Here is a 57,671-nt window from a genome sequence, read left to right as displayed (position 1 = left end):
GAAATCATGTATTTGAAAGGGATTTCAAGATTATAAAAATATTTTATGTGCTGCTCTTTTGGAAGGGCTTTTTTTACAGGGTAATACATTATAACGTTATGAATTAAAGCCGGGCAGCATATAAATGAAGGGGTGATGTCATTTGAATATTTCATTTAAAGGGGATGTGGAGCTTGTCCATGCAGGGATTACAGAATTGCAAGATGCTTATGGATTTACCCTCGCAGATAAAGGGGAGATTGTGCTAACGGGCAAGCAAAATGATCAGATCAAAGGATTGACAGTAGAGTTAGAGGAGGGTGCCGGAACGATTACGTATCAGCAGCCATGCCATTTTTTCAGAGCGCTTGGCTTGATTTTAGAAAGCTTAGAAAAAGGGGATAGGCAGGTAAATATTCAAGAGACGATGCAGTTTTCCAGTATTGGACCAATGTTTGATTTGTCGCGGAATATGACCATGAAGTTATCCACTCTAAAAGATTTCATCCGAAAATTAGCTATTATGGGACACAATGCTGCAATGCTGTATATGGAGGATACGTATGAAGTGGAGGGGGAGCCTTATTTTGGCTATATGCGCGGGCGATATAGTGAGCAAGAGCTGCGGGAATTGGATGATTATGCAAATCAATTTGGTATCGAGCTGATTCCTTGTATCCAGACTTTGGCACATTTAGAGGAATTTCTAAAATGGGATGCTGCCTACAAATATAAGGATACACGTGGGGCTCTATTATTAGAGAGTGATGCTACGTATGATTTATTGGATCGCATGATTTACGCGGCGACAAAACCTTTCAGGAGCAATCGCATCCATATCGGCATGGATGAGGCGGAAGAAGTAGGGCGCGGCCGATTTTTAAATATGCATGGTTATAAAGACCGTTTTGACTTAATGAAAGTGCACCTAGATAAAATCGTTGAAATAACTGATAAATACAACTTACACGCTGTTATGTGGAGTGATATGTTTTTAAAACTCGCTTCTACAACGGGGGATAGCTACGACAAAACAACAGACTTACCAGACTATATTGTCAATCAGTTGCCAGAGAATGTGCAATATATGTATTGGCAATATGCACAAGTAGACCAGGAACATTATGAACGTATGTTGCAGCAATTAAAACGGTTTGGCAGTACGCCAGCATTCGCGGGCGGCGTGTGGGTGTGGAATACATTTGCCCCGAACTATCAAATTTCCTTGGCTGCCAGTGAGCCGGCGCTTACAGCTTGTAAACAGGAGGGGATTGAGGATGTGTTTGTGACGCTTTGGGGGGATGATGGTTTTGAAAACAATGTATATAATGCACTCTATGGATTACAATTCTATGCAGAACACGCTTATCATAGGGAAATAGATACGAACCACGTCAAAAAGCGCGCGCTCTTTTGTACAGGCGTTGATCCAGATGCGCTGCTTGCATTGAATAAAATGGATCAGCCACCAGGTGTAGAGGAGGGGAATTTACGACAGACAAACCCATCAAAATTCTTACTATGGCAAGATGTACTGCTTGGATTATTTGATAAGCATATCGAAAAATATGATGTTGGAACATTTTATGAAAGACTGGCGGAGGAGATCCATCAGTATAATCAGCAAACTCCATATCGCTTTTTTGATGTGCCGGAAAAACTTTGTCATGTCCTTGCAAAGAAAGCGAAGTTAGGTGTCGAATTGAAATCAGCCTATGATGCGGCGGATAAAGAAAAATTGCAACATATTTCCCAACAGGTTATACCTGAGGTTATAGAACGTGTGAGGGCATTACAATCTGCTCACCGAAATCAATGGCTGTCCTTAAACAAACCTTTTGGTTGGGAAGTGCTAGACATTCGTTATGGAGGATTATTACAGCGTTTAGACACAGCCTGCAGGCGAATTGATGATTTTTTACAGGGAAATATTGAAGCAATTGATGAACTCGAACAAGAGAGATTATATTTCTCTCCAGCTGTAGAGGAGTCCAGCGGATTGGGGTGGTCCAGCTATTATTATCGGATGGCTTCCCCTAATGTATTCTTTCATGTATTGCCGATTTATTGAGGAGGATGCCAGATGAATAATCAGGATACAGAATTGCTTATTGGCTGTTATGGAGAGGATGGCAAGGCATGTATTCATTGGTTGAAAATACATGCCGGATCCAGCAGCATGCATCGTTTAGGGAAAAAGGATGGAATCAGCAACCCATCCTTTTTAGCAAAGCACCCAACAAAAGAACGTGTCTATGCCGTTAGTGAAGTAGAGGATGGAGAAGTGGTTTGCTATAGGCTGGACTACAAAAACCATCAGTTGGAAGAACGGTCGCGGTTGCGGACACATGGCGGACCGTGTTATGCCGAGGCAAGTGCTTGTGGAAAGTATTTATTTGTTAGTAATTATTCAAATCCCAGTGTTGTCGTCTACGCTCTAAAGGAGAACGGAGATTTTCAAGAAGAAGTAGAACGAATTGATGTCCCTTCTGAAAATGCTGCCGATTCGCATATCCACACAGTTCGACAAATCCCGGGTACTTCTTTTATTGCTATGACAGATATAGGTGGAAGTAAAATTTATATATATCAATGGAACGCGAGACAAAGAAGTTTGCTTCCGGTTCAAGCCATTCCTGCACCTGATAACGCGGGACCGAGACATATTGCTTTTCATCCGGACCAATCCATCATGTATGTCGTAAATGAATATCAATCAAGCGTGTTTGTATATCGGTATGCAGAGCAGTTTGCATGTATCCAATTGATACAGCAAATCAATACAGTGGATGTCGCGAAAAATTACGGTGCAGAAATACAATATATAGGTGGCAAAATAATTACTTCCAATAGAGGAGCCGATTCATTGACTATTTTTCATGTGAAAGAAGATGGGAAGCTTGAAAATGAAACTTCTATTCCCACAGGAGGAGCATGGCCCAGACATTTTTGTAGTAACCAATCGATTCATCATCAGCTATTTGTATCTAATCAAAAAAGTAATAACATAACCGTTATTAAACAAATAGGTGGGAAGTATTCCATTACCAATGATACATTTTCTATCTCTTCTCCTGCATGTATTATTGCTATATAGCACGTATACCCGTATTTAGACATGAATAACGATAAAGACCTTATAGCAATACAAATTCGTATAAATATCATAATAGTCATTATAATGTTATGTTGACATTAATTAAAAATAGTGATACTATTCCGAATAAGTGCAATAATTAACATCTAGAATAACTATTTTTGAAGGGGTGGTTGTCGGGGGAAAGGAAAATAAGAAAGTGAGTCTGTTAGAAGCATTTTGTTTTACATTTTTCCTACTTACAAGGGGGTTCATTATGTTGAAGAAATTTTGTTTCTTAATGGCAACACTTATTTTTGTAAGCGTTTTATACGCGTGCGGTGGTAATGATGGTGAAAATAATAAGGGAGACGCAGCAGGTGGCGATGACGTCAATGCGACAGGTTTTCCAATTGTTGATGAAGAATTAGAACTTACCTTTTTTGCGAACAAGCCTGCACAAAACGAAGGAAACGATTGGAATGATATTTTAATTTGGAATGAGTACAGAGATTTAACAAATATTAAAGTGAATTGGAATACGGTTAGTCCCGATGCACTCGAGGAAAATAGAAACTTGGCATTAGGAAGCGGTGATTTGCCAGATGCATTCTTTCTTGCACAGCTGACAAATACAGATTTATTACGTTATGGTTCACAAGGTTCCTTTTTAGCGTTGAATGATTTAATAGATGAGTATGCACCAAACTTAAAAGAGCTAATGGAAAATGATCCAACGATTGAAAAAGCAATCACTTTCCCGGATGGCAATATTTATTCCATGCCAGCGTTAATTGAAGAAGATTTTCTTTCTTTACGACTTAGTGCAAGACCTTGGATTAATGAAGCGTGGTTGAATGAACTGGATATGGATATTCCCGAAACAACAGGAGAGTTCTATGAATATTTAAAGGCCGTTAAAGAACTTGATCCAGCAGGAAACGGAGATACGATCCCTTATGGAGGTACAGACATTGCAGAGCTTGTTCAATGGCTGTCTGGATCATTCGGCGTAATGAATCATGGTGCCTCCAACACAAACTTGGATTTAGATCCGGATGATGATTCGAAGGTGCGTTACTATGCAACATCCGATGAATATAAAGAAATGCTGGAGTATATTAATATGCTTTATGAAGAAGGATTAATTGATCAAAGTATTTTCACGATTGAATGGGGACAATTCCTTGCAAATGCTTCAGATAATTTATATGGAAGTATGATTTTCTATGACCCAATTGAATTATTTGGGGAAGAAATCGGATCTCAATATAATAGTTTAGCAGCATTAGAAGGACCAGATGGACATCAGTCTTACAATAAGCTTTCCTCTTCTGTGTGGACTCCTGATAATCTGGTGATAACTAGTGAAAATCCGAACCCAGCTGCAACAGTCCGCTGGATGGACCATTTTTATGGGGAAGAAGGCGCGGAACTTTATTATATGGGCGTAGAGGGAGAAACATTTGAAATAGAAGATGGGGAAGCTGTTTATAGTGATCATATTTTGAATCCAGAAGGTGATATGACATTTGAACAAGCAATTGCCCAAGATTTAACATGGCTGGGTTCCATCAGCGGAATTATCAAAGCAGATTACTTCCAAGGCGGGGAAACAGCACCGCAGTCTATGGAGGCGGCAGAAAAAATTGAACCGCAAGTAATTGATGAAGTATGGCCGAGATTTACCTTTACAGAAGAAGAGAACCGCATTCTTCAATCAACAGGAGAAGATATAAATAAATATGTAGAGGAAATGCGCGACAAGTTTATTACAGGTGATGAAGATTTAGACAATTGGGATACGTACATCCAAACGATTGAGCAGATGGGAATGGAAGAGTTATTAGAAGTTTATCAAGCTGCATATGACCGTTATCAATCTAACTAAAGAATCGCTTGTTTTAACCCATTGAGGTTGGGACAAAAGAAAATGTATTATCTAGAAACCAAACAATATGCCAATAGAGCGTAGGAAATATACCTAGACTCACGAAAAGCGGAGTTTATTTCCGAAGCATGATATTCGTACAAATAATGTTTGGGATTTTCTGGATAAAAAACATTTTTGTCTCAGCCTCCTTTTTTACACATTAGGGGAGCAGTAAATTTTTAGGGTGAAGGAACAAGTATATGATCCATGATGAAAATGAAATTAATTACATAGCACAAAGTTTTGAATCTCGCTATGACTGCGATGCTTTAGTAGAGGACTATTCCATATGACGAAGGGGGCAATGGAAAGATGGGAAAAGATCAACTCATCCAAAATGGTAGAAGAGCCAGATTCAAGAAGAATTTTCTGCGTAATTGGCAGCTTTACCTTTTTATGATGCCAGTCTTTTTGTACTTTTTTATATTTCATTATATACCGATGTACGGAGTCCAGATTGCCTTTAAAGATTATTATGCGACGCTTGGTATTTGGGGAAGTGAATGGGTTGGGTTTGAACATTTTGAGCGTTTCTTCAGCTCTTATTATTTTTGGAGACTTCTCAAAAATACAATTATCTTAAACTTATATATGCTTGTTCTGTTTCCATTACCAATTATTTTAGCTTTAGCGTTTAATGAACTTAGAAATGGTGCATTTAAAAAATGGACCCAAACGTTAACCTATGCACCTCATTTTATCTCTGTTGTAGTAGTGGTTGGTATGCTGGTAGCTTTTCTGGATCCTAATACAGGTTTGGTAAACCATGTATTGCGCGCGTTCGGGTTGGATGCGATTCCGTTTTTAACAAGTCCAGATTGGTTCCGCCATATCTTTGTATGGTCAGGCCAGTGGCAGACCTTAGGCTGGAGCACGATTATTTATCTTGCTGCACTTGCAGGAGTTAATCCAGAATTACATGAGGCTGCTAAAGTAGATGGTGCGACAAGAATGCAACGAATTACGCGTATTAACATTCCGAGTATTATGCCGACAATTGTTATCTTATTTATTCTTAATATTGGTAATTTTATGCAAATAGGATTTGAAAAAGTACTTTTAATGCAAAATACGTTAAATTCCGAGACTTCTGATGTCATTCAAACCTTTGTGTATCAAACAGGTATTTTGGAAGGGCAATATAGTTTTGCGGCAGCCGTTGGGTTATTTGAATCAGCCATTAATATTGTGCTATTAATTACAGTCAATCAAATTGCCCGAAAAGTTAGCGAGAATAGCCTATGGTAGGGAAGGAGATGCATTATGTCGAAATTTAGTGTGTCGGATAAAGCCTTTGATAGACTCAATTTTCTGTTCGTGCTACTCGTGACGTTAATCATTATTTATCCACTTATATTTGTGATTAGTGCGTCGATTAGTGACCCCCATGCCGTGAATACCGGAAAGATGTGGCTATGGCCGGTGGATGTGACGCTTGAAGGTTTCCGGCGTGTTTTTCAAAATGATGCTATTTGGACAGGGTATAAAAATACAATCATTTACACAGCAGTTGGCGTGGCTATTCATTTGTTTGTACTCCTGCCGGCATCTTATGCTTTATCCCGTAAAGAATTAATGGGAAAGAGAGTTTGGCTTTGGTTTATTTTATTTACTATGTTATTCAATGGAGGGTTAATCCCTACTTATTTAGTGGTTCGTAATTTGCAAATGCTCGATACTATATGGGCGATGGTTATTCCTGGCGTGATTGGTGCCTGGTCTATCCTGGTTGCGAGAACTTTCTTCCAACAGACGATACCGGATCAGCTCGTTGAGGCAGCTAAAATTGATGGAGCAAGTGATATCTATTTATTTATCAAAGTTGTTCTACCATTATCCATGCCAATTATTGCAGTTATGGCACTATTTCATGGCGTAGCATTATGGAATCAATATTTTAATGCCTTGATTTATTTGAGGAGCGAAGATAAATTCCCGCTGCAACTGATACTGCGGCAGATTCTCATTCTCAATGAGGTTAGTGCAGATAGCGCGTCCAGTGCTGCGGGAAGCGCACAATCCTTCGCAGATCAAATTAAAACAGCATCTCTTGTAAAATATGCAGTTATTATTGTTTCTGCATTGCCATTACTTATTGTGTATCCTTTTTTACAGCGCTTCTTTGTAAAAGGTGTGCTGATTGGGTCGGTTAAAGAATAACATAGGAGGTTATAAAGAAAGGGAGAGATGACGATGGCAGAAGTAGCTCGTGGATATTATATATTCGCAATTTGGATAACACGTTTGGCTTACCTAAATATATTATGGGTTCTGTTTACAATTGCAGGTCTTGTTATCTTTGGAATCATGCCAGCAACAGTAGCGATGTTTTCTATTGTACGTAAATGGCAGAGAGGTGAAGCGGAACTGTCGATTTTTCCAATGTTTTGGGAGACTTATCGTCAGGAATTTTGGAAAGCAAATCGGATTGGCATTATTCTATTTTTGGTAGGGTACTTGTTTTCGATTCAATTCCAAATTCTTGGAGCGCAAAGTGCATTAGTCTATCAGATGGCTCAATTTTCTGTCGTAATCGTTTTTGCTTTACTGGTTATTCTTATCGTTTATTTTTTTCCGGTATATGTCCATTTTGAACTGAAAACGATACAATATCTAAAGTGGCCGTTAATTATTGCTATTGTTCACCCGATACTCACTGTATTTATAATGGTTTGTATCGGTTTGGCAGGCTATTTTATCCTTCAGGCGTTCCCAGCTATCCTTTTCTTTTTTGGGGGCAGTCTCACTGCTTATTTCATTACTTGGGGTGTTTCTAAAACATTTGCCAAGTATGAAGCGGCTACGTAATCTGTTCTTACTATTACAATGATTTTTAATAGACGTACAAAGTTTAGCATTGGTCCTATTGCTGGTACAATAAGAGGAGAAGAAAAGTTATCATAAAATCGCGTGTATACGTAATGGAAGCTTTAGCATCGACTTGATAAGTGGATTTGGATAAAGAAAGGTAGAGATTGCGATGAAGCTAAACGTGAGACAAGGATCATTATACCTGCAAGTAAAGGATATTTTGAAGGAAAGAATTATTAGCGGACAATATCCCAAAAACACCTTAATCCCCTCAGAGCCAGAACTGGAGAAAGAATTTGAAGTGAGCAAAATTACCATTCGCAGGGCCGTAGAACAATTAGCTCAAGAAGGGTATGTGGAAAAAAGAAGTGGTATCGGAACCACTGTACTTGCTAATCAAGCTGTTTCCAAACTTTCAAAAGGCCAGCGTTTTTCCGAGTACCTGATTGGAGAAGGCCATCAATTAGGAAAAAAGTTGATTAAGGTTACAAAAGTAGAGGATATCCATCCGCCTATTAGTACATTAGCCGGTGACGGTGCTTATTGCGTGGAACGTCTCTACACATTAGATGGTGAGCCATATATTCACTTTAGGCATTATCTTCCATCATCCATTTCCTTGCCAGAGGATCCTGATGTATTTGTCAATTCATTATATGACATGTTATATCAAGAAGGAATTCGCTTTTTCCGATTCAAGGATGAATTCAGTGTGTCCACCCCGCAGCCAGCTATTGCAAAAATGCTAGAAATAGAGATACAGCCGTTACTGCAGCGTGAACGCTTTTCTTATGATGAGCGGAATAAGCTTGTAGAATATTCTATTGCCTATTACCGCACGGATTTGCATAAGTATATTGTTAATTTTAATGTATAAAGAACAAAAGCGTACCTTCGATGGATCTAGGTACGCTTCATTTCATCTCAATAAGGTTTGATAGACTATGAAGTTAACCTTCCTTATTCGGGGAAGGCAACTCACTTTCCAATACTTCTTTTAAAATCAATGCGTGATTATGTTCCTTATCTTTGGCGGCATATAATAAAATAAGGGTTTGCTCTTTTTGCAGCTCTTGAAGCTCAGTCAATTTTTTAATTTTCTCATCATCATTTAGCAATTCTTTTTTATAAGCTGCTTTAAAATCCGGAAATTTTTCTGGATCATGGTTAAACCATTTTCGTAACGATGGAGTAGGTGTCACTTCCTTTGCCCAGTCATCTAGTTTTGCCTCTTTTTTAGAAACCCCTCTTGGCCAAACTAAATCAACTAACACGCGATAGCCTGACTCTTTTGATTTTTCATAGATACGCTGCAGCACGATAGACATTGAAATTCCGTCCTTTCCAATTATCTTTTCTCTCCCCTTAATATAACATTGCTAGATTTTTAACTCTATGAATTAAGTTTTGTTAAGCCTTAGATTATATTGGAGTGTACACTAGCACAGGGTGTGGATATCTTTATAACACTTACCCACAAGATATCCACAAGTGACCAGATGATATATTATTTACGCTATATGTTTCGTTTTCTTGCTAAAAGCAGCAGGGCGCCGCCTATTATCATAAGTACCAGACCCCAAATGCCATACTCTGTATAATTTGAAGCGGTATCAGGTAGTTTTTCTCCCTTTTCGTTTGAAGCAGTATCAGGTAATTTTTTTCCCTTTACGCTGGAAGGGGATTGTGCAGCATCCGAAGAACTGGCCTTTTCTGATGGAATCTCCTTTTCATTTTTTTCAATCGTTGTAGACGCTGTTTTTTTAGATGCTTCGGTTTGAATGGCCTTGCCCGTATCGATAATAGCATCGGATTCTACCATTTCCCCGGAAATAATTAAGTCAGCAAGGAAGTCGCCTTGCAGGTTATAAATATTGACCTGCAAATCTGCATTTTCTAGCTTTGTTAAGTTGAATAATGTTTGCAGTGACAGGGCCTCTTCTCCTTGATCTGTAACAAGTACAAATTCTACATGGAACTGGAAGATATCAATAAACTCTTTGAAAATGGCCATTAACTCAGCGATTTGTCCCGGTGTTAATTCATTAACTGTTTCAAAATCAGCAAATGCCATCATTCGGTCAGCTGTGTTTAGCATTCTTTCTATTGTTTCATCGCTAGTAATCCCAGGAATGTTGTGAACATGCTCTTCCAAACGAAGCAGCTCATCTTCTGTTAAAGCAAATTCATGCATAAAGAAACTTAAATCAAAGATATCCTCTTCCCAAATAATTTCTCCATCCAAATCATAGGATAAATCATCTAAGTAAACATAGTCGCTTATATCCAAGCCATTCTCAGAGATAAGCTGTAGGATATCTTTTTGATTCATCCCAAAATACGGTCCTATATTGCTTAAGTCCTTCTTTATAACTTCCCCTAGAAATTCAGCTAGCTCATCGACTGTTTTAAAATCATTTAAAGCGCTTCCGTAAAGAGCTAAAGAAGTTTTAATATGATTTTTACTAACTTGAAAACCGCGGGCATTACTTGTTTCATTTAAGTAAGCAGTTAAATTTTGCTCAAAATCAGGGTCTCTTGGAGTTATTTCATATAGGTAATATCCAACTTTTGTATAAAGGTCATCTAGGAAAACATAATCCTCTAGTGTTTCTCCAAATTCAGCCAAAGTTGCTTCTAACCTTGCCTGGTCAATTTCATAATCATCGTAAATCGGATTTAAATTGCTTCCGTCCTTTTGGATGACTTCTCCTAAGAACTCTTTTAAATCCTTAACCGTATCAAATTCCTCTAAATAATAGTCATAGAAAGAAACAGAGAATGCAATATCTTCTTTTGTGACAGTCAATCCACGCTCTGAACTAATTTCTGTTAAATAGTTTTCTAGCTCTTTTTGGAAATGGTTTGATTGTGCGCTAGCAATACCAGGTAAAACAATAAATAGAATTAGGAATAATGCAAAAATTTTTACCGGTCTTTTCATTACTTCTCCTCTTTTCAATTTAAATAACTAGCTTAATGAGAAAATTATAGCCTTAAAGCCCCTTTCTGGCAATCTATTTTAGAAAAATATAAAAAGATAGATTAAAAAGTGAATGTTTTGTGGTATTTGTCGGCAACCGTTTACAAAATCCAGGGGTTATGTCACTATATTGGTATACAAGTATTCAGTGAAACAGGGAGAGGTAGAGGAGGATATATGAGGTGAAGACATTTTATCCGAAGAAGCAGTTGAGAAAAGAATCAAAAGGGGAACAAGTACTTGCAGAACTCAGAATGAGAATTATCTCACGGGAAGTTCAGCCAGGAACCGTTCTCTCTGAAAACCAAGTAGGAACTTTATTTGAAGTAAGCCGATCTCCAGTCAGAGAAGCTTTACGTGTATTAGCAAATGAAAATCTGGTCCGTCCCGAGCGGATGGGGGTTGTAGTGGTTGGTATTTCTGAGAAAAATATTGAAGAAATCTATGATGTTCGTTTAATGGTAGAGTCTTTTACCTTTCAGCGTCTGTTAGAAATGAATACGGATAAGCTCGTTCAGGAACTTGAAAAAATGGTTGAAATGATGAAAATAGCCATTAAATATAAAGATGTGGATCAATTTTCTTTTCTAGATCTTGAATTTCATGAAATAATTATTCAATCGATTAACCATCATCATATTATGATGCTATGGAATAATTTAAAGCCAGTTTTAGAATGTCTAATTATTTTATCGATGCGTTACCGGATGATGACCAATGAAAAAGATTTTGAGCGTATTATCCATAATCATGAATTGATCATCGAAGCAATCGATAAAAAAGAGACAGAGCTGGTGAATTTAGCTTTTGATAAAAACTTTCATGATGTTCAAAATCAAGTGGAGGACCTCTGGACAGACGAAGAAATATTAAAGGTAGTAAGAGAGTATAGTGTGCAAGAATGAGTAATGAGGCTGAGACAAAAGTGTTATTTATCCAGCAAATTCCGAACATAATCAGCGCGATTACCCGCTTCGGAAATATACTCCGCTTTCCGTGGGCTTGTCCTTAGCCTCCTTTAAAGAAGACTTGCTGACTGGCAAGCCAACAGGCGCAGACAGAAGCAAAGTCGCGCTTATGCCTGTGGTAGAAAAAGAAGTTCGCTTTTTCTGCGGGGTCTTCACACTGGGACTGCGGTTACTCGTCCCACCGAAAACCATTGCGCTTTCCCACAGGAGTCTACGTATATTTCCTACGCTCTATTTGCATATTGTTCGACTTCTAGAGGATTTACTTTCTTTTTGCCCCAATCCCATTACTTAGATAGATCTATGGTGTTTATTTTTTAACGATTTTTCCATCAAGCATTTCAATTACATGATCGACAAAGTTAAGCATGTCCATATCGTGTGTCACCATTAAAACAGTGATATTCCGCTCCTTCGAAAGTTTCTGAATCAGCTTCATTACATCCTCTGAGCGTTTAGAATCGAGACTTGCAGTAGGTTCATCCGCAAAGAGTATTTTGGGATTATGAATAATGGCCCTAGCTACAGCGACGCGCTGTTTCTCTCCGCCGGATAAAGAAGCGGGATAAGCGTCTTTTCGATTCCACATATCGACAAGTTCTAAAACCTCCCTGATTTCCTTACTCTTTTCTTGCCTGGAAAGAGGGGATTCCGCTGTTTCCAGCATTAATGCTAACTGCTCCTCCACGGTTAAAAAAGGTACTAAATGGGCAAATTGAAAAATAAAACCAAATTGTTTCGCCCGAATTTGACGAAGTTTTTCATTACGCATCGCTGTCAAATCTTCCTTCTGAAAAGAAATATGGCCATCTGAGGCTGTTTGCAATCCGGCTGCAATTGTCAGTAATGTACTCTTTCCAGAACCAGAAGCACCAGTTAAGGCGGTGATTTTTCCCTCGGGAAGTGTGACATGAATTCCTTTTAAGATCTCTTCTTCGATCTCTCCATGTGAAAAAGTTTTTTTGACGTTATTCATATGAAATAAACTCATTTTACATCTCTCCTTGCTGAATAGCTTGCATTGGTTCAACACGCTTTATTTGAATGCCTGATAAAGTTGCCCCAATAAATCCAATGACGACAAAAATAATCGAGAGAAGCAGCGTTGTCTGTAAAGTTAAGTGAAATGGCATTCCACTTGGTGCTAGCCATTGAAATAACTGGCTGATTAGAATGGAGAATACTAATGAGATGATGGAGATGAAGAGCATTTGTGCCCACATCATTTGAAATAGCCTTCCAGTTTTTACACCAATCGCTTTCAAGATACCGTAGATACCGAGCTTTTGCACATTAATCATATAGAAAAAGATTGCAAATAACATTCCGCTGATCACAAGCAGAAAAATAACAATCATATTGAGTGACATCTGTTCTGCATTATAACTTGGAATGGTATTTAAAAAATCACTATTAGAAAAAGGCTGTAAATCAGTGAATGCGGCTGTATCATTAATTGCGCCCTCGGTAATAAAACCTATCTGCATGGAATCTGTATGAAATAGTTCCTGAAAGTCAGCTTGGCTTATAAATGCTGCTGGAGAGTGGCTGTATTTTTCGTGCTCTACAAAGCCCGCTACAGTTAATGTTTGATTCCATTGCTCGTTAGTTATTTCATCACCAATTGCTATCCCTTCTTCTTCCATGGAAGTGTCTAAGATCACTTCGCCCTCTTTGACATCTGGAAAATACGTATCATCCGTTGCAGTCACATAAGCAACACTGCGCTGTTTATCGGCTTCATCTATAAAGTTCCCCATCTGAATAGAGAAAAAGGTGGCATCAGGCTGTTCATCTAAAATTTCCTTCTGTTGCGTCTCTGGTATTGTTGAGAAGTTGTAGGTTTCATCTGCATCTTCTGTCATATAAAAAGTACCATTCGGCAGATTTTTTATTAGCGAAGCATTATCCTGTGAAAGTCCATTTGCTAAGCCTGATATAATGAATGTTAATAAGCTGATTAGAAAAACAATCGAGCCTAGTATCGTATAGCGTAATTTATTTCTCTTTATTTCTTTCCATGCCATTTTCATTTTACGTTGACCTCCTGATTTCTAGTATATGAAGAATATAAAATAGAAATATGAACACAACATGAACAGGAAATTTCAAATGAAAATATAATCGTAAGGTAGCAGGGCATTTCTAAAAGTTCCATGCTCATTTTTCTCCGCATAAAAAGGCCTGCTTGCTCTTATGGAGAGACAAACAGGCACAATCTTAACTTATTGACTTGTTTTAGTGAGCAGTGTGAGAATGAAAAAGCAGACAAAACTAATTAAGAGCATAACCCCGCCGCCAATATAAAGAATAAGTGTAAGGGGTTGTGGCAGTTCGAGTGGTTGCACCATGTACAGCCACATTCCGATAGTTAAGCCAATGGAGCCGACCATTGCACTCCATACATGGATAGCGGTTAAGATGGAGGCTCTTGGTTGAAATACTTTATAAAAAACTGCCCAAGAAAAAAGGGATAGCCACCCAACAACTAAACTATGTGCATGAACAGGGCGAAATGCATAAGAGCCTGAACCGGCCATATGTGCACCTAAAACAGCACCGATAAGACCGAAACTTCCTGCCAAAATTAATAACAAACGACTTGGATTTTTAATCATTAGAATGTCCTCCTTGTTCCTTTTGCATTACATTAGCGAATAAATATGAACGCTGTATGAACAGGAAGAGATAATGATAAAACAAACCTTAAATCAGAGAGGCGTTTTTTGCTCTTTGCTTAACAGTCTGTCATAAAGAGCCTATTCATTAGAAAGTGGCAAAGTAACGGTAAAAATGGTGCCGGATGCTTCAACAGGCCGGGCGGTAATTATCCCGTCATGTAATTCGACAATGGTGGCTACAATAGATAGGCCTAACCCGGTTCCTTTAACACTTCTAGTACGAGAGACATCTGCGCGATAAAACCGATCAAAAATGCGTTTCGCTTCCTCCTCGGATATACCGATGCCTGTATCTATAAAAGATATCGAGCACTTCTTATCAGTGTACGTGAGCTGGATATCAATATTGCCACCGAGTTGATTATATTTTAGTGCATTGGAGAGCAGATTATCCCAGACTGTATTTAATAGAGAAGGGTCAGCATAAATATCCAAATCTGGAAGACTGTAGCTCAGCATAATTTCTTTTTCCTGAATCAGCCATTGATAGCTCTTTAATAGGTTTTTTAATTGCTCGCTAACATTAAACCATTTCTTTTTTACAATATGCTGCTCATGTTCCAGGGAAGCAAGCAGTAACAATTGTTCAGTCATTGTGGATAACCGTCCAATTTCTTCATGGATAATCGAAATATATTGCTGTTTATTTTTTTCTGCAATCTCCTTTTCCTCGAGTAAATTCGTATATCCTTTAATATTGGACAACGGGGACTGAATGTCATGGGAAATATTTGAAACAAATTCCTTACGCAGCTGCTCATTTTCCGCAATCTGTTTTGCCATTTGTGAGAAACTTGTGGATAACTCACCTAACTCATCGTTTCGTCTCGTATCTAACATATCCACATGAAAGTCTCCTTTTGCCAATTGTTTTGTGGCATGGCTAAGCCGGGAAATAGGCTTAACGAGGTAATTTGTGCCAACAAGGACAAATAAAATGCTTAAAATAATCGTTAAAGCAAAAAGCACCCCGAATAATAAATGCATTTCATTGAATAAAAGCTTAATGTCTGGCCGGATAAATAACGCGTAGTTCTCTCCTTGATACGTAAGCGGAACACCAATAGAATTCTTTAATTCATTGGCAAAAAATCCTGTCACAAAGGTTTCTTGGGGGAAATGAAGCATACCATGGTAGATTTCCCCGCCCAACACATTTTCTATCACAGCAGTCTCCAAATTGTTTTCCCGAAATGCAGCGCCGAAAAAACGATTATTATCATCGTTATCCACAAGGAAAAGTTGATAACCGACGTCTGCCATATTTGTTAGGTAGTCGTTTATCAATATATCAGGATTATTTTCAATAAAAGAGGCCATTTCTAAAGCGATAGACGTATTTTTTGCATCGTTTTGAGGCTTTAGCGAATGTTGATAATACGTGTTCGATATAAAAAAGGCAATAACACCGCTAAGCAACATGATTCCAATTGTGACAGCAGCAAATTTAACATAAAGTGATCTCATTCGTCTGCTGGCTCCAAACAATATCCAACTCCGCGAACCGTTTTAATGGAAAAGGCAGAAGTAAGGGAAGCAAAACGCTGTCTCAATCGTTTGATATGCACATCCACAGTTCGTTCATCTCCTTCATAATCGACACCCCAAACTTTTTCGATAAGCTGCGATCGAGTAAATACATGCTGTGGATAAGTTGCCAATAGTGTTAATAATTCAAATTCCTTTAAAGGGAGTAAGAGGGTTTTATCCCCAATCGTTACCTCGTAACTATTCAAATCTATGATAGTATCTCCAAAGTGAAGGGTACGATCTGCGTCCTCTTGACTGTATCGGCGTAATAACGCATGAATACGAAAACTTAATTCGCGGGGTTCAAATGGTTTTACTAAGTAATCGTCTGTTCCTGCAAGAAAGCCTTCTTCTTTATCCTCAATTTGCCCTTTGGCTGTTAGTAAAATAATCGGAATATCATATTTTTTACGAATCTCTTTCGTTAACGCAAAACCATCCATAAATGGCATCATAACATCGACCACTGCTAAATCGCAGTTCGTCTTCTTTAATATAGACAAAGCCTCGGTACCATCTTTTGCTTCGGAAACGAGAAAGCCTTCTTTCTCAAGCTGAATCCGGACAAATTGCAAGATGTGTGTGTCATCATCAACAATTAATATTCTCTGCATGTGGATAATCTCCATTCAAAAAATTATTTAGGTTAAGCTTACAGCAAAATTCATTTTAATGAAATTGATAAAAGTTACAAGAAGTTTGATGCATGTAGCTTATATGTTACTCCGCTTCAAATGAAGCTAAACGAGCTTGGAATCAGATGGAACCGCTCGGAAAGTAAGTCAACCCGCTCCAACCTAGATGGAACCCGCTCGAGAAGAAGCAAAGCGATTGGGCTTTTCAAACAAGAAAGCAGATAAGGATTATTCGATTTGCGATACGTTATGCACCGGTACATAACGAATGTGCCAATAAATCAGCCCCATACCCAGCAGTACACTGATGATAGAGAAAATCGTCATCCCCCAAAGCCCAAATTTCAAGTATCCAAAGAGGAGTCCGATCACAAAAAGAATGGGGAAGCTGAGACGTAACACACTGGCCTCCAAGGAGCTCCGCAGCATGGGTTCTTTCCAGGGAAACAGCTCTATAAAAGAATCGAAGCGAAAACCAAGCCAGCCTGTTTTTGTAATATCCACAATGATATAAATGGAAGCAAGCCAAAATATGTAGCCAGTCCAATGTGGTGCAGCTAATATCAGAACGGCGATTAAAAGTGTTACAAGTCGAATAAGCGGCATCATCACAGCTAAATTCCGAAAGAAAGATTTAAAATACGCATCTGTAAAAATCATTTCGCTGCTCTGTTTCCGGAACATCACCTGTGAGTTCTTCCAGAGCCAAATACGTCCGCGTGAAGGTGGCTTGTAGCCTTGGCGTATCACATTTGTAAATAAAAGATTAATCCATTTTGCGCGAGCCTGTTCATCCATTTCAGCAATTTTTAAAAAATGCGTTCCGTTATAGAAAAGCCTGTTAGTTAACATCAAGATGACTATGATACTTATAATTATCCACAATATCCACAAATAATAATGATAAATAATAAATCGTGATAAACTTATCCACACCGCAAGGACTATGAGATAAGAAATAATGCGTAAAATAAGAGAGTGGATATGAATTTGTGCATACTTTTTCCACAATGCAAACAGGCATACACCTGTAAGATAGTAGAGCCATACATACCCTAAAGAAAGTAAAGTTAGAGAGAATAGTTTACTTAAAAATGGCGCTGTTAGGGCAAATAATAGTGTTGCAATAATAAGGCTGGTACCAATTGAATAGACGAGCCCATATTGAGAGATACGCCGCAATAAGGGAATATTTCTGCTTAAGAAAAGTTGGTCTGCAAGGTAAGTGAATAACCGGATATCATGCCAGAAAAAGCTTGCCGCAAATACAGTCATCCAGCCATACCAGCCAATCAGGCTTAAAATGAAGGGAATATCCTGCAGCCATTCCATGTAAAAAAATGCGGCAATGGCTGTCCCTGGAATCAGCAAGTAGATAAATAATGTCCAATCTAATACAAGCTTGCTAGCTTCCCATAGATTAGCGTAATCTGAGCGCAGGCGTTCTAAAAATAACGTGCGGGCGGGGCCCTTCATGATGCCCCCTCCTCTAATAATTCATAGAAACAGTCTAATAGAGACGTTCCTGCAGGCTGATTGGTTTGTAGTTGCAGTTCCTGTAATTCTCCTTGAAAGACGTTTTGCCCCCCGTTTAAAAGTATAAATCGGTCACACAGCTTTTCGGCAGAATCGAGTACATGGGTAGACATTAATATGGCGGCCCCGCGTTCTTTTTCTTGGTACAGCATGTTAATCAGATGCTTTGTTGCAATCGGATCTAAGCCAATGAAGGGCTCGTCGATAATATAAATATCTGCCTGTGTCATAAAGCTGAGGCAGATCAATGTTTTTTGCCGCATCCCCTTGGAAAAATGAATTGGGAGCTCATGTTCTTTGCCAGTAAGGGAAAATTTTTTGAGAAGTTCTTTTGCCCTGGGGGCCCAAATATCATCTGGCATTTCATAAGAAGTAGCTGCAAGCCGCAAATGTTCCCAGAGCGTAAGACGATCATAAAGAATCGGCTCTTCGGGGATATATGCAAGCTGTTTCCCTTTTTCCAAATCAATGTTTCCATAAAAATGTTCAATCGTACCGATAATAGATTTGATGGTTGTACTTTTTCCAGCACCATTCGCCCCAAGAAGACCAACGATTTCACCTGGGTGAATGGTGAAATGAATATCATTGAGGTAAAGCTCTTTTTGCTGATATCCTGCAGCGTCAATATGTACCTGTAGCATGAAATCTCCTCCGTCGATGATAGATAATATACATACGATTAGCTAGATAAAAAGTTTCAATATGGCAGAGAAGCGGCTGGAAAAAGGGGATTTCACCTATTTTGGTTTGATTAGTTGCTTTTGAGTATGAATATTTACTAAGATAGAGACAATAGAAATAATTCGAAAATTTATACGAGGGGGATAATGAAATGGCAACGTTTGAAGATTTTATGAAGCTGGATTTACGTGTCGGTACCGTATTACATGCAGAACCGCTTGCGAAGGCGCGCAAACCGGCAATTAAGTTAAAGATTGATTTTGGAGAAGAGATTGGTGAAAAACAATCATCTGCACAAATTACAAAACGTTATACTCCGGAAGACTTGATAGGGCGCCAAGTTGTAGCGGTAGTTAATTTCCCGCCGCGCAGAATTGCCGGTTTTAAATCAGAAGTGCTTGTGGTTGGGGGAATGGAAGCAGAGGATGATGTAGTTTTACTCCGTCCAGATGAAAAAGTAACAAACGGAACGAAAATTTCATAGATAAAAGGATGGCAATTCACCATCCTTTTCTATGGAGTTACAGGATTTTCAACGCTTCCTATAAATAAAATAATATTTTCTTTTGTATTGGTAATTGTAAATAGAAATGGCCGGTTGATTTCCATGAGAAAGGTATCTTGTATAACTGCAGAGGATTCTTGGATAGAAACAGAGGTAGCACCTGCAGCTTCTGTTCCTTCTTCATCGACATTTATAAATGTTTTATGATAAATTTCACTGATATAGGCGCCTCTGTCTTCTGCTGATTCAAACATATTGGAAAAATCAGCTTGATCTGGATCAAAGGCCTGCTCCATGCCAAGGTCCATGAAAAGACGATTCAATTCGGATTCATATTCCAAAGTAAAGGATGGAAGAAATACGGATCCCGTTTGTGCTTCCATGGATTCTGTCCATTCCTGCCATTTCTCTAATGAAAAGTCTTCCTGGAAATCTGAAATACTCGTATCCTTACTCGGCAAGAAAATCTGCATCTGAAGACTTTCTTCCCCTTCGTAAGGCAAGGAAACAACTTGAACATCCTCGTCTTCCCAGTAGTCTAAACTTTCCTCATACAATACCATTGTAGGTGTTTCTTTTAGTCTGCCGTCTTCTAAATGAAAGTCCCGGTCTTCTGTTAAGGTTTTATCAAATGGATACGTCCAGTCTCCTTGAAAATAAACCGCATTAAGCAGGAACAGTACCAAATTAGGGTCAATTTCATCGATCATATTATCAATCCGGTCATTCGTCTGTTCAGCAACCCAATTATTAATCGCATCTGCTGTTGTCAAAGGCTCTATTTTTGCGAGATAATTCTTCTCCAACAATTCTTGATAAGCTGAGTCGATTTCACGGCCTTCTTTGAACCATAACGCATTTGCAAGGTGCAGTTCAAGTTCTTGAATATCTTCTGTTTGTTGCGTTAGCAGAGCGTGATTCGCGGAAAGTAAAGCAGCATCAGAACGAATGTCCTCTAAACCAAGAACTTTCTTCATTTCCGTTTTTGTCTCCCCGCCTGCACCATGGTAGGTCATATTCAACGCTGTCCAAATACTGATAGGAGATAGGAATAAGTTCCCGTCATCGTTCTTGTCTAGATGAGTGAGAGCTTCAAATCCGAGCTGATTCAATCCTGACTGGACGATTTCTTTAGATGCGGCATCGGCTGGCTCGATATCGGAAGCAGGGTTTTCAGAACTAGAATTGGAGGAATTGCAAGCGGTTAAAAAAATGACTGTACAAAGACAAAGAAGTTTTTTTATCATTATATCAGCATCCCGTCGTGTGATTTTGTTAAACATATCATATGCGAGAAAACGCTGCAACTGCTTATAAACTTTATACAAATGCAAGTTGTTCAACAATTTGCACCTGCTGTTAATTCTTCGTTCTTCTTGTAAAAATGCTTGATCTTTCCTTTTAGCGGGATGTACATCTTCCATTAGCAGTCTAAATGGAAGGATGCGTAAGGGCTTACCGAGATGTTTTGAGAGAAGTGGAGGAGAATTTTTAGCTTAGATGAAGTATAGAGGAGCAGTCCCTCATGTATTGTCTCAATCTGCATTATTAAATAGCTCATAAATAGGAGAAAGGGCAGGTCTATGCCTTAACCCCCCTCCAAAACACCTTCCACATGGACTCCCCGTGACTTTCAATAATATCCATATCGTAGTAGTTTGTTTCATAAGATAAACCGTCCAATAAACCGTAAAAAGCTCTTGCGGCCTCTTCTGGAGAAACTTCTTTGGTAATGGACCCATCTTCTTGGGCCTTTTTAATTTCCTCTTTAAACGCTGCCCTTGCCTGTTCCTCGCTCTCGCGTAGCACTTTCAAAACTTTATCCTCGAAACCTTGTGGAGGATAGGAGGAGAAGCGATTATAGAATTCAATGCTGCTGTCATGGTTTGCCATATCTTTTACATGTGCCTGAAAAGAGAGATGCAGCTTTTCCTCTGTTGTTTTTCCATCATTCTCAAAAGTAGATTTTACAAAATGCACATAATCTGCGGCGATTTTTGTCGTTACATCCAAAAATAACGCTTCTTTGCTGCTATAGTGTGCATAAAGAGAGGACTTCTGCAGGCCAACTCGATCAGCAATTTTTGTCATGGAGGTTCCGTTGTAGCCAAGTGTTGCAAAAAGCTCTATCCCTTCTACTAATATTTTTTCTTTTGTATGCATGGTCATTCTCCTTTGACAAAGTGATTATTGTAAGATACAATTCCTTTAGAAACGAACGGTCGGTAGGGTTCGTTGTTTTTTATTATAAAGCATGTTTAGTTACATGTCATGTGCAAATAATTATACAAAGCATTCCTGTTCATAGTATAGCTTTGTTCAATAAAGTGAAACTTCCTTCAGTGGGGGTTTTCTTTCATCCCCCACTGAAGGTTAGTGGAACGAATCGGGCTGTTACTGGCTGTTAGATCTCCCACTTAGAAATATAATTTTTTACTCATTTATTGAAGTGGGAGTCTTACAAAAGCCCTTCGATGGGACGAGTAATCGCAGTCCCAGTCCCAGTCCCAGCCAGTTACACTGCGATAAATTAGAAAAGTCGGAGGAAAGATAGTATGGGAGCACAGCCTTTATTTAAAAATCGTACATTTGTCTTGCTTTTTATTGCTGGGATTTTTGGTGTTGTCAGCTACAGTATGTTTTTGACAACAACAACATGGTTCGTAATCAGCGATAGTGGATCTGCCAGCTCTTTGGGTCTTGTATTAATTGCTGCGACGGTGCCGAGGATTGCAATGATGATTTTCGGAGGCGTTGTAGCGGACCGTTATAAAAAGACAACAATTATGTTTTTGGCAAACTTTGTGCAAGCAGTTCTCTTGTTTGTTTTATTTTTATTAATTAAAAACGATGGGTTATCTATTATCCTGCTTTTGTTCATTGCAGCAGGATTTGGCATGCTGGATGCTTTCTTTGGTCCGGCAAGTTCATCGATGATTCCTAAAATTGTTGAGAAAAGTCAGCTTCAGCGTGCCAATGCCTTATTCCAAGGTGTGGACCAGGTCTCATTTGTAGCGGGTCCGATTATTGCTGGAGTGCTTATGGAATCAATTGGAGTCAGCGGCAGTTACTTTGTGGCAATGATTTTAGCACTCCTATCTGCAGTAGTTATTTATCCACGACTTATTAATGAAGATCCTGTTGCACTGCAGGAAAAGCAAAAGCCATTGAAGGAAATCAAGCAAGGCCTGGCTTATATTCGTAATTCACGCTTTCTGATGACGGGATTAGCTGTTTTGATTACACTGAACTTTTTTGTATTTGGAACCTTGCAAATTGCGATTCCTTTCTTAGTGGAAAGCTATGGAGGAACACCGCTCAATTTAAGTTATATGGAAGCTAGTCTTGGTATAGGTTTGGTCGCTGGTACAGGAATACTCAGTTCTGTATTAATCAAACGAAAAGGAAGAACTTCCTTGTTTGGATTACTCGGGGCATTAATAGCTTATGTTATTTTTGCGCTTGTCCCTAATCTAACGTTATTGACTATCGTTGTATTCTTTATTGGTTTTTCCATGTCGTTTGTATTTATTCCATTCTTTACGGGAGCACAAGAGCAAACAGAAAACTATATTATGGGAAGAGTCATGAGTATTATATTCCTGGCAATGAACGGATTTGATCCCATTTCCTATGCGCTTGTTTCTGGGCTATCAGCTGCCAGTATTCCTATTCAAACCATCCTGTTGAGTTTTGCGGGGATAGGCTTGATTATTACGATTGTGTTATTAAAAAAAGCAAAAACCTACCAGAAGTTATAATCAAAGCAGAACGAAAACCCTCTTGTACAATCAACGTTGTGTAAGAGGGTTTTTGGATGGGCTAAATGGTTAAATCCAATTGATTTCTCCGCCATTTTCCTATAAAGAGAACGGAGATGGTAAGGATGTTGAGGAAGATAACTTGTCCGTATTTTTGGGATGCAAAAAGCTGCTGGACAAAATCTTCCTCTAACAACATCTTACCAGCAGTCCAAGCAAGTAAACCGGCGCCTATATAAATAATGATTGGATAGCGTTGAATTAATTTTAAAATCAGTTCACTAGCTGTCAGGATAATTGGGATGCTTAAAATAATTCCAGCAATCACTAAAAGCAAATCACTATCCGCAATCGCAGCAATGGCTAGAACATTATCTAAGCTCATAATTACATCAGCAAAAATAATAATCGTTATTGCTTCTCGTAAGGAATTCCCAGTCTTCATTTGACTGTGATCTTGTTTATCAACCAGCAATTTATACGCTACATACAGCAGAAGAAATCCGCCAATTAGTTGGATGAAGGGGAGCTGCAGCAGGTAAATCATTAGAAAGACAAAGACGACTCTGAGTGCAATTGCTCCAAAAGTTCCCCACCGAATAGCCCGTGCCTGTAGATGATCAGGAAGATTTCGGCTGGCCATGGCAATGACAATAGCGTTATCTCCGCTTAATAGAATATTTATGAGGAGAATCTGCCCGACCGTTTGTATAAAATCCACTATATCGCTCCTTTCCTGTCCGGTTATTGGTTAAGTATATGAGCTTGTACGAAGAATCAGAACAGGTGGGGAAATGTATGGAGAGATTAGAATGTGTAATTTAAACAATAAAAAAATTCCTTGTTTCTATTCAATAGAAAACAAGGAATTTTAACTATATGTATATACGTGTTTAAGAAGCCTCTAAAGCGAAAATATCGTAAAGAAAAAGTAATAAAAATAAATGTTCTATTAAATTAGAGGTTACTGTACCAAATTTTTAATCTTTCAATCATCTAAAAATATGTAAAAAACTTAAAAAATGAAAAATACTATCAGAGCTGTATTAGAAATTAACTATCGCTGCGCAGACGTGCATAAATACCGTTCCGTCTATCTAGATCCAATTTCAATCCTGCATATGGATCGGCGTGGAGATTTTCTTTAATCCATTTTCTCAATGCAGTAATAATTTGCTTGGTAATCAATTCCTGTTTTCCAGATGACGTAATGGCTTCTGCCGAAAATCCGGTATAATCATCATAAAATAGTTCTACTTGGACGTCATCTACCGCAATGTTTTGTTCTTCAGCAATGTACATACATATAGCAAGCACAATATCCTCTTCAGGAATGATAATTTTCGTCATACCTTAAAATCCCCCTGCATGTGGTTGGAAGGCTTATTTTGTAATTAGCCTCTAGCGATGATGTTGATACTATATCTATATTACTACAAACTACCCAGTTGTATGAAGTAAGAAGCCGTTATCTTAGAATTATTTTTCCTGATCATTCGTAATTCTCTTCTAAAAAATACAGATAAGCAAGGTTCACGAAGTTTGCTTCAATATTATATCACTGACCCTTTAAATTTGATAATGCGACGGACATAAATTTAACAACACAAAAAAGCAACCGTCCTTAATCCCTGACAGCTGCTTCTATAAGTGAAAAAGATAGTTGATTACAATCAATTTGAGCTAATCTTCCATATGGAATCGGTGTCTTTGGTTCTGTATGTCCAAAGGAAATCCCGTATAATACTGGAAGGTCGGTCAGCTGATTTTCTGCTAAAACAGCTAAAATAACTTCCTTGTACGCATCATAATGCATTTCATCATATGGTTTCGCGAAGATCATTCCATTTGCTTGATGAAGAATTCCCTGAGCTGCATAGTTTCGGAGCCATCTTTTTATTAATTCTGGGTCTGTTTGTTCCTCTGATGTTTCAAAAAAGAGAATGCTGTCCTGCCAAGCTTCTTGCTTTGGCCAAATTTCTGTTCCTTTGGCAAATTCGAGCACTTCGATACAGCCGCCAATAAGTGTTCCTTTTGCTATACCGCTCCCTTGCAACAGCTCATAGCCCCGATTCGGATGCTTTGTTCTGGAGATGGATTTATTCGAAATATCCCATTCCAAAAATTCACTTGTCCACTGTTCTGGTGCCGGAATCTCACCAACGGCTTTTGGTTGAAAGAGCATTTTTTGAATTGCTTGAACCGTATAATCATCCATCGCAATATTCTCCGCAAAGTCTGTCATAATGGCTGGCCCATAGAAAGAGGATAAGCCTGCATGGAAGCAGAATAAATGAGAAATGGTTGTGTCGGAATACCCCATAAAAACCTTTGGATTTCTGCGGATAATTTCAAAATCAATATAGGGAAGCAATCGAATGCTATCATCACCACCAATATTAGAAATGATTCCTTTGATCTCAGAGTTTTGAAAAGCGTTCATCAAATCCTCTGCTCGTGCTTCAGGATGTTCTGCTAAATAAGCTTGTCCCTTCAAACTGTTAGGCATCGGAACAACTTCAAGTCCAAAAACAGACCTTAGACGTTCTATCCCTTGTTCGTAGCGCCAACGCAAGGAAGGCTCACCTGCTCCGCCCCATGAGAGGCTGACAGTGGCTACTTTATCACCTGGAGATAATTTTGCTGGTTGGATAAGCATAGAGGTTGCCCCTTTCTATGTGGATTAAAGACACTTATTCGACATGTATCTGCAAAATCCCTTTATTTATTAGAATAGTTTCCGGTTTTCTTTTTTTTGTCGCATTAAAATTAGTGCATATACTAATAAAAATTAACTTCGAGCGCGTTTTACAAAAGATGATAGAAGGAATAATTGTAGTTTAAATTCTGCTTTACGCTTACATTTACTTGTGGTAATCTAAACTTGATAAGTAAATACGTAATTGATCCACTAGGGGTGCTTATAAAGCTGAGAGAGGCATATGCCTTAACCCTTATTGACCTGATCTAGTTCGTACTAGCGGAGGGAAGTGGGCGGAATATGCCTATTGGCAAATGAAATAAACTTTTCTGCCACTTTTTATATCAGGAGGTGGCTTTTTTGCGTGCTTTGGGAGGTTCATTGGAATGAATAAATTGATTCAGGATGTACGAAATCGGGAGGAAGAATTAGTGGAACTCCTTAGCGATTTGATTCGCTTCAAGACACCGGCGCCCCCTGCGCGGAATACAGAGAATATTCAAGCTTATATTGCAAGTTACCTGAAGGAAATGAATTTTGAAACAGAGCAGTGGGATGTTTACCCAGGTGACCCGAATGTAGTCGGCCGTTTGCATGGAACTGCTTCCGATACATACAACAGTCTAATTCTTAATGGGCATGTGGATGTTGCTTCCATTGAGGAAGATGAAAACTGGAAACATGCGCCATTTCAGCCAGTAGTAGAAGGACGTACGTTATATGGACGGGGAGCAGCGGATATGAAAGGAGGTCTGGCAGCGTGTTTATTTGCCATGCGTATTTTACATGACCACCATATTCAGCTTGGTGGTGATGTCATTCTTCAATCTGTCATTGGTGAAGAGGTTGGAGAAGCAGGAACAAAGCAATGTGGTGAGCGAGGATACACAGCAGATTATGCCATTGTTGCAGACACGAGTCACTGTGAGATCCATGGACAGGGCGGTGTTATTACCGGTTGGATTACGGTGAAAAGCCCAACCACGCATCATGATGGGATACGCCGCCAACTCATCCATGCAGGTGGCGGTGTGAAAGGAGCAAGTGCGATTGAAAAGATGAATAAACTGCTTACAGCCCTACAGGAGCTGGAGTGCCATTGGGCAGTGACTAAGTCCTACCCAGGTTTCCCGCCAGGCACGAATACAATTAACCCTGCAGTAATTGAGGGAGGAAGACATGCGGCTTTTATTGCCGATGAATGCCGCTTATGGATAACCGTTCATTATTATCCTGATGAGACTGCTGAGCAAGTTGCAGAGGAAATTGAATCCCATATACGAAAAGCGGCTGAAGCAGATGTCTGGATGAGAGATCATTTACCTACTTTTAAGTGGGGAGGAGAATCGATGATTGTGGATCGAGGTGAAATTTTCCCGTCTTTCTCTGTAGATAAGGAACATGCTGCTTTTGCAGTGTTACAAGAAAGTCATCATGCTGAATTCGGTGCGGAGCCTGTAGTTCGAATGTCTGAAACAGTAACTGATGGCGGTTGGCTTGCAGCATATGGCATTCCGACTGTCTGTTATGGACCTGGGGAAATAAAGCATGCCCATGCAGTGGACGAGCAAATAAATATTGATGAATTATTAAATTATACAGCATCATTACTGCGGTTTATCTTGACATGGTGTAATTCAGAAAAGCAGAAATAAGCAGGAATAGTTGGTTTTAAAAAGTATCGTAACAACAAATTTCTATAAAAAAAGGAGTGTCTATAACATGAAATTTTCAGAACGTATTCGTAAGACAGCAGATCCAATTTGGGAGAAAAGCCATCAGCATCCATTTGTACAGGGGATTGGTAACGGTACATTAGATATCGAGGCATTTAAATTTTACATGTGCCAAGATTACAAGTATTTAATCGAATACTCCAAAGTCATTGCGATGGGAACCGTGTTAGCGAAAGATTTGGATACGATGTCCGGCTTTGCAAAGGCATTGGATGAAACGCTAAATTTTGAAATGGATCTTCATCGGCAGTATGCAGCACGCCTCGGTATTTCAAGGGAGGAATTAGAAGCTACTGTCCCAGGTCCCGTCACTTTAGCTTACAGCAGTAATATGCTCGCAGAAGCACAGAAAGGCTCCTTGGCAGCTTTGATTGCAGCAATTCTGCCATGCGCATGGAGTTATCATGAAATTGGTCTGGAACTTGCGAAAAAGCCGGGTGCTTTGGAACATGAACAATACGGGGAATGGGTGAAAATGTACAGCTCGGATGAATTTGGTTCCATTGGCAGCTGGCTGATTGGGAAGTTAGATGAGCTTGTTGAAGGCTTTACAGAAGCGGAGCTAGAAGACTTGGAAACTATCTTTCTTAATACGAGCCGCTATGAGTATATGTTTTGGGATATGGCATATAATCGTGAAGGCTGGCCGGTCTAAGCAGGATAATATGATTGGTTTAACGTTCTGCTTGTGAGATAATGTATAAATGATAGGTTTGATACATTAAATACTTTTCTATAAAAATTCAAAAAAGTAGAATAGTTGGATAGACAACATAATAATTCATGGTAAAATAGAGAAAAAAGATTTGGGAGACGGGTGAGGACAAATGAAGCTCTGGTGGAGAAAAATAGCCGTTGTACTTATAACGATCGTAACGTTGGGGATGTATACACCAACGAACCTTTTGGAAGTCGATGCAGATAAGCGCAGTGATAACAGTTTGTCCTCTCCGTCCGATGTAGAAACAGTTCCGGTTATTACGGAGAGCACCCAGTCCTATATTGTAAAGGGTTCGAGGGAATCTTTTTTAGAGCAGCTCCAAGAAGAGGCCAAGGAATTAAGTTTAGAAAAGTTTGGACCAAGAATTGCAGATAGGGTAGAAGATGAATTTACTGCAGTGATTTTGCCGCAGATGGAAACCGTTCTGGCAGGCCTTGTGGAACATTCCCCCGTCTATAAAGATATAGCTATTACAGAAAAACCTTCGGACGGATATGGAGAGCGAATTTTTAATGTTTCTAATAACAGCACAGAGGAAACATTGGCAAAGTTCCATGTCCGCCGAGAAAATCGGCCATTAGAAGGACATTATTTTAACTTTCATTATCATTTAAGCGAGGATGGGTTCCAGAAGCACCATTATATCGGATCCATCTATTGGGATAAAAATACACCTCCAAAATGGATGGCTTAATATGACACGATGAAAAAACGCAGACAAGGATACGTATAATACATTCTTGTCTGCGCTTTTGTTATATAGGAATACTTCGGACTGACGAAGTGTGTATGAAATGTAATCCTTCTTTATTCGGCGGGAGCTAAGGGGCGTAAATTGCTTGGTTTACTGAACATAAACTAGCGGTAGAAGAGCGTTAACTCCCGTTGATTAAAGTTTCGTTTTATAATAATTTATTTACTTCTTCTAAATAAGCACCAATCTTGCGGTCAAAGACAATTAAATCTGCATAATCATCTAATGGTGTTTTCTCTTGATTTACAATGACGAGCTTAGCGCCATGTTGTTTTGCGATCTCCGGAAATTGATTCGCGGGTGTTACAGATAAGGAGGAGCCCAGCACGACAAATAAATCGGCTTGCTTAGCATGCTCATAAGCAGCAGAAAAGGCATCCTCAGGGAGCATCTCCCCAAATAATACAATAGAAGGTCTGAGTACTCCGCCACAGGAACAATGGTAGTCTTCCTTTAAATAAGCAGAGCTGTCATAGGTTTTTCCGCAGGTTTGACAATGCAGCTCTTGCAGGGTTCCGTGAAGTTCATGAACGTTTTTGCTGCCGGCAGCTTGATGGAAGCCATCTACATTTTGGGTGATAATGGATTGAATGAGTCCCTTCTTTTCCCACTCGGCAAGAATTTGATGTCCTTTATGCGGTCCGAATTCTTTTACACCAAGAACACGCTCCCGATAAAATGCAATAAAATCTTCGAGGTGATGATTTAAAGCATCTAGACTTGCAATTTTGCTCGGGTCCTTCTTTCTCCAAATTCCTCGGTTTGTTGAACGAAAATCAGGCAGTCCACTCTCCGTAGACATTCCTGCACCAGTAAAAATAACAGTATGCTTGGAATCTTTTAACCATTCATGAAGCATCGAGACCCCTCCTCTTCTATATGGCTTCTATTATACAGGTTGTTGCGGGAATATGCGACTAATATTGACAGCTAAATTAGAATGTGTTATTACATGTAATAGAGGTTAGCACTCTGTGAGTAAGAGTGCTAAAAACAGAAAAGGAGAGATTTCATGGCGAAGCGTAAGTTTAAAGCAGAATCACAGAAATTATTAGATATGGTGATTAACTCCATTTATTCACAGCGTGAGGTTTTTTTGCGTGAGTTAATCTCGAATGCTAGTGATGCAATTGATAAAATTTATTATAAAGCATTAACAGATGACTCTCTAACATTTGATCAAAGCAATTACTACATTAAACTAATCCCTAATAAAGAGAAGCGGACGTTAACAGTAATTGATACAGGGATTGGAATGACTAAAGAGGAACTGGAAAATAACCTCGGTGTTATTGCAAAAAGTGGTTCCCATACCTTTAAATCTGAAAATGAAATAAAAGACGGCCATGATATCATTGGTCAATTTGGTGTCGGTTTTTATGCCGCATTCATGGTTGCAGATAAAGTAACGGTACTTACGAAATCAATTGATAGTGAAGAAGGCTATAAATGGGTTTCTCAAGGATCTGATGGGTATACTATTACACCGATTGAACGTAAAGAAGTCGGAACAGAGATTATCCTTGAGTTAAAAGAGAATGAAGAGGAAGATAATTACGATGAATTTTTAGAGGAATACACGTTAAAACGAATCGTAAAGAAATACTCAGACTTTATTCGCTATCCAATTAAAATGGATGTGACGGAAAGAAAGTTAAAAGAAGGCACAGAGGACGAATATGAAGATGTCATTGAGGAACAGACGTTGAATACAATGGTTCCAATCTGGAAGAAAAACAAAAACGAATTAACAGATGAGGATTATAAAAACTTCTATCAAGAAAAACGTTACGGCTTTGACCAGCCATTACGTCATATCCATATTAATGTAGATGGTACAGTTAGATACAATGCGATTCTGTTTATTCCTGAGCAGGCACCATTTAATTACTACTCCAGAGAATATGAAAAAGGCTTAGAGCTCTATTCCAATGGTGTATTAATTATGGAAAAATGTGCAGATTTGCTTCCTGATTACTTTAGTTTTGTTAAAGGGATGGTGGACTCAGAGGATTTATCCCTAAATATTTCTCGAGAAATGCTGCAGCATGACCGTCAGCTGAAAATTATTGCGAAAAATATTCACAAGAAAATTAAACAGCAGCTGCTGGCTCTGCTTCGTGACGACCGTGAAAAATATGAAACATTCTTTAAAGCATTTGGTCAGCAAATCAAATACGGTGTGTATAGTGATTTTGGCCAGCATAAAGAAGACCTGCAAGACTTGCTGCTATTCTATTCTTCTACAGAGAAGAAACTGGTAACCTTAGAGGAATACGTATCGCGCATGCCAGAAGACCAAAAATATATTTATTATGCTTCTGGAGATTCCAATGAACGTATTGAAAAGCTGCCGCAAACAGAAATCGTTGCGGATAAAGGTTATGAAATTCTTTATTTTACAGATGAAATTGATGAATTTGCGATTAAAATGTTAATGCAATATAAGGATAAGGAATTCCGTTCTGTTTCCAGCGGCGATCTTGGCATTGAGGCGGATGAAAAAGAAGAAGCCAAGGAAGAAACAGAAAATCATAATGAATTATTCAAAGCAATGAAAGAAATTCTTGGGGATAAAGTAAAGGATGTACGAGCTTCTAAACGTCTTAAATCCCATCCGGTTGTTCTTTCTGCAGATGGTGAAATCTCCTTAGAAATGGAGAAAATCATTAATGCAATGCCGGATGATCAGCAGATTAAAGCAGATAAAGTGCTTGAGATTAATGTGAATCACAGTATTTTCAAAGCATTGGAAGCAGCGCAAGGTAATGACGAGGATAAACTAGCGCTGTATACAAACCTGCTTTACAACCAAGCGTTATTGATTGAAGGACTGCCGATTGAAGATCCGGTAGCATTTACAAATGATATGTGTAAGGTAATGGTTTAATGAAAAATATCGTATAGAAGGCTGACCTTCTATGCGATGTTTTTGGTTTATTTATAAGAGTTATGATGATTTGCTAAAGAGATTTTTTGTATTATAAATTCTGAATGTTATAATAAAATTATATATATTTCTATATTAATAGAGGAGGTTTATATGGTAGCGAATTTAATTACGAATGAAATGAAAAAACAGGTAGAGAACTATTTATCTTTTTATCCTAGGGAAAAACACCGATTAACACCACTTATTCTTCAACTGCAGGAAAATAACACAGACATCTTTTCAAGAAAGTCACTACCAGGGCACATTACAGCAAGTGCAATTATACTAAAAAAATCCAATCCTAATTATATGTTAATGATGTTTCATCAAAATTTGGAGAAATGGTTACAACCAGGAGGCCATGTGGATCCAGGTGAGAGACCAATAGAATCGGCTATCAGAGAGTTGAAGGAAGAAACGGGGATGGATGGTAAAGTTGATGCTAAAGGTTCTCTTATTCCTTTAGATATTGATATTCATGCGATTCCTGCGAATCCAAAAAAAGACGAGGGTGATCATCAACATTACGACTTCAGGTATATAGTGAATGTGGACACGGAAGTTATCTCAGAAAACATAGAGAACAACCGGGTTGCTTGGGTGCATATAAAAGATATAGACAGTCCCGGCTTGCAGATCGCAGTAGAAAAATTGAACCAGCGCAAAGCATCTGACCGATGATTGAGTCCAAAATATGTAGTAATACGAAAATGAATGATAAAAAATAATGGTTGAGATGAACTATTTGGAGATAAGAGCGAGGATGAAATAGGATTGAATCATTTCACTTCAAACGCCAGAGATATCGGGAATGTTGAAAAATAAATCCTTGAAACAGAAAATAAAAGGGATTAAAAAAATCCAGCTAAATCCTCTTGGAAATGGCGTGAAATGAAGGGGATTTAGCTGGTATTTTTACTTTAGTAATACTTATTTCCGGTACATTTTAAACTGCAAGAACAACTCATTATAAAAGGCTAGATTTTCTTTTCCGAGGTTTTCATATACTTCCAGCTTATCGGTTAAAGCAGCATCTGGATAGAAACGTTCATCATTCACCATTTCTTCGGGCATATAATTTAATGCTTCCTTATTGGGCGTAGCGTAACTCACGTATTCCGTATTTTGCGCAGCAACCTCTGGATCAAGCATAAAATTAATAAATTCGTGGGCTCCTTCTATATTTTCCGCGGTTTTTGGAATCACAAAATTATCAAACCATAGATTAGATCCTTCCTCTGGAACAACATAGTCCATCGCTTCATTTTCACCCATAATATCCGCTGCATCCCCAGACCAGCCGACTGCTATTGCGGCTTCGTTATTCGCCATCAGCATCTTATTCTCATCACCGACAATGGCACGAATATTAGGTGTTAACTCTTCCAAATAGTCCAGTGCTTCATATAGATGTTCAGGGTCAGTATCGTTTAAGGAGTAGCCTAGTGTATTTAAGCCCATTCCCATAATTTCTCTAGCCCCATCTACAAGCAGAATTTGGTTTTCTAAGCGGGGATTCCATAAGTCATGCCACCCGGTTATTTCCATCCCTTCCGGAAGAAGATCGGGATTGAAGATAATCCCCACGGTTCCCCAAAAATAAGGAATAGAATAGCGGTTCCCCTCATCAAAAGGCAGATTTAAAAAGCGCCGATCAATATATTGGAGGTTCGGGATTTTATCATGATCAATTTCATAGAGTAAATCTTCCTCTGCCATTTTTTCAACGGTATATTCAGAAGGAACAGCGATATCATACGTTGTTCCGCCTTGTTCAATTTTGGTCATCATCGCTTCATTGGAATCAAAGGTTTCGTAAATAACGGTGATACCTGTTTCCGCTTCAAATTGTTTAATAACGTCTTGATCAATATAATCTCCCCAGTTATACACTGTAAGCGTATTGTCTCCTGAAAATCCTTGCGCAGCATTCATCCGATTGATAACGATTAACAAAATAATAGATATCAACAGAATCCATAGAAATGAACGATTTAAAGCTTTCATCGTCTAAAGTTCGCCCCCTTTGTCCCTGAGCGGCTTGCCAGGTAATAGTACACAACAACAAAAATGACGGTAACAACAAACATGAGTGTTGATAATGCATTAATATTTAATGAGACACCTCTTCTTGCCAGGGAATAGATTTCAACAGATAATGTGGAAAATCCATTTCCAGTTACGAAAAAGGTAACTGCAAAATCATCTAAAGAATACGTTAAAGCCATAAAGAACCCAGCGAAAATACCTGGTGCTATATAAGGCAGGGTTACTTTTGTCAGTACATTCCAATGACTTGCTCCTAAATCACGCGCGGCATCCTCTAAAGAAGGCGACATCTCCATCAGCTTTGGTAAAACCATCAGCACGACAATGGGCACGCTAAAGGCAATATGAGATAACAGAACAGAGTAAAAACCAAGCTGAATTCCTGCCATGGTAAAAAGAATCAAAAAGCTGGCCCCAATAATAACGTCCGGACTGACAATAAGAACATTATTTAAAGAGAGCAGCGAGTTTCTTGTTTTCCTCTGTTTATAAGAGCGTATGCCAATGGCTCCTAAAACACCAATCACTGTAGCAATCAGTGCGGACAATAAGGCAATCACAATGGTGTTTAATACGATAATCAATAGCCGCGTATCCTGTAATAATTCCTGATACCAATCAAGTGTAAATCCTTCAAAATGGCTCATTGTCCCGCCACTGTTAAAGGAATAGAATATCAGATAGAAGATGGGCGCATATAAAATTACAAAAACAATCCATAATAATAGATTGGCGAATGAATTCGACTTTTTCTGCATGTTACACACCTCTCCTTCTGATGGAGGTAAGTGCCATAAAACCGACCATGCTGATGATTAAAAAGACAGCAATGGTTGCACCCATTCCCCAGTTCTGCGTTACCAAGAATTGCTGCTCGATAGCTGTACCCAGAGTAATTACTCGGTTTCCAGCAATAAGACGCGTGAGCATAAAGAGAGATAATGCCGGAATAAAAACAACCTGACAGCCAGATTTTACGCCATCTAACGTTAAGGGAAAAATAACTCTTCGGAATGTTGTCCATTTAGATGCTCCTAAATCGCTGGCAGCATAAAGCAGGCTGGGATTTAATTTATCCAAAGCATTAAAAATAGGTAAAATCATAAAAGGAATAAAAATATACACAGCAACAAATACAAAGCTGAAATCAGTAAATAAAAGCTGTCTGGAGCCAATACCAATCCACTCTAAAAATTGATTGGCAGCCCCGTGCGTACCAAAGATTCCGATAAACGCATAGGCTTTCAATAACAGATTAATCCAGGATGGAACAATAATAAGTAAAAGCCATAGCTGCTTATGCTTCGTACGGGTTAAAATATAAGCAGTTGGATAAGCAACAAGTAAAGAAATAACGGTTATTAAAAAAGCATACCAAAAGGAATTCACGATCATTTGCAAATAGGTGGCAGTAAAAAAGTTTTTGTAGTTCGTTAGGGAGAAATTCCCATGAATATCAAAAAAAGAATAGTAAACAACGAGCAGGATTGGCGCGATGACGAATAAAATGATCCACAGTGCATAAGGAAGCATGATTAAATGACGAATGTTTTTATTTTGCATTGTTCTCATCCTCACCATATGCATCGAGGCGACGTTCAAAGTCCTCTTCCGATTCATTTAATCGCATGACGTGAATATCCTTCGGAGTAAAACGAAGTCCTATTTCTTCTCCGATATTCGCTTTTTTGGTTGATTGGACAAGCCATTCATTGCCGAATTCGTCTGTACAAGTAATTTCATAATGTACACCGCGGAATAACTGAGCTTGAACCGTTACGCGAATACTCCCCTGATCTACAGATGTAATCTCCATATCTTCTGGCCGAATCACAATTTCTACGGTCTCATTGGGATTCATTCCTTGATCTACACATTCAAATTGCTTGCCCGCAAATTCTACGAGAAAATCCTTGATCATGGTTGCTCTAATAATATTTGATTCACCAATAAAATCAGCAACAAACCGATTAATTGGCTCATCATAAATATCGTTTGGCGTTCCGCTTTGCTGAATTTTTCCCTTGTTTAATACAAAGATTTCATCCGACATGGCGAGCGCTTCTTCTTGATCATGCGTGACAAAGATAAAGGTGATACCAAGCCGTCTTTGCAGTTCGCGTAATTCATATTGCATTTGATAACGGAGCTTTAAATCCAGTGCAGAGAGCGGTTCATCCAATAAGATAATAGCAGGTTCATTTACAATGGCGCGAGCGATCGCCACACGCTGCTTTTGACCGCCAGACATACCTGTGATCTCTCGATTTTCATAACCCTTTAAATTAACAAAGCTGAGCGCTTCTTTGACTTTGGCATCCATTTCAGGTTTTTTTACCTTTTTAATTCGTAATCCAAAAGCTACATTTTCATATACATTTAGATGTGGAAACAAAGCATAATCTTGGAAAACAGTATTAATTGGACGTTTGTTGGCAGGGACATGATTGATTTTTTTTCCTTCAAAAAGAATATCGCCCGATGTTGCTTCGGTAAAGCCGGCTATTAGGCGAAGAATGGTAGTTTTGCCGCATCCTGAAGGGCCGAGTAAGGTATAAAACTTACCTTTTTCTATTTCAAAACTGACGTGATCCAAAACCGGTGCATCATCATCAAATTGTTTCATGACATGGTTAAATTGAATGATTGTTTTTTTTGCCATTTCATACTCCTTTTTACAGATAGATATCTAACAATCCCCTTTGGATAGCTTTCCGTAAACTTCAATCATTTAAACGTTTCGAGATATAATTGCTCATTATTGCGGAGCATATAAAGGAGGGGTAAAGTTCTTGTCAGATTCGAAATAATTATACACGAAAATAAATCATTTGAAATATCCTTTTTACGTATTCTTAAGAAAAAATTTCTTTCGCATCGTTTTGGTGAGAAATAGCGTATATACATAGGGTTGATTAAAGTGAATAAAAGGGACATGCACGACTTTTTATGGAGCGGGTAAATTAGCATTTTTATATCCATTTATGAAAAAAGGTTATAATTTGGGGAGGTTAGGGAATAACTTGATAAAGTGCTCATTTGAAGTCTAATATGAAATGCCTGAAGCGTAACTTGCCATAAAATGGTCACATTTGGTCAAAAAAATGACACCGTGTCACCTAAAAGATTGACTTATGACACGGTGTCATTTAACATAAAACCATAGAACATAACAATGTGTCACATTGGGTTTTGGAGGAGCAAGAAGATGCCTAAATCAACATTTTTTAATTTACATGACTCAAAAAGAGCTAAGTTATTGCAGGCGGCAGAAAAAGAATTTGCCAGAGTTCCATTATCGCAAGCCTCCATTGCGAATATTGTAAAGCTTGCTTGTGTTCCAAGAGGGAGTTTTTATCAATACTTTCATGATAAAGAAGATGTTTTTTACTACTTATTAAAACTCCATACAGATAAGCGTCGTGTATATTTTTTAAATGTGTTAAAGGAAAGCAACGGAGATTTAATGGATTCCATGGACCAAGTATTCCGAACCATGTTAATTGAATTAACCGAAGAGGAACACTTAAAGTTTCTAAAGAATGCTGTATTAAATGTCACGCATGAAATTGAGGACTCTTTTACAGAACTTTTCTTAGGGAAACAGCATGAGGTTGATGCTGTAAATCAGGTAAGAGATTTAGTTGATTTTGATAAATTAAATATAGATAGTAAACAAGAATTTTTTCATGTTATGCAAATATTAACATCTGTCACATTTCGAAATATAGTCGATAAGCTTTCCAGGAATCTTTCTCATGAAGAAGCTATCGAAAATTTCCGTATCGAAATGGACCTATTAAGAAAAGGTTTATCGAAGGCGAATAGCGAAGGATAAACTTTTCAATTTGCTTAAACGCAACGTTTTCTAATGTTTTAAGAAAAGAAACTATATAAGAATGGGGTATGATTAATGACAGTAACAATCTATGGTGCAGCATGTTCATCTACAAGGAAGGCAAAACAATGGTTTACGAAAAACGGTATTGAATATACGGAACGCAATGTAATTAGAGAACCGTTAACGGTAAACGAATTGCAAAGTATTCTTCGTATGACAGTAGAAGGAACGGATGAAATTATTTCTACTCGCTCTAAAATTTATAAAGATTTAGACCTTGATATCGAAGCCTTGCCATTACAGGAGTTATTAGAAATTATCCAAGAATACCCGCGTCTTTTGCGCAGTCCAATAATGGTGGATAAGAAGCGTTTACAAGTTGGATACCATGAAGAGGATATTCGTCAGTTCTTACCACGAAAGACTAGAGAACATCAATGGCTGCAATGGAGAAAAAACCATCTGCGTGTTGCTGAAGCTAATCGCTAAGGGGATATTTAAAAAGTTCCTTCGATTACGTTATTAGAATATATCTGGTAAAAGAAACAAACGGAGGAGACAATGCAACTTATTGCCAAACAACCGTATGTAAAGATCGTCCGTCAAGTAAGTGCTTTAGAACAAAAGGATATAGAAGAACAGCGACATATGTATCTCTATGAAGATAAGATTGTCACACGGTATAGGGAATTTCCAATTGAGGATGTAATGGATATCTCTTACCGTTTTTCAGGAAATAAAGGAATGCTTTATTTACACACGCTTAAGGGAGTTTATGCCTACATTATAAAATCTTCACCAGAACAGTTTATGAATGCATTTAAAAATAGAACACATCGTACTACCCATCGAAATTAGAAAAATAGAAAGATCTGCTCTTTAAGCCGAGCTCAATTTCCCCGAGACGGCACGGCATTCATATCCAATATATAAAATACAGCGAAAAAAACCTAAGTGGATATTGCTTAGGCTTTTTTTCTGTTCTTGAATGAAAACAAAGAAATAAGACCATATAAAATTAGGCAAATAACCAAAATTCGTCCTATTTCTTTCTTTATGCATAAACTGATGAGGAGAGGTGATGGAAATGGTATATCTGAATCAGCAAAAGCGTATCTATGCAAATGATATAAAAGGTGCTTCATCTAATCAAGAAGTGTTTATTTATGCGCATGCAAGTGAGAGAGAACAAAAACAGCTAGAAATGCAGCGAGAGTCAAAAGAAGCATTGCAACAGCTGCAGCGGGATGTGTTTGCAAAAAATCAGCAGTTGGAACGCATCGCAAGAAGGTTGAAAGAGATCGACAAAAATAAGAAAGATCACCAACAAACCCAAGAGAAAGTATTAAAACAGTTAGATTCGCTTCGTGAGAATACAAGGAATGAAAGTAAACAGCTTGCACAGGTTCTTGCTGAACAAGAGAATGCAAAGGCAGAGGTAAAAGAAATCAAAAGTAACCAGACAACCATTGATGCTAAGCTTGAAAAATTGGATAAGGTAAATGAAACAATTTTTAATAAAGTAGACGATCAAGCAAATAAATTAGATGATATTCATCGACAAACGAATCAACGAGAAGAGGATCTCACGTTACTTTATGAAAGACTCGATAAGCATGAGGCTTGGCTTGAAAAGTTAATTCGACAAATGCATGATTTGCGCGGGATTATGTATGAACGGGCCGATGAAATCATAAAGAGGGTGGAAAAGGGTATCCAGCTATTCGGAAGTAAGTGGAATGTTGTCCAGCGAAACGAGGCGAAATCAACCAAAGAACCATTGAAGAAGTGAGCTGTTTCAAAAGAAGCAGCTTATTTTTTTAACAGGAAATCATCATCTCTTCCAAACCTTCTGTAATTATTCTGGTTTTAGTTAGCTGATCCCTTCCTTCTATTTCCGTAACTATCCAACAGAGAATGGAAATGATAAAATAAAATTGATATAACGTAAACGAAGAAGCAAGACTAAGTAGAAGTGCTGATGACAGACAAGGTGGGAAAAAACATGATAACAACAAGTTTTCGGGATACTTGGGTAGAAGTATCTTTACAAGCTTTAGCATTTAATGTGAAACATTTGAAGCAGCATATTCGGAAAGGTTCCCGTTTTATGGCGGTGGTGAAGGCAGATGGGTATGGTCACGGGGCGGTGCCAATTGCGGAAGAGGCGTTAGATAATGGAGCAGACTATCTTGGTGTCGCATTCTTAGATGAAGCTTTGAGACTCCGGGAAGCAGGAATTACAGCACCTATTTTATTGTTGGGATATACACCCGCTCATTCCGTTTATAAAGCTGTAGAACAGGATATAACGATGACAGTCTATTCGCATGAGACCATAGAAGCTATTCGCCAGGCTGCGGAGACGTTGCGGAAAAAAGCAAAAATCCATATCAAAGTAGATACAGGAATGACGCGTATCGGCGTTCGGACAGCGGAGGAAGCTTTATATTTATGCCAGGCTCTGGACCAAAAAGAATTGGAAGTGGAAGGCATCTTTACGCATTTTGCAGAAGCAGATAATGCCGAGTCAAGTGATTATACGTATAAACAATTTGAAACCTTCCAGTATATTTATCAAGTGCTAGAGGCTAAAGGTTATACCATTCCAATCAAGCATTGTTGTAATAGTGCCGCAACCATTGCATATCCGGAAATGCATTTGGATATGGTTCGAGTAGGTGTCAGCTTGTACGGCCTTTATCCAGAGCCGCATTTAAAAGAAATGTTGCCATTAAAACAGGTGATGAGCTTAAAAACAAAACCTGTTTTAATTAAACGTGTTCCGGCAGGAGAATCTGTTAGCTATGGTCGAACTTATACGACGACAAAGGATACAAAAGTTGCTACATTGCCAATCGGATATGCAGATGGACTATCCCGTCTATTATCTAACCAAGGGCACGTTACCATTCATGGGGAGGAATGTCCGATTATTGGACGTGTCTGCATGGATCAGACGATGGTGGATGTTTCTGAGATAGAGGATATAAAAGAAAATACGATTGTAACCATTTTTGGCGACCCTCGTGACGGATACATTTCCCTGGATACAGTTGCGGCACAAATGCAAACAATTCATTATGAAACGGTTTGCTTAATTGGAAAACGTGTTCCGCGAAAATATGTACGATAAAACCCTAGAAGAGGAATGATAAAAAAGTGACTCCCTTTACGAACCAAGTCATCACAGTCATACAAAAAATCCCGCCTGGGAAGGTGATGACATACGGTCAAATAGCAAGCGAAGCAGGCAATGCCCGGGCGGCTAGACAAGTTGTACGCGTATTGCATTCGATGAGTCAAAAGCATAACTTACCCTGGCATCGTGTCATCAATGCAAAAGGTGAACTGGCGATTCCTGATGAAGCAACAAACTGGGAGCAACGAATTCGCTTAGAAGCGGAAGAGGTACAGGTGTCTTCAGATGGACGGGTAGATTTACGGAAGTATCAATGGTTTCCGGGTTAATTCGCTCTATTTTAGCTGAGGTAAATCGTAAGCATCTAACTGTATTTCTGTTAGGTAACTAGGTATAATACAGTTAATAACTTCTTTTTGATAAGCGGTTTCATCCTAGGTATAGATGCCTGGATTGTGTAAGCAAAACGATCCGCAACAGTAAGAAAATTTCAGTGATAGCAGTGTATTTATTCACAGCTAGGCAATGAAAGTAAATACTTATAAGTGCGTTGAATAGATTAATCTAGAGTCGGATAATTTCATAGATAAAAAGGAATAAATTAATGATATAGGAGGATGCTCCGTGAAGATAATTGGTATTTCTGGTTCTACGATTGGCTCAAAAACAAGAGTGGCAGTGGAACATGCATTGAAATATATGGAAAAGGAACATGCGGAAATTGATGTAGAGCTGGCAGATTTAAAGGACTACGATGTGGTCTTTAGTGATGGGCGTTCCTATAAAGATTACACAGGTGACACCAGAATATTATTGGAAAAAATCATGCAGGCTGATGGCATATTAATCGGTACGCCGGTTTTTCAGGCATCCATTCCCGGAACGTTAAAAAACTTATTTGATCTTCTGCCAGTCGATGCTTTTCAGAATAAATTGGTTGGTATTGTAGCGACAGCAGGAACGACCAAGCATTATTTAGTTCCAGAGCAGCACTTAAAGCCAATTCTTCATTATATGCATGCATGGGTAATTCCTAAATATGTCTTTATTGAAGAAAAGGACTATACGAACTACGTGATTACCAATCAAAATGTTATTGATCGTTTAAATAAATTATCAGATGATCTTGTCCACTATGTCGATGTCTTACAGAAACATCCAGAAATAACGCCATTTCTATAATAAAGACCTCTTATGAAAATGTATTTCGTAAGAGGTCTTTTTGCATCAAAATTGGAAGGGGGGGAACGCGCTTTGATTCTATCGATTACCAAGTTACTCCTTTGTGTGTCGTCGGATCAATGGTAAAAAGGCAGTGGGCAAGAAGAAATTGTGCACTGTAATAAGTGATCATAATAACCTCATTTGCAGCTGTAAAACTAGATATGAACATATTCCAAGCAAGAGCGCTATCGGATATAATAAATAGAATGCTGCCTAGAATAGCCCAGCGATTTCCTGTCATTATCGCTGTGAAAGCCATGAACAAAATAATTCCAATATAAGCGATAACAGGCAGGATAAGCATTGTTTCCCCGTTTTCCTGCAAATTGTCTACAAGCTGATAACCGATCCAAATAGCAAAAAGAAGAAGCGGTATGGCAGAGAGACTTCGTGGAAAAGAAAAACGCCACTGCTGTAAAAATCCAATGGTATAGAGTACATGGCCAATGAGAAATGCAGTCAAACCAATCAAAAACCAATGTATCGTCGCGTCGCCAATCATGCAAAACGTAAGGGCAGCTATAATCCAGTAATGTGTTGCTTTTCGTTTCGGCAAAGACTGTTCAAAGGCATAGATCAGAATGAGCACCATTGGAATTATCTTAAAGAATATACTAAATGCTAATGGCTCGGAGGGAGAAATAAATATATAGACAATTCCTGTGGTTAAAATTAAGATGGGCAAACGATAAAGTATCAAAGTGGATACATCCCTTTCTTAAAACTTTAGATTCGTCATCGTAATAGGTTGTCTAAATAATAAGTTCTAGAAAAACATAAAGAAACCCTCTTTGATTATCCCCTTTATAAGAAAAATAAAACTCCTCCTGCCAAACTTGAATCATCTGACAAGAGGAGCGCTTTTAATTGTTCTATTTACCATCCCGGGATAACAGAGCCGTTGAAGTTTTCCTCAATAAATTCTTTCATTTCATCGGTCTGATAAAGATCGATAAATTGCTGAACGACTTCATCATCCTTATTTTCTGTGCGAGTTGCAATTAAGTTAACAAATGTAGAATCTTGCTCGATAAAGATAGAATCATCCGTAGGAGAGAGCCCAGCTTCAATTGCAAAATTTGAGTTAATGGCAGCTGCATCTACTTCCCCAAGCTGTCTTGGGATTTGTGCAGAATCTAATTCCAGCAATTCAATATTTTTTGGATTATCTACAACATCATTTACTGTTGCATTGACACCTACACCTTCTTTTAATGTGATAAGCCCGGCTTGTTCAAATAGTAATAAAGCGCGTCCGCTGTTGGAAGGATCTCCAGGCAGACCTAATGTTGCACCTTCTGGAATATCGTCAAGAGATTCGACGGTTTCTGAATAAACACCCATTGGGAAAGTTACTGTATCTGCTACTTTAACGATATCTAAATTTCTTTCTTCAATCATAACATCTAGGTAAGGTTCTGTTTGAAAACTGTTAATGTCAATTTCTCCCTCTGCTAGAGAAACATTCGGCATAACATAGTCGCTGAAAACCATGGTTTCGATTTTCAAACCATCTTCTTTGGCAATTTCAGCTAATTTTTCAATAATCTCTTCATGGGGACCAGCAGTTACGCCTACTGTTAGTACACCATCCTCAAGTAAATCCGATTCACCGCTGCTTTTGTCATCTCCACCGCAGGCAGCGAGGGCAAGCAGTAATAAAGCTACAATACTAAGTAAATATTTCTTTTTCATAATGATTTTCCTTCTTTCTCTTGTTAGATGTAATTATAATTGTTTGCGACAACGACGATGGGTTTCGAATAAAGAATCATCGCCTTCCCAATAAAGGTGGTCAATCTTGCTCCTTTTAAGGCTTGACTTGCTGAAGATCTCTATTCATGTTTTCAAGTTGTAAAAATGCCTTCATAACTGTATCTGCATTTATGTCTTCCTTCATCAAATGAATGGATTCTTCTTTTCGCGTTACTTTTTTTGCAATTGTTTCTAGCAGCTCTTGGTCATCTGTATGAATGGAGAAGTTTGCCAAGCTTGTTGGAAAGCCCTATGTTTCATAATATTCCAGTAATTTAGTGAGCTCTGCAGTATCTTTTTCAATCGCTAGTTGAGCGAGAATTCCATAGGATACAATTTCACCATGGAGGTAGTGCGCTATTTGCGGTGCAGCTGTTAAGCCATTATGTATAGAATGCGCGCCAGCAATTCGTCCGGCTTTTCCTCCAAAGCCGCCAACCATGCCCCCAGTTGCAATAATGGCTTCAATCACGCGAATAAGGGCATCTGTTACTTGGTTATTCTCGCAAGCTTGAATGGCCTCTTTACTGTCAACTAGCAAAATATCCTTACAAGTACGGGCTGCAAATTGAGATATTTGCAACCAAACTGGCAGTACGCCAGTAGGATAGAGAGAGTCCACTAACGAGCGAGCTTCATAGAATTTTGCCAGGGTATCGTCAATTCCTGCTTTTAAGTATGTAACAGGCGCTTCCGCAATGATGGCTGGTTCTACGATTACGAGTGTATTAGACTCAGGGAACTCTGTATAATGAGAATGGGTCCCATCTTCTTCATAAAAAACACTCAGCGGAGTCCATGCTGCACACGTTGCTGCAATCGTTGGAATGAAGATGCTTTTTATCTGCGCATTCGTAGCCGACGCTTTTGCAATGTCTAGGGCTGTACCGCCACCAATTCCAATTACAGCTTCAATATGTTTTTCTTGATAATGAAGAGCGAGCTTATTGGTTCGTTCGACAGTACAATGCCCATCTGCAAAATGGATATCTTTTTCTTGTACCCTGTCCAAAAATGCAGCAGGGAGATAAGGTTTTGCTTTTTCCCAAGCAGTTCTGCCAGCAACAATCGCTACTCGTTCAACATGCAGGTCATTCAGGTTTTCTACAAGATGTTTCAGAGCACCTTCACCAATTTGATAATGGCTAGGCGATCCTTTCACAGAAGCAATTTGCATAATAATATCTCCTCTTAAAAGAACTTTGAAAATGCTACATAAAAAACCTCTCTAGTTATTCTAGAGAGGTGAAAAGATTGATCTACTAAACGTCCTCTCTTATTTTCCAAAGCACATCACGCACTTTGCAGGATTTAGCACCTTTTTTAGAACAAGTTCTAGAAAGGTTGCCGGGCTTCATCGGGCCAGTCCCTCCGCCACTCTCAATAAGAGTCTTTATGTAACTGTTGTTATATCTTAATACGAAAAGTTAGAAAAGTCAATGACCTTCCATATAAAGCCGCTCCATCCTCCAGTATAACTGCTCCGAAAAGTAGAAAAGCGCTCCAATCCCATGCAAGAGCGCTCCACCCAGGCATAATGCGCTCCGAAAATAGAAAAAGCGCTCCACCCAGGCATAATGCGCTCCGAAAATAGAAAAAGCGCTCCACCCAGGCATATTGCGCTCCGAAAATAGAAAAAGCGCTCCACCCAGGCATAATGCGCTCCGAAAATAGAAAAAGCGCTCCACCCAGGCATAATGCGCTCCGAAAATAGAAGAAGCGCTCCACCCCAGGCATAATGCGCTCGAAAAATAGAAAAAGCGCTCCACCCCAGGCATAATGCGCTCCACCACCAAGCAAATCCGCTCCAAATAGAAACCCAAATATTAAAAAGAAATCCAAACATTGATCGTACATCAACGTTTGGATTTCTTCATAAAGATTATATTTATCTTTTTCCCTATCTATTCGATTCTTCTTCTAAAATTCCATCTTCCTTTTTTCGCTTCAAATAATACGCACTCATCAAAGAAGCAATCGGAATAACTAAAGCAATACCAACACCGGAAACAAAGATCGAAAGCATTTCATCATTAAATACTTTCGCATTAATGATATCGCCTATGGAGTATTCTAAATCCTTAAACCAAATTAATAGACCCATATACCCGCCGAAAAAGGCAAAGAATAATGTATTGGTACTTGTACCTAAAATATCACGGCCAATGCGAATACCGGCTAAGAATAAATCCTTCCTGGAAATCGTCGGGTTCTGCTCATGAATTTCACGCATTGGAGAGGTGATTGAAATGGCGGTATCTACAATAGCTCCAATTGTACTCATAAGAATTACTGCTGTAGCAATTTGTACAAAATTAAGTCCGATATGCACGTTGAATGTGGTAATTTCCCCAGATTCTTCTTCACCGAGTCCATAAATCATGGATTGCTCCGTTAAAATAATAATGAAAAAGATTAAGATAACCGTCGTCGCAATCGTCGCTAAAAAAGCGAGCATCGTTTTATTATTTACCCGATTAATGAAGAATAGGCTGACCGCGCTGATAAATCCACATGCAATCAACGCAATAATAATCGGATTTCCGGTCGGATCATTCATGACAAAAACAGCCATTAGAACAATAAGAAAGTTAATAAAGAGTGCAATAAAGGATCGTACGCCCTTCATCCCGCCGACCCAAGCCATTAATGCAAACAATATGATCGCTAATAATACGAGTACATTCATAATTTCGCCTGCTTTCTACGGATAAAGAAAATAGATATATAAATCGCAATTGGAATGGTCAAGACAATTCCAATCCCGCCGACTAAAGCGCGTGCTAACTCCAGAGAAAGGTTCATGGATACTGTAAAACCAAATGGTGCTGCGTTTTTCAAATAAATGAGGAGCATCGGAATCGACCCACTGACATAGGCAAAAAATAAAATGTTGGTCATCGTGCCCATAATATCTTTGCCGACTTCATAACCTGCTTTTTTTAACGTTTTTAAATCAATCCGGTTGTTTTTCTCATACATTTCGAACATGGAAGCAGATAAAGTGATAGCAACGTCCATGACAGCTCCCAAGGATCCAATCAGTAGTCCAGCCATAAAAATGGTTTGCGGATTTCGGGTTAAAAAAGCCATCTCTTCATAGCGAAGTCCCTGTTCTCCGGTAAAATGAAGCGCTACATAAGCAATTACCAAAGATAGGCCTGTACCAAGCAATGTGGTGAGAATCGCTGTGTAGGTTTTTTCATTGAATCCTGTTGCCATCAGTAACGACAGCACGGTAAAGATTATAATGCTGACTAATGTAATAATAGACAAGCCAATACTAGGGTTATGAATATAGATGTCTAATGCGATGGACAGGATGACTGCATTGACCAGGAGACTAAGCGCAGATAAGGCACCTCTGGATTTGCCGACAGCCAGTAAAATAATCAAGAATATCCATGCTACAAAAACGAAATATTTATCTCGTTTAATATCTCCTGTCGCTTTCCCATCTTGCGCTAGAAAAATCTCATCTCCAGCAGCTAATTCATAGTCTAATGCCAGGGATTGGATATATTCATTATCAAACGCAGTTACTTGGCCTTTATCGGATCCATTCTTTATTTCCCCGACGATATGCTGTGTGACATGTTCGTCTTCATTTCCATGTGTATCTACTTGTTCTTCTCTATTTATTTCTTGCACATCGGTTATTTGGACAATCGTTCTATCATATAAATCATAATTATTATTGATAAAAATCATAGACGCTATAAAACCAATTAGCAATAAACCAACGGTAATTACCTGCGCCTTTGTCCGATTTTTTAACCATGTCTTCAATGTAATCACTCCAAAAAATAGGATCTGCCTATTTGTATTTCCGAAAACATATACTATAATACCACTTTTAAATAGGAGGAGACACGTATAACTTCAAAAAATTTATATATGAAATGTTCGGCATGAAAGAAAGGAGGCTGATGTAGCCTGCATATGTAGTATGTGTCAAAAGCAAGGCAGTATTTCACAACGTTTAAGGTTTTCGACAGTTCTTTTGTGGCCATTCCTGAATTTGTAAGGCAACGGGATGTGTAAATGAAAGGAAAGGGAAGTGGTGCGATGTTTTTAGCTTGGAATGAAATAAAGAATAATAGGCTGCGTTTTACACTAGTGATTGGCGTATTGATGCTGATTTCTTATCTTGTTTTCTTTTTATCTGGGCTGGCCAATGGTTTGGAACAATTAAATCGGGAAGCGGTGGATAAATGGGAGGCAGACGGCGTTATTTTAACAGAAGAATCGGATTTGCGCCTGCAGCAGTCCATCTTGTCTACCGATGATTTTGATGGGGCCGGGGTGGATGAATATACCGAATTATCCCAGCTAAGTGCCATTGCCAGTAATGGAGATAAAAAAGTAAATGTATATATCTTTGCGGTAGAACCGGATTCTTTTATGATGCCGAATGTGACAGAGGGAGATAACTTTGCAGGCAGAGGAGAAGTCATTGCCGATGATACATTGAAAGAAGATGGCTTTAAAATTGGTGATGAGCTTTCCTTATCTTCAACGGATGAAACATTAGAAATAGTGGGTTTTACGGATAAAGCAAGATTTAATGCAGCGCCTGTACTGTTCACAGATGCGGAAACGCTGGAAACCCTTCATTCTAGGAAAATGACTGAAGCGGATGAGGATGTGGTTAATGCCTTTATTATTCGTACAGATAATCTGGACGATGTGGAAGCAGCTGAAGCGTTGCAGGTTGTGGATACAGAAACATTTATAGAAAATCTGCCGGGTTATACCGAACAGAATTTAACTTTAACGTTGATGATTTATTTCCTATTTATTATTTCTGCAGTTGTTTTAGCAATTTTCCTGTATGTACTTACGATTCAGAAGATAAGTATTTTTGGAGTAATGAAGGCGCAGGGAATATCATCCAGATACTTGGCCGGGTCTGTGGTGGCGCAGACATTTTTGCTTTCGTTAGCCGGAGTCATGATTGGCTTCGTTCTTGCTGTCATCACGGGACTGTTTTTGCCGGCAGCTGTTCCAGTAGCCTTTAATTACCTAGAAATGCTGGTGTACGGAACCGTCCTGATTGTTGTTTCGATAATCGGTGCATTTATCTCTGTACAGACTATCGTACGAATTGATCCGTTAAAGGCGATAGGAGGTTAAGAAGGCATGGCTATTTTAGAATTGAAAAAAGTGCAGAAAACATTTGGATCTGGAAAAACAAAAGTAGAGGCAATGAAAGAAACGGATTTTAAAGCGGGAAAAGGCGAATTAATTGCCGTTATTGGTCCCTCTGGTTCTGGTAAAAGTACGTTTTTAACCATTGCCGGCGGACTGCAAACACCGACAAATGGAGAGGTAGTCATTAATGGAACTGCTTTGTCAGATATAAAGGAGAAAAAGCGTGCGAAATTAAGATTGAAGGAAGTCGGTTTCGTTTTACAAGCGTCTAATTTGGTACCTTATCTAAATGTAGCGCAGCAAATGCACGTATTAGATAAGGTGAAAAAAGGGAATATGGGAAGAGAAGAAGCTGAAGCGCTTTATCAATCATTAGGAATAGAGCATCTGCTTTATAACTTTCCGAAAGACTTATCTGGCGGCGAAAAACAGCGAGTTGCGATTGCTAAAGCGCTTTACACGAATCCGAGTATTATTTTAGCTGATGAACCAACTGCTTCTCTAGACTCCGACCGGGCATTTGAGGTCATGGGTATATTGAAAGAAATGACGAAAGAAAAACAAACAGCAACCATTGTCGTGACACATGATACAAGACTGATCAATGACTGTGACAAAGTATATAAAATAACAGACGGTAAAATGGAGTTGCATGAGATAATGCGCCGTACGACGTGAATGCAATTATATAGAAATAATCAATCCATGAAAAAAGTGATGTACAGCTAGTTTCATAGCAATTGCATCACTTTTTTCTTTAAAGATATGGATGGAGCACCTCGGTGGAGCAACCTGCTATTCATTGATTTTCGGTGCCTTACGAATCATAATTCGCCAATTAGCGCCTGTTTCAATGTGATAGGTCTTTGCAAAAGAGCCCTGATTGATTGCTACTCCTAAATTATCTAATGAATTAACGTATAACAAAGGCTCGCCAAGTCGGCTGTCAGCAAAAGAATGTCCATATGTCATCCTATTTTTGTATACTTGTTGGCGATTGTTAAGAATGGTAACTTCAAAGGCATCCCCGTGCGCAATCCTCGTCTTTTGAAATAACTCTCTGCTAATATTTGTCCAGAGATTCCCAAAACGAACATCTAATATATCGATATTACCGTAGATAACATCTTCTTCAATATAGGCTTCCGGTTTTGTTAATTCCACAGTATCTTTCACATCAATGGCAGGGCCGACTTGGTCAAAGCTAATGGTATTGGAAGCCAATCTTGCTCCGGTATATGCATAAATATCACGGCCGTGAAAAGTATAAGATTCTCCTGATTGGGGTAAGCGATTTACTGTCTCATCAATGATTCTTGCTTCTTTAATTCCGATATCTTTCTTAATATGAGTGAGTGTCCCGTTATCGGGCGTCACAACATATTGATTATGCGCCGTTTTAACTACAACACTCCGTCTGGAAGTTCCAACCCCCGGGTCGACAACAGAAATAAAAACGGTCTCTTCAGGCCAATAAGGCAACGTTTGATAAAGACGATAGGATGCCTCCCAAATATTATATTGCGGAATGTCGTGCGTCAGATCGAATATCCGAAGCGTGCTGTCTACAGAAAGTGCCACACCGTACATAGCGCTGACTGCCCCGTCACTAATGCCAAAATCTGTTTGAATTACTAGGTTTCTGCCCATATACGTCCCCCTCATCTATAGTATTCCCATTTTCATGAATGTGTGGCCGCTTTTTATCTTCTTAAAAACAAAAAAAACCACGCCTCAACCGAAATATCGATAAGGACTTATCATTATAAGTAACGAAAATTTGAAAAACAAGTACTTATTTTGCACGATAAGAAAGAATGCAGAGAGTACAGTATAAGCGCAAGTTTCTTTGAAAATGATAAAAGTCTAAATGCCTGGTTTTGTTTTAACTTGTATACGCTTTTTCTACAGGTTGTTAATTCGAATGATAAATTGGATATCTGTGCATAGATTAATAATAGAAGTATATGATTTTGTTTGTCGTATGGAATAGGACGAGCTTAGCCCCTCTTTAAAAATAAAGGAGTTAATTTACATACTCTTTACAATTACAACAAACTATATTAATAATTCTTCTCTATACTTCAAAGTAAGGACAGAGAGGAAATGTCCAGTAAATAATGATATTAAATCTAAGGGGGCCCTTTCATGAGCTTTAAACGTTTTACTTTATTCTTTTTTATTTCCGTTCTACTATTTTTAGCAGCTTGCGGTTCAAGTGATGCAGACAGTGCTGGCAATTCGGAGTCTGATAATAACGAAGAGCTAACAGGGAATGTTGCGATTGATGGTTCTGGTACCGTATTCCCATTAATGGCGCGTTTAGCTGAAGATTATATGTTAAATGAGCAGCAAGGTGTTTCGATAGAAGTAAGTCGAGCTGGAACAAGCGCAGGCTTTGAAAAATTCTTAGCGGAAAATGGTACAGATTTTAACGATGCCTCGCGAGAGATAAAAGAAGAAGAACAAGCAAAAGCAGATGAATTAGGAATTGAAGTCCAAGAGTTGAAAGTTGCATTAGACGGTTTAACGATTGTGACACATCCAGATAATGACTGGGCAACAGAGTTAACTCCAGAACAAGTACAGGGAATCTTCCTTGGTAAATATACAAAGTGGTCAGATATAGATGATTCTTGGCCAGATGAAGAAATTCAAACTTATGGTCCAAATGAAAATCATGGAACGTACGAATTCTTTTATGAAACAATTTTAGAGGAGCAAGATTTAGTAGGAAGTATTGACCTGCAACAAGATTACTCCACATTAGTAACCCTTGTTTCCGAAGATAAGAACGCAATTGGATTTTTCGGGTTTGGCTACTATAAGAGTAATCAGGACAAGATTAATGCCGTATCAATTAACTTTGGAGATGGGGCAGTGGAACCTTCTCTAGAAACCATTGCAGAAGATGGGCCTTATGCGGACTATACACGCCCTGTGTTCACTTACTTGAATGTTAATCATGCAAAGGAAAAGCCAGAGGTTCTTGACTATGCAAGATATGTTTTGGAAAATGCAAATCATGTTGCTGGGGAAGTCGGATTTGCCCCAATTCCAAATGAGGAAATCAAATCTCAATTAGAGGCAATCGAGGGATTAAAATAAGAAAAGAAGGAAGATGAGGGCTGTGCAGGATTATGCTTCTCATCTTCCTCATTCTGCGAGGAAGGTGGCTTTCGCATCATGGCTACAGATAATAAGAATCGGATTTCGGTTAGTGAAATGATTGAAGAACAAAAAAAGAAACGTAAATTTCTTAATCAATTAGAAAAGTTAATACCAACACTGTTACTCATTATTGCTTCGTTATCGGTTCTTACTACAGTAGGAATTGTTTATACGTTACTTGCTGAATCCGTTGCATTTTTCAGGAATGTACCGATTCTAGATTTCTTTACAGGAACGATATTAAAACCGCTAAGTCAAAATCCGGAATTTGGCGTCCTTCCTTTATTAAATGGAACAATAATTTCAACAGTGATTGCGATGCTGGTAGCCGGACCAATTGGAATGATGTCAGCAATTTATTTAAGTGAATATGCACCTGATCATGTGCGAAGGGTATTAAAACCGTTATTAGAGATTTTAGCTGGGGTGCCGACAATTGTTTATGGATTCTTTGCATTTACGTTTGTAACACCTTTGCTAAGGATGGTTTTTCCATCCATCGAGGCTACGAATATTCTTAGTCCCGGAATCATTATGGGTGTCATGATTATTCCGATGATTGCTTCGCTTTCCGAAGATGCGATGTCTTCTGTTCCAAATTCAATTCGAGAGGGAGCTTTAGCGCTTGGATCAACGAAGCTGGAGACAACATTTAAAGTAGTTATTCCAGCAGCGCTATCTGGGATTATCGCTTCCTTTGTACTTGGAATTTCCCGGGCGATAGGGGAGACAATGATTGTAGCTATTGCGAGTGGAAGCTCCAAGAATTTCACCTTTGATATTACGCAGTCTATGCAGACAATGACGGCTTATATTGTAGAAGTAGCCGGCGGGGAAGCGGCAGCAGGAACAACCATTTATTACAGTCTTTATGCGGTAGCATTAACACTATTTGTTTTCACCTTAATTATGAATCTATTAGCAAAATATATTTCACGTAAGTTTAGAGAGGAGTACTAAGATGACAACGAAATATATGGATGCAGAGTTGGTCGGAAAACGTATGTCATCACGTGTACGGAAAAACGCAGGGTGGAAAGGTGTTTTCTTTGCATCCACCTTGTTTGGTTTATTCGTTTTGGCGGTATTGCTGATTCGCGTGTTTACCCAAGGATTGGAATATATCAATATTGACTTTTTGATGAATCATCTCTCAACAGATGCAAGCAGAGCTGGGATTATGGGAGCTATTTTAGGAACAGCGTGGCTGATGCTGATTGTTGTTCCAGTGACCATGGTGGTTGGCGTAGGAACAGCAATTTATCTGGAACTTTATGCAAAGAAAGGAAAGCTTCAATCCTTTATCGCAACTAATATTTCTAACCTGGCAGGTGTGCCGTCCATTGTTTATGGATTATTAGGACTGACACTTTTTGTTAGAGCTTTAGAATTTGGTAATGTGTTGTTAGCAGGTGGATTAACTTTAGCTTTACTTGTGCTTCCGATTGTCATTGTGGCAGCACAAGAAGCATTACGGGCAGTGCCAGGAAGCCTGAGCGAAGCATCCTATGGCATGGGGGCAACAAAGTGGCAGACAGTACGGCGTATCATTTTGCCAGCAGCCATACCCGGTATTTTAACGGGAGCGATTTTATCATTATCCCGAGCAATTGGAGAAACAGCTCCATTAACCGTTCTCGGTATACCAGCTTTATTAATACCGTTCCCATCAGGAATCTTTGACACTTTTACGGCATTGCCGATGCAAATTTATTATTGGACCATTGATTCATCGCTTGTAGCAGAATATGCGAATCTAGCAGCGGCAACCATCATTGTATTATTGATTCTGCTGTTCTTGCTAAACTCCATCGCGATATTCATCCGAAATAAATTTCAACAGCGTTATTAAACAAAAATGGGCTAAATAGGAGAGGAGACAGTCTGATGAACACCGTAATGACGAAGAAAATTAATTTACAGCTTGTAAGAAATGAAAGAAGAGAACCAGCAGTGCAAAAGGAAATTGTTTATGATACAAAAGACTTAAATTTATGGTATGGAGAAACCCATGCATTAAAAAATATTAATATGGATATCAAGGAAAAAGAAGTGACTGCCATTATTGGGCCATCAGGGTGTGGAAAGTCAACCTATCTGAAAACATTGAACCGGATGGTAGAGTTAGTGCCGATTGTAAAAACATCTGGAGAGATAACTTATAAAGGAAGAAATATTTTAGATAAATCTTTTCGTGTAGAAGATTTACGAACCCAGGTCGGCATGGTTTTTCAAAAGGCAAACCCATTCCCAAAATCAATCTATGAAAATATTGCCTATGGGCCAAGAATTCACGGTATTAACAACAAAAAAATTCTTGATGAAATTGTGGAGAAAAGCTTACGCGGTGCATTTATCTGGGATGAGTTAAAGGACCGTCTCCATGATAATGCTTACGGGTTATCTGGCGGACAGCAGCAGCGTTTATGTATTGCCCGTTGCTTAGCGGTTGAACCGAATGTTATTTTAATGGATGAACCAACGTCAGCATTAGATCCAAAATCAACTCTACGTATTGAAGAGCTTGTACAAGAATTAAAAAAAGATTATGCAATTGTTATCGTCACCCATAATATGCAGCAGGCAGCTCGTATTTCAGATAAGACAGCATTCTTCTTAAATGGGGAAATAATTGAATATGATCAAACCGACCATATTTTTAATACCCCGACAGATGAACGTACTGGAGATTATATCTCTGGCCGATTTGGATAAGAGAAGAATTGTTTGAGAATGAATGGCTTTAGAGGTCATTCTTTTTTTATTTGTAAAAGTAAGCGTATTCTTTTTAGAATTATGCTTTTTCTTATATAATAATTTATTAGGAGCAGCGTTTGGATATAGGTTAAACAGGGAATTTAATGTAGTAAGAAGAATAGTATAAAGGAGCTGTGCGAAATGAATATAGTAGTAATCGGAGCAAACGGACAAATCGGACAACACCTTGTTCAGCAGCTTCATGCACATGATCAGCATGAGGTTACGGCAATGGTTCGTAAAGAGGAGCAGCAAAAAGAATTTGAAGATAAAGGAATACACGCTGTTTTAGCTGATCTTGAGGGAAGCATTGCTGACTTAGAAAAGGTATTAAAAGGTGCAGATGCAGTGGTATTTACAGCAGGATCCGGCGGGAAAACTGGTCCAGACAAAACATTGCTCGTTGATTTAGACGGTGCTGTAAAATCAATTGCGGCAGCAAAAAATGCAAATGTAAACCGCTTTGTCATGGTCAGTGCATTCCAGGCACATAATCGTGACAGCTGGGCAGAAAGTCCAATTAAACCATATATGGTTGCAAAACACTTTGCAGATGAGGAATTAGTGCGAAGCGGGCTAGACTATACCATTATTCGTCCTGGCGGTTTACAGAATGAACCGGGTACAGGAAAAGTTCAGGCCAGTGAAAATCTGGAACGCGGCAACATCCCTCGTGAAGATGTAGCAGCTACCATCGTAGAAGTGCTCGATGCTAAAAATACGTATCAAAAAGGCTTTGATTTAACTGCTGGAGAAGATTCTATCAGTGATGCTGTAAAGCAAATATAATGAATGAAAGGTGCCCGCATTTTATTGTGAGCGCCTTTTCAGGATTATTCAGTATGCAGGTAGCCAATGTCATTTAAATATATTGTATTTCTTAAAAAAGGAATCAAGCTCTTCATCAAAATAATATTCAGTGAATCGAATAAATTCTTTTGTATCTACTTCTTTATATTGATAAAAATGAAAATAGGTTTTTAAAAATTCCTCTGCCACTTTTATTCCACCTCTATCTTCAAATAATTTCCACAGCATATAATCGGACTTTCCGTAGATGTAATTACTCATATTCTCAGTATATTGATTCAATGGCAGATTTACCGGATATTGTTAAAGGAAGACGTTCTAGAGAATGTTCAATTAAGCAGAAATTATTTAAATAAAAAAGTATATCAATTAAGTGGCGGGAACAACAGAGATTAGCAATTGCAAGAATCCTACTAAAACCCTGTACAGTTATTTTTGCAGATGAACCGACGGGAAATTTAGATAAAAATATCATTCTCTCTATTTTTAAAAATTTAAAAGAAAACGGGAAAACGCTAGTTTGTGTTACTCATGATAGTGATATTGCAAAGCAATCTGATCGAACTATCTCACTATAGGAGGAAATTATATGAAAGCTATATCAAATGTTATACTGAACTGTATTATCTTAGTAATCGCATTAGTTGTACATCGATTGGTTATAAGATTTTTTGATTTACCTATTAATAATACTTTATTTTATTGGGGTTCACTAATTGTTCTTTTTGGTGTCATCAATGTATTTATTGTACTAATAATTACACCTATGAGAAAATAGCTCAAGCGCTATTTATAATATATATGAAATAAAAGATTTTCTTGAAGTGCTCAAACATTACAAGCCATCCTTTTCACATGCAGATGCCATAAAAACAACAAATTTGAAGTTGTTTTTATGGCATCTTTTTAAATACGTGATATACGCTTACCATTTTCGACAAAGGTGTTGTATTATTACCAAAGAAAATATAAATATAACAAATTATTAAAAATAATTGATAAATTTGAAATGGTATTGTAACATGTAATTATCTAATTATTAAGATTTGTAAGAAAAACAGTTAAATTTTTAGAAAAGAGAATAGAATATTTAGTTAAATAATCAAAAAGGCTTAATATATCGGTAATTTATGGGGGTGATAACTAAAAATTGCAGTATTAATTTAAGTGTGTTTTACGTTGAATAGAATTACTAAATATGATATGTACAAATCATATTAGTTTATAGGGTTTAATTAATTGGAAACATAATTGATATGTATTTATGACAATGCCTACAAATTAAAGGTGTTATTTAAATGTAAAAGGATCAAAGTGTAATTATAAAGGAAAAGGTAAGCGATTACAAAAAGGTTTTTTATTAAATTCGTTTTAAGGGGAATTAAAAATTGGCAATTAAAATTAATAAACATATTATTTTTCATGAAGAAAAAAACGAAAGCATGCTAATTAATTTTGTTGATAACTATATGATTGGGTTAGACCAAGTATCAACACTGATTTGGAAAGAGCTGATGAAGGATAGGGACGAAATAGAAATAATTAATTATCTCGCGGAAAAATATCAAGAAGATAAGAAGTTGCTATATAAAGATGTTAAGGAATTTTTAAATGATCTAGAACAGGCTGGTGTAATAAAAAAATGAGGAAGATGTATATTTTTATATTATTATATATTAACTTGATAATATTTGATTATTCTATCCGGGATATTTAAGATGACGTACAATAGTCTGTGTAAGATGAATAAATAGGAAAGGTAAGGTTATCCTACCCTTTAGTTAATCACGACAAAAACTAAGAAGAGGAGACCTTACCCATGTCTACTAGTATAACTGATAA

At 38.4% G+C, this 57,671-nt stretch carries 59 protein-coding genes and 2 riboswitches; of the genes, 31 read left to right on the top strand and 28 right to left on the bottom strand.

What is annotated here, in order from left to right; genetic code table 11:
- The first annotated feature begins 142 nt into the window (after window positions 1-142).
- The 7 genes from KI343_RS16020 (at window position 143) to KI343_RS15990 (ending at window position 8,676) form a co-directional block, all read left to right on the top strand.
- Window positions 143-2,050, top strand: coding sequence for a family 20 glycosylhydrolase (locus KI343_RS16020; RefSeq protein WP_212927434.1), 1,908 nt, complete (start codon window positions 143-145; stop codon window positions 2,048-2,050).
- 12 nt (window positions 2,051-2,062) lie between these two features.
- Entirely contained in the window at window positions 2,063-3,076 is a 1,014-nt protein-coding gene (locus KI343_RS16015; RefSeq protein WP_212927433.1) for a lactonase family protein, read from the top strand.
- Window positions 3,077-3,332: 256 nt separating this feature from the next.
- Entirely contained in the window at window positions 3,333-4,946 is a 1,614-nt protein-coding gene (locus KI343_RS16010; protein WP_244857035.1) for an extracellular solute-binding protein, read from the top strand.
- 354 nt (window positions 4,947-5,300) lie between these two features.
- Entirely contained in the window at window positions 5,301-6,236 is a 936-nt protein-coding gene (locus tag KI343_RS16005; RefSeq protein WP_212927432.1) for an ABC transporter permease, read from the top strand.
- Window positions 6,237-6,251: 15 nt separating this feature from the next.
- On the top strand, window positions 6,252-7,148 hold the full coding sequence (locus tag KI343_RS16000; RefSeq protein ID WP_212927431.1) for a carbohydrate ABC transporter permease: 897 nt from the start codon (window positions 6,252-6,254) through the stop codon (window positions 7,146-7,148).
- Between the two features lie 33 nt (window positions 7,149-7,181).
- A complete protein-coding gene (locus tag KI343_RS15995; protein WP_212927430.1) occupies window positions 7,182-7,796 on the top strand; it encodes a YesL family protein in 615 nt (204 codons plus the stop codon).
- Between the two features lie 172 nt (window positions 7,797-7,968).
- Window positions 7,969-8,676, top strand: coding sequence for a GntR family transcriptional regulator (locus tag KI343_RS15990; RefSeq protein ID WP_212927429.1), 708 nt, complete (start codon window positions 7,969-7,971; stop codon window positions 8,674-8,676).
- A 73-nt stretch (window positions 8,677-8,749) separates the two neighbouring features.
- On the opposite strand, the gene KI343_RS15985 is transcribed toward KI343_RS15990, so the two are convergent.
- Together KI343_RS15985 and KI343_RS15980 are read right to left on the bottom strand one after the other, a co-directional pair.
- Window positions 8,750-9,127 (bottom strand): DUF488 domain-containing protein, encoded by a 378-nt coding sequence (locus tag KI343_RS15985; protein ID WP_212927428.1) that lies wholly within the window; start codon window positions 9,125-9,127, stop codon window positions 8,750-8,752.
- A gap of 188 nt (window positions 9,128-9,315) precedes the next feature.
- Entirely contained in the window at window positions 9,316-10,743 is a 1,428-nt protein-coding gene (locus tag KI343_RS15980; RefSeq protein ID WP_212927427.1) for a processed acidic surface protein, read from the bottom strand.
- A 221-nt stretch (window positions 10,744-10,964) separates the two neighbouring features.
- Here KI343_RS15980 and KI343_RS15975 point away from each other — a divergent pair, with 221 nt between their 5' ends.
- The gene (locus KI343_RS15975) at window positions 10,965-11,687 is read left to right on the top strand and encodes a GntR family transcriptional regulator (RefSeq protein ID WP_212927426.1); all 723 of its coding nucleotides are present in this window, start codon (window positions 10,965-10,967) and stop codon (window positions 11,685-11,687) included.
- Between the two features lie 373 nt (window positions 11,688-12,060).
- Here the strand turns inward: KI343_RS15975 and KI343_RS15970 are convergent, their stop codons facing one another.
- The 7 genes from KI343_RS15970 to KI343_RS15940 form a co-directional block, all read right to left on the bottom strand.
- Window positions 12,061-12,741, bottom strand: coding sequence for an ABC transporter ATP-binding protein (locus tag KI343_RS15970; RefSeq protein ID WP_212927425.1), 681 nt, complete (start codon window positions 12,739-12,741; stop codon window positions 12,061-12,063).
- 1 nt (window position 12,742) lies between these two features.
- On the bottom strand, window positions 12,743-13,783 hold the full coding sequence (locus KI343_RS15965) for an ABC transporter permease (protein ID WP_212927424.1): 1,041 nt from the start codon (window positions 13,781-13,783) through the stop codon (window positions 12,743-12,745).
- Between the two features lie 192 nt (window positions 13,784-13,975).
- Complete coding sequence (locus KI343_RS15960; protein ID WP_212927423.1) at window positions 13,976-14,368, bottom strand: hypothetical protein; 393 nt, start codon at window positions 14,366-14,368, stop codon at window positions 13,976-13,978.
- 141 nt (window positions 14,369-14,509) lie between these two features.
- On the bottom strand, window positions 14,510-15,898 hold the full coding sequence (locus tag KI343_RS15955; protein ID WP_212927422.1) for a sensor histidine kinase: 1,389 nt from the start codon (window positions 15,896-15,898) through the stop codon (window positions 14,510-14,512).
- On the bottom strand, window positions 15,895-16,575 hold the full coding sequence (locus KI343_RS15950) for a response regulator transcription factor (protein WP_212927421.1): 681 nt from the start codon (window positions 16,573-16,575) through the stop codon (window positions 15,895-15,897). Before KI343_RS15950 ends, KI343_RS15955 begins: the two co-directional genes overlap by 4 nt.
- A gap of 249 nt (window positions 16,576-16,824) precedes the next feature.
- Complete coding sequence (locus KI343_RS15945) at window positions 16,825-18,072, bottom strand: ABC transporter permease (RefSeq protein WP_212927420.1); 1,248 nt, start codon at window positions 18,070-18,072, stop codon at window positions 16,825-16,827.
- Entirely contained in the window at window positions 18,069-18,776 is a 708-nt protein-coding gene (locus KI343_RS15940; RefSeq protein WP_212927419.1) for an ABC transporter ATP-binding protein, read from the bottom strand. The genes KI343_RS15945 and KI343_RS15940 overlap by 4 nt, the downstream gene beginning before the upstream one ends.
- Before the next feature lie 191 nt (window positions 18,777-18,967).
- Between KI343_RS15940 and csaA the strand changes: the two genes are divergently transcribed.
- Window positions 18,968-19,300 (top strand): chaperone CsaA, encoded by a 333-nt coding sequence (gene csaA, locus KI343_RS15935; RefSeq protein WP_212927418.1) that lies wholly within the window; start codon window positions 18,968-18,970, stop codon window positions 19,298-19,300.
- A 29-nt stretch (window positions 19,301-19,329) separates the two neighbouring features.
- Here the strand turns inward: csaA and KI343_RS15930 are convergent, their stop codons facing one another.
- Both KI343_RS15930 and KI343_RS15925 read right to left on the bottom strand, forming a co-directional pair.
- Window positions 19,330-20,568 (bottom strand): serpin family protein, encoded by a 1,239-nt coding sequence (locus KI343_RS15930; protein WP_212927417.1) that lies wholly within the window; start codon window positions 20,566-20,568, stop codon window positions 19,330-19,332.
- A gap of 334 nt (window positions 20,569-20,902) precedes the next feature.
- The gene (locus KI343_RS15925; RefSeq protein ID WP_212927416.1) at window positions 20,903-21,484 is read right to left on the bottom strand and encodes a TetR/AcrR family transcriptional regulator; all 582 of its coding nucleotides are present in this window, start codon (window positions 21,482-21,484) and stop codon (window positions 20,903-20,905) included.
- A 392-nt stretch (window positions 21,485-21,876) separates the two neighbouring features.
- Here KI343_RS15925 and KI343_RS15920 point away from each other — a divergent pair, with 392 nt between their 5' ends.
- Window positions 21,877-23,082 carry an MFS transporter gene (locus KI343_RS15920; protein WP_212927415.1) on the top strand — a complete coding sequence of 402 codons (1,206 nt, stop codon included), beginning with the start codon at window positions 21,877-21,879 and terminating at the stop codon, window positions 23,080-23,082.
- A gap of 61 nt (window positions 23,083-23,143) precedes the next feature.
- Here the strand turns inward: KI343_RS15920 and KI343_RS15915 are convergent, their stop codons facing one another.
- The 3 genes from KI343_RS15915 to KI343_RS15905 form a co-directional block, all read right to left on the bottom strand.
- The gene (locus KI343_RS15915; RefSeq protein ID WP_212927414.1) at window positions 23,144-23,803 is read right to left on the bottom strand and encodes a TerC family protein; all 660 of its coding nucleotides are present in this window, start codon (window positions 23,801-23,803) and stop codon (window positions 23,144-23,146) included.
- 332 nt (window positions 23,804-24,135) lie between these two features.
- Window positions 24,136-24,432, bottom strand: a complete 297-nt coding sequence (locus KI343_RS15910; protein ID WP_212927413.1) for a DUF2653 family protein — start codon at window positions 24,430-24,432, stop codon at window positions 24,136-24,138.
- Window positions 24,433-24,706: 274 nt separating this feature from the next.
- Window positions 24,707-25,741: a S66 family peptidase gene (locus KI343_RS15905; protein WP_212927412.1), complete on the bottom strand. Its 1,035-nt coding sequence runs from the start codon at window positions 25,739-25,741 to the stop codon at window positions 24,707-24,709.
- Window positions 25,742-25,985: 244 nt separating this feature from the next.
- A riboswitch (TPP riboswitch) is annotated at window positions 25,986-26,088 on the top strand.
- A gap of 81 nt (window positions 26,089-26,169) precedes the next feature.
- On the opposite strand from KI343_RS15905, the gene KI343_RS15900 reads away from it, so the two are divergent.
- The 3 genes from KI343_RS15900 to KI343_RS15890 all read left to right on the top strand — a co-directional run bounded on the left by KI343_RS15900 (window position 26,170) and on the right by KI343_RS15890 (window position 28,934).
- Window positions 26,170-27,438, top strand: a complete 1,269-nt coding sequence (locus tag KI343_RS15900; RefSeq protein ID WP_212927411.1) for an acetylornithine deacetylase — start codon at window positions 26,170-26,172, stop codon at window positions 27,436-27,438.
- A 67-nt stretch (window positions 27,439-27,505) separates the two neighbouring features.
- A complete protein-coding gene (gene tenA / locus KI343_RS15895; RefSeq protein ID WP_212927410.1) occupies window positions 27,506-28,174 on the top strand; it encodes a thiaminase II in 669 nt (222 codons plus the stop codon).
- A gap of 172 nt (window positions 28,175-28,346) precedes the next feature.
- Complete coding sequence (locus tag KI343_RS15890; RefSeq protein ID WP_212927409.1) at window positions 28,347-28,934, top strand: YpjP family protein; 588 nt, start codon at window positions 28,347-28,349, stop codon at window positions 28,932-28,934.
- A 208-nt stretch (window positions 28,935-29,142) separates the two neighbouring features.
- Here the strand turns inward: KI343_RS15890 and KI343_RS15885 are convergent, their stop codons facing one another.
- Window positions 29,143-29,853, bottom strand: a complete 711-nt coding sequence (locus KI343_RS15885; protein ID WP_212927408.1) for an NAD-dependent protein deacylase — start codon at window positions 29,851-29,853, stop codon at window positions 29,143-29,145.
- 153 nt (window positions 29,854-30,006) lie between these two features.
- Between KI343_RS15885 and htpG the strand changes: the two genes are divergently transcribed.
- A complete protein-coding gene (htpG, locus tag KI343_RS15880) occupies window positions 30,007-31,884 on the top strand; it encodes a molecular chaperone HtpG (protein WP_212927407.1) in 1,878 nt (625 codons plus the stop codon).
- 153 nt (window positions 31,885-32,037) lie between these two features.
- Window positions 32,038-32,607: an NUDIX hydrolase gene (locus KI343_RS15875; protein ID WP_212927406.1), complete on the top strand. Its 570-nt coding sequence runs from the start codon at window positions 32,038-32,040 to the stop codon at window positions 32,605-32,607.
- Between the two features lie 249 nt (window positions 32,608-32,856).
- On the opposite strand, the gene KI343_RS15870 is transcribed toward KI343_RS15875, so the two are convergent.
- From KI343_RS15870 to KI343_RS15855, 4 genes are read right to left on the bottom strand one after another with little or no spacing between them, the layout of a single operon-like run.
- The gene (locus KI343_RS15870) at window positions 32,857-33,933 is read right to left on the bottom strand and encodes an ABC transporter substrate-binding protein (protein ID WP_212927405.1); all 1,077 of its coding nucleotides are present in this window, start codon (window positions 33,931-33,933) and stop codon (window positions 32,857-32,859) included.
- Window positions 33,930-34,733 (bottom strand): ABC transporter permease, encoded by an 804-nt coding sequence (locus tag KI343_RS15865; RefSeq protein ID WP_212927404.1) that lies wholly within the window; start codon window positions 34,731-34,733, stop codon window positions 33,930-33,932. The genes KI343_RS15870 and KI343_RS15865 overlap by 4 nt, the downstream gene beginning before the upstream one ends.
- Window position 34,734: 1 nt before the next feature.
- The gene (locus tag KI343_RS15860; protein ID WP_212927403.1) at window positions 34,735-35,538 is read right to left on the bottom strand and encodes an ABC transporter permease; all 804 of its coding nucleotides are present in this window, start codon (window positions 35,536-35,538) and stop codon (window positions 34,735-34,737) included.
- Window positions 35,528-36,637, bottom strand: a complete 1,110-nt coding sequence (locus KI343_RS15855) for an ABC transporter ATP-binding protein (RefSeq protein ID WP_212927402.1) — start codon at window positions 36,635-36,637, stop codon at window positions 35,528-35,530. Before KI343_RS15855 ends, KI343_RS15860 begins: the two co-directional genes overlap by 11 nt.
- Window positions 36,638-37,183: 546 nt before the next feature.
- Here KI343_RS15855 and KI343_RS15850 point away from each other — a divergent pair.
- The 7 genes from KI343_RS15850 to KI343_RS15820 all read left to right on the top strand — a co-directional run bounded on the left by KI343_RS15850 (window position 37,184) and on the right by KI343_RS15820 (window position 42,140).
- Window positions 37,184-37,813, top strand: coding sequence for a TetR/AcrR family transcriptional regulator (locus KI343_RS15850; protein WP_212927401.1), 630 nt, complete (start codon window positions 37,184-37,186; stop codon window positions 37,811-37,813).
- A gap of 75 nt (window positions 37,814-37,888) precedes the next feature.
- Window positions 37,889-38,305 carry a Spx/MgsR family RNA polymerase-binding regulatory protein gene (locus tag KI343_RS15845; protein WP_212927400.1) on the top strand — a complete coding sequence of 139 codons (417 nt, stop codon included), beginning with the start codon at window positions 37,889-37,891 and terminating at the stop codon, window positions 38,303-38,305.
- A gap of 72 nt (window positions 38,306-38,377) precedes the next feature.
- On the top strand, window positions 38,378-38,674 hold the full coding sequence (locus KI343_RS15840) for a hypothetical protein (RefSeq protein ID WP_212927399.1): 297 nt from the start codon (window positions 38,378-38,380) through the stop codon (window positions 38,672-38,674).
- Window positions 38,675-38,897: 223 nt separating this feature from the next.
- Entirely contained in the window at window positions 38,898-39,608 is a 711-nt protein-coding gene (locus tag KI343_RS15835; RefSeq protein ID WP_212927398.1) for a hypothetical protein, read from the top strand.
- Between the two features lie 213 nt (window positions 39,609-39,821).
- Window positions 39,822-40,952, top strand: a complete 1,131-nt coding sequence (alr, locus tag KI343_RS15830; protein WP_212927397.1) for an alanine racemase — start codon at window positions 39,822-39,824, stop codon at window positions 40,950-40,952.
- 26 nt (window positions 40,953-40,978) lie between these two features.
- Entirely contained in the window at window positions 40,979-41,287 is a 309-nt protein-coding gene (locus KI343_RS15825; RefSeq protein ID WP_212927396.1) for an MGMT family protein, read from the top strand.
- A 295-nt stretch (window positions 41,288-41,582) separates the two neighbouring features.
- Window positions 41,583-42,140: an NADPH-dependent FMN reductase gene (locus KI343_RS15820; protein WP_212927395.1), complete on the top strand. Its 558-nt coding sequence runs from the start codon at window positions 41,583-41,585 to the stop codon at window positions 42,138-42,140.
- Window positions 42,141-42,225: 85 nt separating this feature from the next.
- On the opposite strand, the gene KI343_RS15815 is transcribed toward KI343_RS15820, so the two are convergent.
- The 7 genes from KI343_RS15815 to KI343_RS15790 form a co-directional block, all read right to left on the bottom strand.
- Window positions 42,226-42,882, bottom strand: coding sequence for a lysoplasmalogenase (locus tag KI343_RS15815; RefSeq protein ID WP_212927394.1), 657 nt, complete (start codon window positions 42,880-42,882; stop codon window positions 42,226-42,228).
- Window positions 42,883-43,058: 176 nt separating this feature from the next.
- Window positions 43,059-43,877 (bottom strand): MetQ/NlpA family ABC transporter substrate-binding protein, encoded by an 819-nt coding sequence (locus KI343_RS15810; RefSeq protein ID WP_212927393.1) that lies wholly within the window; start codon window positions 43,875-43,877, stop codon window positions 43,059-43,061.
- A gap of 115 nt (window positions 43,878-43,992) precedes the next feature.
- Window positions 43,993-44,172: a hypothetical protein gene (locus KI343_RS20220; protein ID WP_244857033.1), complete on the bottom strand. Its 180-nt coding sequence runs from the start codon at window positions 44,170-44,172 to the stop codon at window positions 43,993-43,995.
- 15 nt (window positions 44,173-44,187) lie between these two features.
- The gene (locus KI343_RS15805) at window positions 44,188-45,114 is read right to left on the bottom strand and encodes an iron-containing alcohol dehydrogenase family protein (RefSeq protein ID WP_244857031.1); all 927 of its coding nucleotides are present in this window, start codon (window positions 45,112-45,114) and stop codon (window positions 44,188-44,190) included.
- 96 nt (window positions 45,115-45,210) lie between these two features.
- A riboswitch (SAM riboswitch) is annotated at window positions 45,211-45,327 on the bottom strand.
- A 17-nt stretch (window positions 45,328-45,344) separates the two neighbouring features.
- The gene (locus tag KI343_RS15800) at window positions 45,345-45,797 is read right to left on the bottom strand and encodes a hypothetical protein (RefSeq protein ID WP_212927392.1); all 453 of its coding nucleotides are present in this window, start codon (window positions 45,795-45,797) and stop codon (window positions 45,345-45,347) included.
- Between the two features lie 40 nt (window positions 45,798-45,837).
- Window positions 45,838-46,626 carry a YibE/F family protein gene (locus KI343_RS15795; RefSeq protein ID WP_212927391.1) on the bottom strand — a complete coding sequence of 263 codons (789 nt, stop codon included), beginning with the start codon at window positions 46,624-46,626 and terminating at the stop codon, window positions 45,838-45,840.
- Window positions 46,623-47,735: a YibE/F family protein gene (locus KI343_RS15790; RefSeq protein WP_483874254.1), complete on the bottom strand. Its 1,113-nt coding sequence runs from the start codon at window positions 47,733-47,735 to the stop codon at window positions 46,623-46,625. The genes KI343_RS15795 and KI343_RS15790 overlap by 4 nt, the downstream gene beginning before the upstream one ends.
- A 270-nt stretch (window positions 47,736-48,005) precedes the next feature.
- Between KI343_RS15790 and KI343_RS15785 the strand changes: the two genes are divergently transcribed.
- Together KI343_RS15785 and KI343_RS15780 are read left to right on the top strand one after the other, a co-directional pair.
- Window positions 48,006-49,073, top strand: a complete 1,068-nt coding sequence (locus tag KI343_RS15785) for an ABC transporter permease (protein WP_212927435.1) — start codon at window positions 48,006-48,008, stop codon at window positions 49,071-49,073.
- Window positions 49,074-49,079: 6 nt separating this feature from the next.
- On the top strand, window positions 49,080-49,769 hold the full coding sequence (locus KI343_RS15780; protein WP_212927390.1) for an ABC transporter ATP-binding protein: 690 nt from the start codon (window positions 49,080-49,082) through the stop codon (window positions 49,767-49,769).
- A gap of 117 nt (window positions 49,770-49,886) precedes the next feature.
- Here KI343_RS15780 and KI343_RS15775 read toward each other — a convergent pair whose 3' ends face one another.
- Window positions 49,887-50,741: an SAM hydrolase/SAM-dependent halogenase family protein gene (locus KI343_RS15775; protein WP_212927389.1), complete on the bottom strand. Its 855-nt coding sequence runs from the start codon at window positions 50,739-50,741 to the stop codon at window positions 49,887-49,889.
- 498 nt (window positions 50,742-51,239) lie between these two features.
- Here KI343_RS15775 and KI343_RS15770 point away from each other — a divergent pair, with 498 nt between their 5' ends.
- The 5 genes from KI343_RS15770 to KI343_RS15750 all read left to right on the top strand — a co-directional run bounded on the left by KI343_RS15770 (window position 51,240) and on the right by KI343_RS15750 (window position 55,808).
- A complete protein-coding gene (locus KI343_RS15770; protein WP_212927388.1) occupies window positions 51,240-52,199 on the top strand; it encodes a PstS family phosphate ABC transporter substrate-binding protein in 960 nt (319 codons plus the stop codon).
- Window positions 52,200-52,277: 78 nt separating this feature from the next.
- Window positions 52,278-53,222 carry a phosphate ABC transporter permease subunit PstC gene (gene pstC, locus KI343_RS15765; RefSeq protein WP_212927387.1) on the top strand — a complete coding sequence of 315 codons (945 nt, stop codon included), beginning with the start codon at window positions 52,278-52,280 and terminating at the stop codon, window positions 53,220-53,222.
- A 1-nt stretch (window position 53,223) separates the two neighbouring features.
- Window positions 53,224-54,114, top strand: coding sequence for a phosphate ABC transporter permease PstA (gene pstA / locus KI343_RS15760; RefSeq protein WP_212927386.1), 891 nt, complete (start codon window positions 53,224-53,226; stop codon window positions 54,112-54,114).
- A gap of 47 nt (window positions 54,115-54,161) precedes the next feature.
- On the top strand, window positions 54,162-54,977 hold the full coding sequence (gene pstB, locus KI343_RS15755; protein ID WP_280530145.1) for a phosphate ABC transporter ATP-binding protein PstB: 816 nt from the start codon (window positions 54,162-54,164) through the stop codon (window positions 54,975-54,977).
- A 183-nt stretch (window positions 54,978-55,160) separates the two neighbouring features.
- The gene (locus KI343_RS15750) at window positions 55,161-55,808 is read left to right on the top strand and encodes an SDR family oxidoreductase (protein WP_212927384.1); all 648 of its coding nucleotides are present in this window, start codon (window positions 55,161-55,163) and stop codon (window positions 55,806-55,808) included.
- Window positions 55,809-55,877: 69 nt separating this feature from the next.
- On the opposite strand, the gene KI343_RS15745 is transcribed toward KI343_RS15750, so the two are convergent.
- Window positions 55,878-56,018, bottom strand: coding sequence for a hypothetical protein (locus tag KI343_RS15745; protein ID WP_212927383.1), 141 nt, complete (start codon window positions 56,016-56,018; stop codon window positions 55,878-55,880).
- A gap of 400 nt (window positions 56,019-56,418) precedes the next feature.
- On the opposite strand from KI343_RS15745, the gene KI343_RS20650 reads away from it, so the two are divergent.
- Both KI343_RS20650 and KI343_RS15735 read left to right on the top strand, forming a co-directional pair.
- On the top strand, window positions 56,419-56,607 hold the full coding sequence (locus KI343_RS20650) for a bacteriocin-like WGxF protein (protein ID WP_212927382.1): 189 nt from the start codon (window positions 56,419-56,421) through the stop codon (window positions 56,605-56,607).
- Between the two features lie 610 nt (window positions 56,608-57,217).
- On the top strand, window positions 57,218-57,475 hold the full coding sequence (locus tag KI343_RS15735; protein ID WP_212927381.1) for a PqqD family protein: 258 nt from the start codon (window positions 57,218-57,220) through the stop codon (window positions 57,473-57,475).
- Window positions 57,476-57,671: the final 196 nt, after the last annotated feature.

It is taken from the genome of Oceanobacillus sp. J11TS1 (genome assembly GCF_018333215.1).
Taxonomy (GTDB): Bacteria; Bacillota; Bacilli; order Bacillales; family Amphibacillaceae; genus Oceanobacillus.
The sequence above is the reverse complement of the archived record's forward strand: the minus strand, read 5'-3'. Positions and strand labels throughout refer to the sequence as shown.

Bases quoted from the DNA above. Each gene is read 5' to 3' on its own strand.
- KI343_RS16015 (WP_212927433.1), top strand. From the start codon at position 2,063: ATGAATAATCAGGATACAGAATTGCTTATTGGCTGTTATGGAGAGGAT.
- KI343_RS16010 (WP_244857035.1), top strand. From the start codon at position 3,333: ATGTTGAAGAAATTTTGTTTCTTAATGGCAACACTTATTTTTGTAAGC.
- KI343_RS16005 (WP_212927432.1), top strand. From the start codon at position 5,301: ATGGGAAAAGATCAACTCATCCAAAATGGTAGAAGAGCCAGATTCAAG.
- KI343_RS16000 (WP_212927431.1), top strand. From the start codon at position 6,252: ATGTCGAAATTTAGTGTGTCGGATAAAGCCTTTGATAGACTCAATTTT.
- KI343_RS15995 (WP_212927430.1), top strand. From the start codon at position 7,182: ATGGCAGAAGTAGCTCGTGGATATTATATATTCGCAATTTGGATAACA.
- KI343_RS15990 (WP_212927429.1), top strand. From the start codon at position 7,969: ATGAAGCTAAACGTGAGACAAGGATCATTATACCTGCAAGTAAAGGAT.
- KI343_RS15985 (WP_212927428.1), bottom strand. From the start codon at position 9,127: ATGTCTATCGTGCTGCAGCGTATCTATGAAAAATCAAAAGAGTCAGGC.
- KI343_RS15980 (WP_212927427.1), bottom strand. From the start codon at position 10,743: ATGAAAAGACCGGTAAAAATTTTTGCATTATTCCTAATTCTATTTATT.
- KI343_RS15970 (WP_212927425.1), bottom strand. From the start codon at position 12,741: ATGAGTTTATTTCATATGAATAACGTCAAAAAAACTTTTTCACATGGA.
- KI343_RS15965 (WP_212927424.1), bottom strand. From the start codon at position 13,783: ATGAAAATGGCATGGAAAGAAATAAAGAGAAATAAATTACGCTATACG.
- KI343_RS15960 (WP_212927423.1), bottom strand. From the start codon at position 14,368: ATGATTAAAAATCCAAGTCGTTTGTTATTAATTTTGGCAGGAAGTTTC.
- KI343_RS15955 (WP_212927422.1), bottom strand. From the start codon at position 15,898: ATGAGATCACTTTATGTTAAATTTGCTGCTGTCACAATTGGAATCATG.
- KI343_RS15950 (WP_212927421.1), bottom strand. From the start codon at position 16,575: ATGCAGAGAATATTAATTGTTGATGATGACACACACATCTTGCAATTT.
- KI343_RS15945 (WP_212927420.1), bottom strand. From the start codon at position 18,072: ATGAAGGGCCCCGCCCGCACGTTATTTTTAGAACGCCTGCGCTCAGAT.
- KI343_RS15940 (WP_212927419.1), bottom strand. From the start codon at position 18,776: ATGCTACAGGTACATATTGACGCTGCAGGATATCAGCAAAAAGAGCTT.
- csaA (WP_212927418.1), top strand. From the start codon at position 18,968: ATGGCAACGTTTGAAGATTTTATGAAGCTGGATTTACGTGTCGGTACC.
- KI343_RS15930 (WP_212927417.1), bottom strand. From the start codon at position 20,568: ATGATAAAAAAACTTCTTTGTCTTTGTACAGTCATTTTTTTAACCGCT.
- KI343_RS15925 (WP_212927416.1), bottom strand. From the start codon at position 21,484: ATGCATACAAAAGAAAAAATATTAGTAGAAGGGATAGAGCTTTTTGCA.
- KI343_RS15920 (WP_212927415.1), top strand. From the start codon at position 21,877: ATGGGAGCACAGCCTTTATTTAAAAATCGTACATTTGTCTTGCTTTTT.
- KI343_RS15910 (WP_212927413.1), bottom strand. From the start codon at position 24,432: ATGACGAAAATTATCATTCCTGAAGAGGATATTGTGCTTGCTATATGT.
- KI343_RS15905 (WP_212927412.1), bottom strand. From the start codon at position 25,741: ATGCTTATCCAACCAGCAAAATTATCTCCAGGTGATAAAGTAGCCACT.
- KI343_RS15900 (WP_212927411.1), top strand. From the start codon at position 26,170: ATGAATAAATTGATTCAGGATGTACGAAATCGGGAGGAAGAATTAGTG.
- tenA (WP_212927410.1), top strand. From the start codon at position 27,506: ATGAAATTTTCAGAACGTATTCGTAAGACAGCAGATCCAATTTGGGAG.
- KI343_RS15890 (WP_212927409.1), top strand. From the start codon at position 28,347: ATGAAGCTCTGGTGGAGAAAAATAGCCGTTGTACTTATAACGATCGTA.
- KI343_RS15885 (WP_212927408.1), bottom strand. From the start codon at position 29,853: ATGCTTCATGAATGGTTAAAAGATTCCAAGCATACTGTTATTTTTACT.
- htpG (WP_212927407.1), top strand. From the start codon at position 30,007: ATGGCGAAGCGTAAGTTTAAAGCAGAATCACAGAAATTATTAGATATG.
- KI343_RS15875 (WP_212927406.1), top strand. From the start codon at position 32,038: ATGGTAGCGAATTTAATTACGAATGAAATGAAAAAACAGGTAGAGAAC.
- KI343_RS15870 (WP_212927405.1), bottom strand. From the start codon at position 33,933: ATGAAAGCTTTAAATCGTTCATTTCTATGGATTCTGTTGATATCTATT.
- KI343_RS15865 (WP_212927404.1), bottom strand. From the start codon at position 34,733: ATGCAGAAAAAGTCGAATTCATTCGCCAATCTATTATTATGGATTGTT.
- KI343_RS15860 (WP_212927403.1), bottom strand. From the start codon at position 35,538: ATGCAAAATAAAAACATTCGTCATTTAATCATGCTTCCTTATGCACTG.
- KI343_RS15855 (WP_212927402.1), bottom strand. From the start codon at position 36,637: ATGGCAAAAAAAACAATCATTCAATTTAACCATGTCATGAAACAATTT.
- KI343_RS15850 (WP_212927401.1), top strand. From the start codon at position 37,184: ATGCCTAAATCAACATTTTTTAATTTACATGACTCAAAAAGAGCTAAG.
- KI343_RS15845 (WP_212927400.1), top strand. From the start codon at position 37,889: ATGACAGTAACAATCTATGGTGCAGCATGTTCATCTACAAGGAAGGCA.
- KI343_RS15840 (WP_212927399.1), top strand. From the start codon at position 38,378: ATGCAACTTATTGCCAAACAACCGTATGTAAAGATCGTCCGTCAAGTA.
- KI343_RS15835 (WP_212927398.1), top strand. From the start codon at position 38,898: ATGGAAATGGTATATCTGAATCAGCAAAAGCGTATCTATGCAAATGAT.
- alr (WP_212927397.1), top strand. From the start codon at position 39,822: ATGATAACAACAAGTTTTCGGGATACTTGGGTAGAAGTATCTTTACAA.
- KI343_RS15810 (WP_212927393.1), bottom strand. From the start codon at position 43,877: ATGAAAAAGAAATATTTACTTAGTATTGTAGCTTTATTACTGCTTGCC.
- KI343_RS15805 (WP_244857031.1), bottom strand. From the start codon at position 45,114: ATGCAAATTGCTTCTGTGAAAGGATCGCCTAGCCATTATCAAATTGGT.
- KI343_RS15795 (WP_212927391.1), bottom strand. From the start codon at position 46,626: ATGAATGTACTCGTATTATTAGCGATCATATTGTTTGCATTAATGGCT.
- KI343_RS15785 (WP_212927435.1), top strand. From the start codon at position 48,006: ATGTTTTTAGCTTGGAATGAAATAAAGAATAATAGGCTGCGTTTTACA.
- KI343_RS15780 (WP_212927390.1), top strand. From the start codon at position 49,080: ATGGCTATTTTAGAATTGAAAAAAGTGCAGAAAACATTTGGATCTGGA.
- KI343_RS15775 (WP_212927389.1), bottom strand. From the start codon at position 50,741: ATGGGCAGAAACCTAGTAATTCAAACAGATTTTGGCATTAGTGACGGG.
- KI343_RS15770 (WP_212927388.1), top strand. From the start codon at position 51,240: ATGAGCTTTAAACGTTTTACTTTATTCTTTTTTATTTCCGTTCTACTA.
- pstC (WP_212927387.1), top strand. From the start codon at position 52,278: ATGGCTACAGATAATAAGAATCGGATTTCGGTTAGTGAAATGATTGAA.
- pstA (WP_212927386.1), top strand. From the start codon at position 53,224: ATGACAACGAAATATATGGATGCAGAGTTGGTCGGAAAACGTATGTCA.
- pstB (WP_280530145.1), top strand. From the start codon at position 54,162: ATGACGAAGAAAATTAATTTACAGCTTGTAAGAAATGAAAGAAGAGAA.
- KI343_RS15750 (WP_212927384.1), top strand. From the start codon at position 55,161: ATGAATATAGTAGTAATCGGAGCAAACGGACAAATCGGACAACACCTT.
- KI343_RS20650 (WP_212927382.1), top strand. From the start codon at position 56,419: ATGAAAGCTATATCAAATGTTATACTGAACTGTATTATCTTAGTAATC.